Source organism: Pseudomonas nabeulensis, assembly GCF_004682045.1.
Classification (GTDB): domain Bacteria; phylum Pseudomonadota; class Gammaproteobacteria; order Pseudomonadales; family Pseudomonadaceae; genus Aquipseudomonas; species Aquipseudomonas nabeulensis.
The window spans coordinates 1-57,671 of record NZ_QUZT01000036.1 but is presented as its reverse complement, the minus strand read 5'-3'; the positions used below and the strand labels follow the sequence as shown (position 1 = coordinate 57,671).

Below are 57,671 nucleotides of genomic sequence, written 5' to 3'. Positions count from 1 at the left end.
CCCAGGACGAAACAGGCACTGCTGATCAGGGTGATATCCGCGCTGAACGGCAGCCCCGGCAGTACCCAGGTTTGCCCGTCAATCGCCACCGGCAATTGCCAGAACAGCGGCAGTATCCAGGTGCCGATCACCAGCATCACCGCCATCAGCGCGCAGTTCACCGCCAACGGCAGGCGTTGGATCAGGCGCAATACCGCCCAACTGAACAGGATCACCACCCAGAAATGCGGCAAGAACCACATCGCCTGCCACGGGATGGTGTCCACCGAGGCGTACAGCACGCCGCCGATATCCGGCAGCAGTGGCTGGCCGCGCAGCACGTCGCGCACGATTACGTAGACCAGCATGGTGAAGAAAAACGGCTTGAGCAGACCGTCGGCCTTGCGTATCGCCATCTCGCCGAAGGGTTGCTCCGGCTTGAACAGCACGCCGGACAGGAAGAAGAACAACGGCAGCACAAATGACGCCAGGATCGGGTACATCAGCTCCCGGGACGTGGCCACGAACCAACTGTGGGCATACACGATCACCAGGATGCCGATGCCTTTGGCGATATCCATTTGAATCCAGCGATTTTTCACCTGTGCGTTCCCCGTCGATCATTCATGCCTTGCGCCATGGCTTGAGCCACAACCCCATCCCCAGCAACACCCCGGCGCCGGCCAGGGTGCTCAGCCCCAGCTGCAGCCACACGCCTTCAATACGAAACAGCACCAGCGCCGCCAGGCCCATCAGCACCGCACTGAGCAGCCATTGCCGCGCCCAGGGCAGGGCGTCGAGTAGGGCCTGGCGCTGCATCAGCAACAACGCGGTGCAGATCACCCCGGCCAGTGCGGCCAAGGGGATGCCGGCCAGGCCGAACACAAAGGGCAGGGCGCCCAGCAGCACGACATTCACCAGGCTGCCGAGCAGCTCGCAACGCAACGGCTGGCGCGTGTCGCCAGCGGCGTAGGCATAACGGGCCAGCAACGCGTTCCAGGCACCGAACACCAGCGGCACGGCAAACCAGGCCAGCAACAGCGGCAGCGGCGAATCCGCCGATTGTTTGGGCAGCAGCAACGCCACCAGGCTTGGCGCTGCCGCCACCAGGCCGACACCGGCGGGCAGGGTCAGCACGCTGGCGGTTTCCAGGCCGCGCTTGAGCAGGGCCAGGCGCTCATCGCCCTGGCGGCGGCTCATCATGCCCAGCAGCACTTGGTTAAGACTCATCAATGCAATCAACGGCAGGTTCATCAGCTTGCGCGCCAGGTTGACCCAGGTCACCGCGCCTTCCCCCAGCAACGACGCCACCAGCCGCTCGATCAACGCCAACCCTTGGCTGGCGCCATTGCTCAACAACAGCGGACCGATGCGTTGGCCCAGCTCCCGCAACGGTGCAAACGAAAGCTGCCAGCGCCACGGCCGCCAGCCCTGGCGCCACACCGCCGGCAACATCGCCAGCGGCATCAACAGGCTGCCGGCCAAACAGGCCAGGGCCAGCGAGTGAGGCTGAGTCGCCGTGCCCGCGAGGGCGAGGTAAGCCACCGGCGGCAGGTTGAACAGCAACGAGCCCAGCCCCGCCAGCACAAAGCGCTCGCTGGCTTGCAAGGGAATGCTGAACAGCGCATGCAGCATCAGGCCCGGCACGCACCAGGCGACGATTTGCAAATTGCTGCCCGCAAGTGCGGTGGCACTGGTCGCCAACCCCGGCCCGAGCAACTGCACCAGCCACGGCGCCAACAGGGTCAGCAACAGGCTGGTGACCAGCGCGATCAGCATCAACGCCGGAAACAACACCGCCAGCCAGTCCAGCCGCTCGCCGTCCTTGCGGGCCAGGTACAGCGGCAACGCCGCCGCGCTCAATACGCCGCCGGCCAATGACATGCGCAGCGCCTCCGGCAGAAACAGCGCGATCAGGAATGCATCGCTGCGCTCCCCCGCGCCCCAGGCCGCCACCAGCAACCATTCCCGCGCAAAGCCCAGGCACAGGCCGAGCAGGGTCGCCACGGTCAGCCAAGCGGCAGAGCCGAGCATCAGTGCGGCACGCCATCAGGCAGCGGTTCAGCCACATCCACGCGCTTGACCTGCGGCAGACGCGCCGGGAACAAGCGCCGCGCCTCCAGCACATTGATCCCCACCATCAACCAGAACAGCGCCACCATCACCACGGCAAAGCTGAAATAGTGGTCGAACAAACCGCTGACCAGCGCCGACAGAATGCCCGCCGTAGTCCCCAGCCACAGTGCGTTGTCCTTGGTCAGGCGGATCGGGCCACTCTCCGGGCGCGCCTCACGCCACCAGCGCACAGTGACCGCGACAAACAGCAGCATGCCGAGAATGCCGATCTTGTAGATGTAGTTCAGCCACAGGTTGGAAATCCCCAGCAGATGGGTGCCTGGCACCGGCGGGTCGACCTTGAAGCCGATGCCGAACGGGTACGCCGCCACAGCCTGCGGGAACATACGGTACTCGTCGAAGCGCACCTCGGTACTGGCGTTGTCCGACGAAAAAATCGTCGCCAAGCGCTCCTGCAATGGCGGATACGCTATTACCAGCGCCACCGTCAGCGCTGCGCCGATCATCAGCAGGCGCCCGGTATACGGCACGCGGCGCGAAGCCAGCCACAACAACACCAACGCCAGGCTGACCATGGCGCCACGGCTACTGGCCAACAGCAACGCCGCCGCCCCCAGGCATGCCACGCCCAGGCCCAGTGCGCGTTTCCAGCCTTGCTCGGTCATGCCGTAGCAGAACGCCAACGGCAGCAGCAACGCCATGATCCCGCCGATGGCATTCGGGTGGGTCCAGGGCGAGCCCATGCGCGGGGACATGGCTTCCAGGCCGAACTTCAAGGTCTCGAAGTTGGCGTAGTTGAACAACCCCAGGATCGGCGCAATGCCCGCGCCCGAGCGGGTGTACACAAACACCCCGATCGACAGCACCAGCATCGCCAGGGTGCCGAGCAGCAGGGCGACCACCAGGGACTCACGCTGCTTGTGATCCACCAGCAATTGCGCGGCGAGGAACACCCCAGACAGGTTGAGCAACCAGCGCAGCCAGTTGGCCACGCCACTGCTGTCGGCGTGGGTGATGACCTGGCCGACGACAAACGGGAACACACTGAACAGCATCAGCCACAGCAGCATCTGGTCGGTAGGGCGCCGCGCAAAAGCGGGCCCGTCGTGCAAACGCGACAAAAACCGGTGCCACACCACGGCGCCCCAGGTCAGCGCCAGGATCGCCTCGCTCACGGTGGTGCGGATACCGAGGTTGACCGTTGAATACGGCATGAACGTCGCCATGCCGGCAAACAGCAACAAGCCCCAGAGCGGAAAACGCAGGATGGTCACCGCGCCCGCCAGCCCGATCACCGCAAGAAACGCTTTGGCCGGTGACAGCAGCAGGGCCAGCGCACCAAACAGCAGGCCGAACAGAATCGCGACGAGGCTGGTCAGATTCACTCTCACTTCAACTCCTCGATCAATTCGGCCAGGCGTTGGCGGTAGGCGTGCTGATTGAAACGCGCTGCCCATTGACGCCGTTGCTCGGGTGATTCTTCATCGCCTCCAGCGCTCAAGCCGAGCATCAACTGCACCAGTGCCGCGCCATCCGTGGGGGAGAAACGCGGTGCCGACGGCGGGGTGATTTCATCCAGCGAGGTGCCGCTAGCCACCGCCACCGGCGTGCCCACGCTCAGGGCTTCGATCACCGGCAAGCCAAACCCTTCGGCATAGGACGGCTGCCACAGGCGCGAGGCCTGGCGATACAACGCGTGCAGTTCAGCATCCGACACGCCACTGAGTGCACGAATCCCCGGCAACGTACGCTGGGCTTCGGGCAAATGCTCCAGGCTGCCCACCAGCACTAACTCCGGTACTTCAACGGACTGGCTGCGCGCTTGCCGCCAGGCGTCCACCAGAAACGGCACGTTCTTACGCAGCTCACGAGTACCCACCAGCAACCAATAGCGCTCGGGCAACTGGCGTGCGCTGATGTCCGCTGCCAGTTCGATAAACCCGTCCACCTGATTGGGCAACACACGAATCTTGCCCGCCGCCTTGGGAAACAGCCGCGCCGTTTCATCGGCGCTGTATTGCGACGGCGTCCACACCCGGTCGGCGCTGTGCACCGCATAGGCAATCGACAGGCGATCACAGGTCTTGTAGACGAACGCCTTCAAACGGTTGGCGTGGTAGTTGTTCAAGGTGATCTGGAACAGGTCATGCAGCAGCACCACCGTGCGCAAACCCTTGGGCTTGGGCGGCAACGGCAGGCCCATATTGAAGGTGCTGATGTACAGGTCGATATGCTGCTCGCGCAACGCACGCGGCAAAAAACCAGCCTCGAAACGCAAGCGATTCTGCGGCTGGTGCATCGCGGTCTTGGCGCAACCCCACGCCGGGCAATGGGCCTGCAAGCGGGTTTGATCGCCCAGGGGCGCCACGGTAAAGCGCTCAAGTTCGACGTCGGGCAAGGTCCGCAGGCCTGCCTCCAGCGCGTACACCTGGCGGCTGATCCCCGATTGCGGCGAGGTGCCGACGGTGCGGTAATCCAGGCCTATACGCATGCGGGCTCCTGTTGGTTGAGTGGCGCCAGGCGCGCATACACCTGTTCCAACTGGCTGGCGGCCACGCTCCAGTCATGGGCGCGACGCACATAGGCGCGGCCGGCTTCGCCCATGGGCGCGGCGGCGTCGGGGAATTGCAGCAGGCGCACCACCGAATCCGCCAGGCTCGCGGCGGTTTGGCCACCGAGATAGTCCAGGCCTTCCACCAAGTCCAGGCCCGACACGCCTTGCTCGGTACTCGCCAGTGGCAGGCCGGCGGCCAGGGCTTCGAGTACTTTCAACTTGGAACCGCCACCATGGCGCAGCGGCGCGAGAAACACCGAACTGCTCGATTGCAGCGCCAGCAGGTTCGGCACAAAGCCTTGCCACTCGATCCGCGGGTCTTTCCAGCGTTCACGCCAACTGCCCGGCATGCCGAAGCCGCACACACTCATGCGGGCGTCCGGGCAGCGTTCCCAGACCCTGGGCAAAATCTCATCCAGCGCCCATTCAATGGCGTCCACATTCGGTGCGTACTCGTAGTTGCCGAGGAACAGCACACGGCGCGCCGACGGGTCGGGACGGGCCGCCGCAAAGTGATCACAGTCCACCCCATTGACCACCACCGGCACCGGTTTACCGGCGATGGTTGCCAGTACTTGCGCATCGCTGTCGGTCACCGCCACGACTTGCGCGGCCTGGCGCATCACTCGACGTTCCCAGCGCGCATAGCGCCACTGGTCGTAGCGAATGAACGGCAGCGCCCAGCCCGGCAAACGGTCGTAGGTCGCCGCGCCCAGGGCGGATTCGACGTTGTGTTCGGTCAGCACAAACGGTTGGGATTTTCGCCTCAGCACCTCTTCATAAGGCTGGAAGGTGTAGGTGTGTTCGATCTGCACCACGTCCCACGGCTCACTGAGCAATTGGTTGAAGGTGTCCTGCAAGGGGCCCGAAAGACCGTTCACACTGGCCAACAGCGGATAGGGCGCAAACAACCCGGCCAACAGGGTTTTAACACTGCGCAACGGGCGGCGCGGCAGGATGATGACTTGCTCGAGAAACCCCTCCAGCACCTGGCGGTCGGCCGCGGCCACCGACTGTTTGTCATGCAGCAGCAAAGTGATGCGATGCCCGCGCGCGGCCAGGCTGCGCAACAAATGAAACTGGCGCGTCTTGCCGCCGCTGGTGGCGGGCCAGGGCGAGTAGGGCAGGACCCATAAAATGCGCATGGCAGGCGCTACTCCCATAGCAGGATTTGCAGGTTCGGTTTCACCGGCACCGTCAGCCCGTCGCTGCCGCTGAGCGGGGTTTGGGTGCTGCGCAGCGGGTCGTACAGGGTGGCGCTGGCCAGTCCGGGTACGTGGGCGTTGCCGCCCTCGGCGGACCAGAAGAACCAGAGTTTTTTACCGTCGGCGCGGGTCCAACCGATGCTGAACAGGCCGTCGGGCAATTGGTCGGCCACCGGTGGATCGCCAGGGGTGAGTTGCGGCCCACTGACATCGAGGAAGTTTTTCAACGCGGTGTACGCCGGCTTGGGGTTGGCGTCGATGTCGAGCAAGCCGTAGAACTGGTCACGCACGCTGGCGCGCTGGTCGAGGTCGCTCAAGGTGAACAGGAAGATCCGGTCGAAATCCATCGCACTCATCAGCGCCAGGCGCCGCACGATGTAATCGGCCTGGCCTTGCTGGGTGATGATGTCCTGGGCGTCCTTGGGGCCAGGGTAGGTCGACCAGCCCCACTCGGTGCTCCACAGGGTTTGCACGCCGCCATTGCGCAGGGCCTGGTTGAGCGCGGTGGTCTTGGCGATAAAGTCCAGGTTGGCCGGGTCGTTGCCCTCGGGCAATTGGGTGTAGGGGTGATAGGAAATCACCGTGTTCAGGCTGGCCACACCCAGGGCGCCGAGGGCGTCGAACATGGTCTGGCCGTTGGGCATTTCACTGAAAAAGGCCATGCCGGCAGCAACAACGGGTTTGCTGGGATTCACACCCCGCAAGGCGCCCGCCGTGGCGGTCAACAGCGCGGCGAAACCGGCGGGGTCGGCCACCGGGCGCCAGAAGCCCAGCAGGTTTGGCTCGTTCCACACCTGCCACGCATCAACGCTGGGGTAGCGCTGGGACAACAGCGCCATGCGGTTGGCGAACACGTTCGGGTCCTTGGGCGGGTATTGATCCTGGTACGGCGCACCGGCCGGCGCCGTGGTGGCGAAGGGCGCCGAGCCCACCAGGTAAAACACCGATTTGAGCTGGTTGTTTTGCAAGTTGCCCACCAGTTGATCCAGGGTGGCCACCTGGTACTGGTTCTCCACCGGCTCCAATTGATCCCAATGCAAATCCAGGCGCACCCACTCCAGCCCAAGATCCTTGAGGCGGTTGATCTGCAACTGGTAACGCTCGGGGCTGAACCACAGGAACTGCGCGTTCACCCCCAGGAAATCCTTCCACACCACCACCTTGCTGCCCTTGAGCACGTGGTTCTCGGCATCCGCCTGGCGCCCCCACAAAAAGGCGGTAACGCCCAGTACGGCCACCACCGCCAGGGTCGCAAGAAACGCCGGTCTACGCGCCATAGGTGTCTCCCGCAATCGCCTGTTCGAAGAGTTGCTTGAATTTCTGCGCGGTCAGCGGCCACAAGCGTTCGCGGCCGATTTCCCCGGCGCGTTCGGCCCAATCCCGTGCCAACAGCGGTGTGCGCGCCAGGCGCAAAATCTGCTCGCCCAGTGCCGTCACATCACCTTCGGGATAGATAGCACCGTTGCCGCTGGCGACTTCTTCGGCAAACGCCCGCGCATCAGAGGTGATCGCACCACGGCCACACGCCGCTGCCCAGGACAGTGCGCCGCTGGTGCCGCGCTGGCGCCCCAGCAGGCCGAGTTTTTTCGATTCGCGGTACGGCAGCACCATCACATGGTGGGCCTGGATCGTTTGTGCGATTTCATCCGCCGGCAGGTTCAGGCGCCAGTCGATGGCATCGGTCAGGCCCAGCGCGGCAATCTGGCTGTTGAGTTGCTCCAGGTAATTGCCGCCCGCGCCAAACGCCATTTCCGCCGCCGTGCCGCCAGCCAGGGTCAGGCGTACTCGGCCGCGCAATTCAGGCGCTTGTTCGAACACATTCGCCAGCGCCTGCACCAGATCCTCGATGCCTTTGCCGCGGTAGATAAAGCCGAAATACAACAAGCGCAGGGTGTCGAGGGAGGGCAGCGGCACCGGGGCAATCGCCAGGTTGGCGTGGTTGATCACCGCCACTTTGCCGGCCGGCAAGTGCATGCGCTGGCTCAGGCAATCGGCACCCAGGCGGGTGAGGGTGATCAGCCGGGTCAGGCCGTTGGCGACCTGGCGTTCCTCGCGCAAGGTCAGCGGATCGGCCAGCACCACCGCCGCCTGGGGCAATGGGCTGGGCAGGCGTTCCAGCAGGTTCAGCGGAAACGGCAACTGTTCGCGGCGCCACACGATGCGCTCGGGATCGTGCACGGTGGCGGTCAGCGGCAACTGCGGGTAAACCTTGCGCAGTTCACGCAGGGCCAGGAATTCCCCCAGGCGCCCGCCGCCCAGCTCGGCATGCACCAGGTCCACGGTCGGCCAGTCGAACCCATTCACTGCCTGCTGGATCGCCGCGCTGTTGCCCGCCACGCCGGCCAGCGGTGTCACCACGGTTACGCCGAGCTGTTCCAGCGCCGTGCGGAAATGGTTCGCGTAGTCGGCGATGCCGTTTTTTTCCGGTGGCAGCGGGGCGAGCAGGGCGATACGCATCAGAACGCTCCCCGGTACTTGTTGATGGTCTGCAGCACTTTGCTCGGCACTTCGAGCTTGCGTCGGTTAATGATGATGCCGTCCACCTTGCCGAACGCGGTGTTGAGGATCGACAGCGCATGTTCCACCACCGGCACCGTGCTTTTGCGTGCTTCCACCACCAGGGCGATCAGGTCGGCGCGGCGCAGGGTCACAAACGCTTCGCGGTTGGCCAGCAACGCCGAGGCATCCAGCAGCACCACTTCGCCAGGTTCCGCCGGAGCCTCGCCACCGACCCGCACGTTCACGCCGTTTTCCAGCAGCAGCGTGCGCAACTGGTCCACCACAAAGGTCACGCCTTCGCCGTGCCGCGCAGAGGTCAGCCCGAGGGTCAGGCCTTGTTCGGTGATACGGTCGGGCTTGAGCAGACTGTACAGCCGATAAATGCTGGCGTGGAACGCGTTGGTACTCTGCGCGGTGGTGGTGTCCAGTTCCGGCAGGGTGGTCCACAAGGGCAGGCCGAACTTGCGCTCCACCAGGCCGCCGTCGTGAATGCGCTGGTCCAGCAGGTAACACAGGTAGATCACCAGCAGGCCGACGACGATGGCAAACGGAACTGCCAACAGCAGCATCACCAGGGTTTTCGGGAAGATGCGCCCAGGGTTCAGGGTGGCTTCTTCGATCACCGCGATGTTGCTGATCTGGCTGTCATCCAACGCACGGTCGATGCGCGATTTTTCCAGGTTGTCCACGTACAGCGTGTAGTTGCGCTCGGTGGCGTTCAGTTCGCGGGACAGGCGCGCCAGCTCCGGCTCGATCTCCAGGGCTTGCTTGCGTTGGCCCTCGAGGTTCACCAGTTGTTTCTGCTGCTGCACAAGCTGGGTACGCAGCGCCAGATTGTTGCTGGTCTCATCCAGCAGCACGCGCTGCAAGTGGATTTCCAGGGTGTTCGGCGCACGGTTCTCCGAGGCCTGCACGGTGTTGCTTTCACTCGCCACCTGGGCCTGCATGGCACGGATCGACGCATCCAGGGCTTTGACCGGCGGTGCGTTATCCGTGTAGGTGCGCATCATGTCGGCCTTCTCCAGGAATTTCTGGTTGAGCAGGCGACGCAAGTCTTGTTGCTGCGGGTTCAGTGCGATCTGGCGCACCGTGGTGACTTCCTTGGGCTGGGTCTTGAGCTGATCGCGGGTACTGGCGATGGCGCTGTCGGACGAGGCGATCAAGCGCGTGGTGTTGAACGTCTCGCCGCGCAGCACGTTGATGCGCTCGGACAAATCTTCCAGGCGGTCGGTGATGCTCGCCGCGCCGATCTCGTTCAAGTGCGTGAGGATCTGTTGCTTGTAGCTCTTGATCTCGTTGGCGCTGTTATTCACCTGGCCTTCATAGAAGGCGTAGAGGCTTTTGCGGCCCAAGGCTTGAGTGCGTTCGTTGACGTAGGTTTCGACCCAATCCTTGACCACCGCCTGGGCAATCTCCGGGTCGCCCCAGGTGAAGCTGATGTCCATCACCGTGGAGCCGGCGGCGTGGCTCACTTCAAAGCTCTTCTCCAAACTCGCGGCCAGGCGCTCCACCGGGGTGGTTTTTTCCACGATGCCGACCGATTCGAGTACCACGCGAATACCGTCAAACACCCCGCCCACGCCTGCTTTGACGTAGTGCTTGGTGCGCTTCCAGAAACCCTCCGGCGGCGGTGCGTTTTCGATCAGTTCCAGGTAATGCTCAGCCACCGTGCGCACAATCGGGCGGCCCGTCAGCAGGCGTTCTTCATCGACAATCGGATCACGCTGGGTGCTGGGCATCACCAGCGCCTGGCGGTTGCTGATCTCGATGGGCAGCGTCGAGTCGCGCCCCGGTTTGACCAGCAAACGTGCGGTGGATTCATACTTGGCCGGCAGCAAAAAAGCTCCCAGCAAGATAATCACCAGCGCCGCAATCGCCGCCAGCCTGAACTCACGCCGGAAGATGAAGAACAAACGCAGCAGATCACGAAAAGAACGGATCTCGATCATGGGATGTCGCTCCTTTAGTTATTGCCGCCGCTGGTACGGGTGTAGTTGTAGCCAACCCCGATGGACTTGGTGAACGGAATGAGTTGGTTCAAGTAGGTATCCACCCCTTGGATGCGCTCGCCAACGTTGGACTTGGGCACGAACACCACGTCACCGCGTTGCAACGGCACTTGCTTGCGCCCGTTGGGGCCGGTCTTGAGGTACTGGCTGAAATCCAGGAAGTAGGCGTGGTAGGCGCCTTGGGCGTCTTCGCGCAACAGCGCGACCATGCTGGCGTCGCCAGACGGGTTGACCCCGCCCGCACCGACAATCGCCTGCTCCAGCGTATTGGCCGTGGCAATCTGCACCGCCGACGGGTTGTTCACCGCGCCGCCGACGATCACCGAATTGCTCGGCGCCTGGTTGATGTTCACCGTCACCCGTGGCTCGCGGTACACCGGCGCCAGGCTCTTGGTCAGCTCGGCGGCGACTTCCGAGGGCGTGCGCCGCGCCACCTGGATCGGGCCCAGGAACGGGTAGTTGATCTTGCCGTCGTTCTGCACCGTGTACAGCGTCAGCTCATAGATGGTGCTGACGTTGAACGCCGACAGCGTGGGCATCTCGCCGGCGTCGCGCACGATACGCAACTGGTCGCCGATACGGATGCGCTCCACCACCGGTGGCAATTGCGCCAACTGGTCGAGGGCGCGCTTGCCCTCTTCGACGGTCTTGCTGTCCGGCGGCGCGATGCGCGCCGGGGTGTTGCAGGCGGCCAGGGCCAGCATGGCCAAGGCGAGCAGGGTGGGTTTGATCAAGGGGGACTTCCTGTAGGTCATGCTGCTCACCTCCAATAACCGGGAAACATACTGATGCGCCGCTTGAGGGACAGCGGCAGGCGCCGCTCCAGATGCCCCAGGCGGTAACCGAACAATTTGAACGCGCTGCGCACCAGTACCTCGGGCACGCGATGCAAGGCACCGGCCTTGCGCAGGGCGGCGAGTTCGGCCAGCACATAGCGCTTGCCTTCGCCGCCTGCGTCGCCAAAGGCTTGCCGGATCCACGGCTCGCGGCCGTAGAACACGCCAATGTCGAAGTAGCGGTGAAACTCATCCATCAGCGTGTAATCGTGGGAGTGGTGCACCAGCGCCGTGGCGGCGTAGCGCACCTTGTAGCCTTCCAGCAGCAGGCGGGCGGCCACGTAGGCATCTTCGCTGCCGATCACGTCCTGGGGAAAACCGCCCACCGCTTCCAGGGCGCTGCGGCGGTACACGGAAAACGAGTCCGAGCTGAAACAGGTCTTGATCCCCAACTCCGGCGCGTCGGCCAGGCTTTTGCTGCGGCTGTGTTCCGGGTAGTTGAAGTGACGTGACTGCGCGCCCAACACACCCGCGTCGGGGTGGGGCAATTGGCGACCGTAGGCCACGCCGTTGAGCGGGTCCTGTTGCAGTTCATCGAGCAGGTTGGCGAAGGTCTCCGGGGTGGCGGGGATCGCGTCCTGGGTCATCACGATCAATGCATCGCCACCCACCTGTTGGCTGGCCCAGCGCCGCGTGCCGCCGTGGTTGAAATCGCGGGCATCGATCACCTCGACCCGCGCCCCAAACTCGCGAAAGCGTGCCACGGTGTCATCGCTGGAGGCGCTGTCTACCACCAGCATCTCGTCCGGTTGCAGGGTTTGCATTTTCAGCGCCGGCAGCAAACGGTCCAGGTGGCCGGATGCGTTGCGGGTCGGGATGATCAAGGCTGTGCGCATGTCATTTTTTCACCTCGGCGGGGGCGCGGCCGTAGATGTCATCGAAGCGCACAATGTCGTCTTCACCCAGGTACTCGCCGCTCTGCACCTCGATCATCACCAGGTCGATGATGCCGGGGTTGGTCAGACGGTGTTTGTGCCCGGCGGGGATATAGGTGGACTCGTTGGCATTGATCAAGAATTCGCGCTCGCCATTGGTGATCTGCGCCGCGCCGCTGACCACCACCCAGTGTTCGCTGCGGTGGTGGTGCATCTGCAACGACAGCGAGGCCTGGGGCTTGACCACGATGCGCTTGATCTTGAAGCGACTGCTTTCCTCCAACACCGTGTAGGTGCCCCACGGCCGGGTGACGGTGCGGTGCAGGCTGTACGCCGGATGGTTCTGGCGCTTGAGTTCGGCAACGATGTAGCGCACATCCTGGCTGCGGTGGGCGTCGGCGATCAGCAGGGCGTCGGGGGTGTCGACGATGATCAGGTCGCGCACGCCCACCGCGCCGAGTACGCGCTTGGGCGAATCGATGTAGCAGTCGTGCACATCATGCAGGATCGCTTCGCCGTTGACCTGGTTGCCATGGGCGTCGCTGGGGGTGAGCTGGCGCAGGGCTTCCCACGAACCGATATCGCTCCAGCCGATGTCGCAAGGCACCACGGCGACTTGCTTGGACTTTTCCATCAGCGCCACGTCGATGGAAATATCCGGCGCACTGCCGAAGGCGTCCGCCTCCAGTTCACGCTGGCGCGAGGTTTTGTTTTGCAGGCTTTGGCTGTGTTCCAAAGCGGCGCGGGCGGCTTGCAACACGTCCGGCGCGTGGGCGGCGAGTTCGTCCACCAGGGTGCTGGCCTTGAAGCAGAACATGCCGGCGTTCCACAGGTGCTTGCCGCCGTCGAGGTAGCCTTGGGCGGTGGCCAGGTCGGGTTTCTCGACAAAGCGCTTGACCCGGTAACCGGTGTCCAGGGCTTCGCCTTGTTCGATGTAGCCAAAGCCGGTTTCCGGGTGGTCGGGCTGGATGCCGAAGGTCACCAGGTAGCCTGCTTCGGCCAGGTCACGGGCCTGGGTCACGGCGGCGGCGAACGCCACTTCATTGAGGATCAGGTGGTCGGCGGGCATCACCAGCAACTGCGCCTGATCGCCGAAATGCTCCTGCACATGCAACGCCGCCACGGCAATGGCCGCTGCGGTGTTGCGCCCGAACGGTTCAAGCAGCAGGTCCAGGGGCAGGTGCGCCTTGTTCACGCTGCGGTAGTCATCCAGGGTGCGAAACAGCAAGTCGCGGTTGGTCACCGTCAACACGCTTTCGACGCCGGGCAGTTTGGCCGCGCGCTGGAAGGTCTTTTGCAGCAGGCTCTGGCCGTCGCGCATGCGCATGAACGGCTTGGGCATGTTCTGCCGGGACACCGGCCACAACCGCGTGCCCGAACCACCGGAAATGATGCAGGGAATCAATCCGTTGAGGGTATTCATCAATAGACCTCCTTGGTGGACAGGACGGCCGGAACCGTCATGAAGACGATGTACAAGTCAAACCACACCGACCACTTGGAGATGTACTCCAGGTCGTACTCGACACGTTTCTGGATCTTGAACAGGGTGTCGGTCTCGCCGCGGTAGCCATTGATTTGCGCCCAGCCGGTGATGCCCGGCTTCACGCGGTGGCGTGAACTGTACTCGCTCACCGCCACTTCGAACGGCACGCCGGCGGCCTTGGTCGCCGTGGCGTGCGGGCGCGGGCCGACCATCGACATATTGCCCAGCAGCACGTTGAACAACTGCGGCAGCTCGTCGATGCTGGTCTTGCGAATGATGCGGCCCACGCGGGTGATGCGCGGGTCCTGGCGAGTGGTCTGGCGTTCGGCGGTGAAGTCGCTCTGGTCGGTGAACATCGAGCGGAACTTGAACACGCGGATCTCGTTGTCGTTGTAGCCGTAGCGGTTCTGGCGGAACAGCACCGGGCCTTTGGAGTCGAGTTTGATCGCAATGGCCGTCGCCACCATCACCGGCGACAACGCCACCAACGCCAGGCTGGCGAGCACCAGATCCTCGAGGCGCTTGATCACCGGCGACCAGCCCCGCAGGGGCAATTGCGAGGTGTTGAACATCAGGATGCCGCCCACATCGGTGATCTTGCTGTGGCCGTAGCGCAGGGCGGCCATGTCCGGCACCAGCATCACGTTCACCGACAGCTGCCGCAGGCGGTTGACCAGCCCATGAATACGCTGCTCGGCGGCCCACGGCAGGCAGATCATCACTTGGTTGACCTGCTCGGCGCGGATCAGCTTTTCCAGGTCGCGGGTGTTGCCCAGCAGGGGCAGGTTGCTCAGCTCCTTGGGGATGCGCTCGGTGCGGTCGTCGATAAAACCGATCAGGCCGGAGCGGATATCGCCATTGCGTTGCAAGTGATCGGCGACGTGCACGGCGGTGTCGGTAAAGCCCAGGATCACGGTGCGTTGCAAGTACTTCCCGCCGCGCATCAGGCTGCGATACAGGCGCAGCATCAGCAGGCGTTCCAGGCAAAACAACGCCAGGCTGACGACATACCAGGTCACCAGGTTGTGCGGGGTCAGTTGCGGGAACATTTGCAGGATCTGGTACATGAACAGCAGGATGCAGAACGCCGCCGTCCAGGCCTTGATCTTGGCCTTGAGGCGCAGGCGGTTGCTGAACAGCTCTTCGGAGTAGATGCCGAGGGCCTGGAACAGAATGATGGTCAGGACCGCGAAAAACAGCAGCAGTCCGACGAAATGAGGGCGTAGTTCGGGGTCGACCGGGTCGAGGATGAACACCAGCACCAGCGGCGGCAAAATGGCCGTCAGGCCATGGATGGTTTTAACAAAAACAACAAAGAACTCAACAAAACCGGCACGTGTTAAAAACAGGCTGTCGACGGACGACTTCTCTCGCATAAAACATCCCTCATTGCACTCCAGACTTCACACATCGGCTGTTCGTTCAATAAAGCGATGGGCTGCTTTAAAGAGGGCAAGTCGAACTACGGCTACTCTGGGTAAAACGCAATTACCTATCTCACTCAAGGGAATTTGCGGGGGTAGTGGCTGTAAGGAGTGTTCCCTTAATCTGCTTTGTCAATAAATTGACCGTGGTGCGGGGGCGGCATGCTAGACAGGTTAATCAGTCTTTTTAGCGGCATTTTGTTGACGTTCCTTGTCCGTACACTCGGTTATGGGGTGTGGTTTGGAGTGTAGGAACAAATGCAGGATTTTTCCTGCTTAAAGGTAAAACCTTTTTCCAGGTGACGTGGGAAATGGGGACAAAAAGCTCGCGTGAAATGACATCAAGTGCCCGGTATATAGGGGCGGGTGGGGTGCCTAAGTTGTTTTGTTTGCGGGGAATAAATAGTGCTGAAAGTTGCCTGAAACATGACCGTTCCCACACCGCAGTGCGGAAACGGTCTGGGTTGTCGCGTTAAATTTGAGGCGCTTCGTGATCCAGGGCATGGCTGACCAGCATTACGCCCAATTCGCTCAACTGGTGAATGGCCAGGGCGATGTCGCGGTGTTTGCCGTCGAGCATTTCGGACAGGTCGAGCAGGAGGGTGCTGACGCAGGAGAAGGTTTCGTAGCTGTTGATGATGAGGGTTTCGGTGGGGGTGTTGGGGGTTACGGTGAACAGGGTCATAGAATTGATTCCTTGCTTGGGCCGCCACCTGCACCGCTACTAAACGATAGGGTGGCGGCTGTACGCAGGTTAGTAGACCGGGGAATCAATTCAAAACCGGCGCGCCCGAAGACGCCCTGCGCACAGCCACCATCGAGCACAAACAGGACGTTTGATCGACGATTTTTATGCACTTGCGAACTGATTAACCTCGGGCTACTAAACCCGATCACTGAGGATTCAGTGACCGCAGAACCTTAAGAGACGGCCACCCAGATGCACAAGCCGGAGAATTCTGACGTAGCTGTAGGCAATGGAGCAAGGGGGCTTTGTGGGGCGGCTAAACCGGCGTCCTGCCGGTTTACCCCCCAAATCCATGCCGAATTACGGCCAGCGTGTTTGACGGGGCGATTGCAGATCAAAAGCAAGGGCGCGGCGGCCTTAGAGCCGACCGGGTCGGTGGGCCGTACACAGGTCAAATGTGGGAGGGGGCTTGCCCCCGATGAGGGAGTGTCAGTTAACTAATTTTTAGCTGACACACCGTAATCGGGGGCAAGCCCCCTCCCACATTTGCCTCTCATACATCAGGTAGATAGTGGTTTGCTCTGGCTCTGGCTCTGGCTCTGGCTCTGGCTCTGGCTTTTGATCTTGATTTTGATCTTAGGCGCCCCGTTAAACCACGCTGGCCGAACGCAGGCTTGAATCCGTGGGTAACCCGGCAGGACGCCGGGTTAGCCGTCCTGGGCCAAGGATGGCCCATGACGGCGGCCCACGGATTCAAGCCGGAGTGAGGGCATGCCGAGCCTGAGCGAGGCACCGAGTGGTGGGGCAAGAGCCTTTTGGTTACTTTTGGGCTCCATCCAAAAGTGACCCGCCGTAAGGGCGGAACCGATACCAGCCGTTACCCAAATAACGGATATGTACACCGAAAAACCGCTATCGGGGGCAAGCCCCCTCCCACATCTGGCCTCTGTACATCAGAGCGATCTCCGTGAACTTGACCTGTCACCCCAACCGCGCCGCCGCCCGCGCCACAATCTCTCCGCGAGTCCTGCGCGACTCCACGGTCCGCTGACGCGCCTCGTCCACCACATGCCGCGGCGCCGTCTCCGGACTCCCCGCTTCAAACGGCGGCGCCGGCGCATACTCAATCTGCAACTGCACCAATTGCGCCGCCGCCTCGCTGTACAACTCCGCCGCCAACGTCAGCGCAAAATCAATCCCGGCCGTGATCCCACCCCCGGTCAGCAGATTACCGTCACGCACCACACGCGCTTGCACCGGTATCGCCCCCAGCGGCGCGAGCATGTCGTGGTACGCCCAGTGCGTCGTCGCCTTGCGCCCGCGCAACAAACCCGCCGCGCCCAACACCAGCGACCCGGTGCACACCGACGTCACATACCGCGCGGTCTGCGCCTGGACCTTCAGAAAGTCCAACGTCTGCGGGTCTTCCATCAGCGCCCCGACCCCGGAACCGCCGGGCACGCAGATCACATCCAGGCGCGGGCAGTCGGCATAGGTCATGGTCGGCGTGAACACCAGGCCCGTGCTGGAAGTGATCGGTTCGAGGTCTTTCCACACCAGGTGCAACTTCACGTCCGGCAGCGAACCCAGCACGTCATAGGGGCCGGTCAGGTCCAGTTGCTGGATACCAGGGAACAATACAAAGCCGATCTGCAAGGTCATCAATAGCGCTCCGTCAAAGGGGTGGACGGCTTCACTGTAGAGGCCTAGGCTTTGGCGAATACGCCATTGAGCCCACAGATCACGCCAACTATGCCGAAAATCGTCCACGTTCTCGCGTTCAACAATGCCCAGGTGCTCGACGTCACCGGGCCGTTGCAGGTGTTCGCTTCCACCAATGACCTGGCGCGCCAGCGCGGCGAACCGTTGCCGTACGCCGTGTCGGTGATCGCTGCGCAAAAAGAACCGGTGATGACCTCTGCCGGCCTGGCGCTGGTGGCCGAGCCGCTGCCGGCTGCCGATACGCCGTGCGATACCTTGGTGATCGCTGGCGGCTGGGGCGTCTACGGCGCGGCCGAAGACCCGGCATTGGTGGAGTGGGTGCGCGAAAAAGCCCGGCATACCCGGCGCATGACCTCGGTGTGCACTGGCGCCTTCCTGCTGGCCGCCAGCGGTATGCTCGACGGCCGTCGCGTGGCCACCCACTGGACGCGCTGCGAAGAACTGGCGCGCAAATTCCCGTCACTCACGGTGGAAGCCAACCCGATCTTTATCCAGCAAGGCAGCGTCTGGACCTCCGCCGGCGTCACCGCCGGCATCGACCTGTGCCTGGCCCTGGTGGAAGAGGACCTCGGCAGCGCCGTGGCCCTGGAAGTGGCGCGGCACCTAGTGGTGTTCCTCAAACGTCCGGGTGGTCAATCGCAATTCAGCGTGACCTTATCCCTGCAAAAGGGCGACAGCCGCTTCGCCGAACTCCATGCCTGGATCGCCGAAAATCTCACGCTGGACTTGAACATCTCGACCCTGGCCGCCCAAGCCGGCATGAGCGAGCGCAGTTTTGTACGGCATTACCGCACCGAGACCGGCCAGACCCCGGCGCGCGCAGTGGAATTGATTCGTGTCGAAACGGCGCGTCGGCAGTTGGCCGACAGCAATGCATCGATCAAACGCATCGCCATGCAGTGCGGATTTGGCAGCGAAGAAACCCTGCGCCGCAGTTTTACAAAAGCCTTGGCCGTCACGCCGCAGGCCTACCGCGAGCGCTTCTCGCCCAGTAATTCCAACAGCGCATCCAAGGTCGCTTGCGGTGCTTCCTGAGGAATATTGTGACCAACGCCGGGCAACACCTGGCGCCGATAGAAGCCGCTGAAATGCTCAACGTCTTCGTCCTCTTCGGACGGCGGGCCCACCCCATCATCTGCGCCGCAAAGCGAAATACTCGGCACCGCAATCACCGGTTGCAGCGCAAGCGCCTGCTCGATGCTTTCCAGTGCCGGATCACCCGGCGCGTACATAAAACGGTGGCGATAGGAGTGAATCACCACCTCGACGAAATCCGGGTTATCAAACGACGGCGCTGTCTGCCCGTACAGGTCAGGCCCTTCGGCCCAGGACGGCGACCACAGCGACCACAACAGTTCACACAGCTCACGGCGATTGGCCGTCAAACCGTCCACCCCTCGCTGGGTATGAAAGTAGTACTGATACCACAAGCGATGTTCGGTCAAAGGCGCTCTCGGCGTGAGCGATTTGGCGATGTCCTGGATGTTGTAGCCATCCCCGGTCACCAAACCACGCACCCGCTCTGGCCACAGTGCCGCGACGATACACGCAGCGCGTCCGCCCCAGTCATACCCGACCAAGGTTGCTTGTGGAATCGACAGCGCATCCATGAAATCCAGCAAGTCCTTGGCCAACGCCGCCTGCTGCCCGGAGCGCATCACGTGCGCGCTGATAAAACGCGTCGGGCCGTAACCGCGCAGGTAGGGCACCAATACCCGGTAGCCGCGTTCGGCCAACACCGGGGCGATTGCATCGTAGCCGCGTGGGTCATAGGGAAAGCCGTGCAGCAGAATGACCGGCGCACCACCGAGGGGGCCGTGGGCTTCATACGCCACGTCGAGCATGCTGGTGCGCACGTAGAGCAGTGGGGTGGGGGTCATGGTGGGCGATTACCGGCTGGCCAGAGGTGTTGAAACTCTAGCCGATTGCTCTGAGGAGATGGGGATATGTGGCAGTGGGATTACTTGTTTGTCCACTCCCGCCCCAACAACCCCAACACCTTCAAATCATGGCGCTGACCACCCCAGCAGCCAGCCTCACGCAATGTCCCCTCAAATTTGAATCCAAGACGTTCCAATAACCTCAGTGATGCGTTGTTGTGCGGGTGCACCAGCGCTTCTACGCGATGCAGGTGCATATACGCGATGCCCCAATCGAGCATGCCCCGCAACGCCTCGCCCATCAACCCCTTGCCCCGCGCACCTGGCGCCAGTTCAAAGGCCAGTGCGCAGCTGTTCCACCCACGGTTCCACTTGAACAGCCCACAACTACCCACCAGCTCACCTTCAAGTTCAATCCCCCAGCGTGTGCCGGGGTTTGATTGGGTGCGCCAGTGGGCAAAGGTTTCGATCAAGGCCTGGGCCTGGGCGAGGTCGATCATCGGGTCGGCACCGAACCAGCGCATGCTGTCTGCATCACTGTGGATGGCGAAGACTGCCGGGGCGTCGCTTGCCACTAATTCCCGCAGGTACAGGCGCTGGGTATGCAGCGTGGGAAAGGCCGTCATGACGCGATTGTTGGGAGGACATCATCGCGAGCAATCACCTTGCCAAAGTGATGCCGCCACAAATCTACTCCCTGGCGGGCGAGCAGAGTGTTGATACCGTCGGTCAGCCACTGGAGAAGATTGAAGGACGATTGCACATCGATGATCAGGAGTACTTTGCGCATGGAATTTCAGCCGGCGGTCGGGGGGCTAACACTGTTCAGTTAAAGTCAACTGATTCCCTGTGGCGAGGGAGCTTGCTCCCGCTGGGCTACGAAGTAGCCCCAGAAAAACGGGAGCGCTGCGCACTCCAGCGGGAGCAAGCTCCCTCGCCACGGGTTGCATTACGTTGCTTCAGGGCTGCCACGTCGTCTTCTCCCCACTCAGCTTCCGGTCCAGAAACGTCGCCGCGCTGATCAGCGCCAAGTGGCTCAACGCCTGGGGCGTATTACCCAAATGCCGAGCCTGGTTATCAAATTCTTCGGCATACAACCCCAGCGGGTTGGCATAACGCAGCAGCTGTTCGAACTCCAGGTGCGCCTTCTCCACGTGCCCGGCGCGGGCCAAACACTCCACGTACCAGAACGAACACGCCGCGAACGCGCCTTCGGTGCCTTGCAGGCCGTCGATCTGGCTGTCGTCGTTGCGGTAACGGTAGACCATGCCATCGCGCACCAGGCTTTTCTGGATGGCTTCCAATGTCGACAGCCAGCGCGGGTCGGTGGCGGCGACGAAGCGTACCAGCGGCATCAATAGCATCGAACCGTCGAGCGCGGTGCTGCCGGTGTGCTGCACAAAGTGGCCGCGTTCTTCGTTCCAGAAATTGCTCCAGATATCGGCGTAGATCGCTTGGCGAGTCTGGTCCCAGCGCGCGAATGGCGCTGGCAGCGAGCGTTTGGACGCCAGGCGGATCGCGCGGTCCAGCGCCACCCAGCACATCAGCCGCGAGTGCAGGAAGTGATGTTGCTCGCCGCGCATTTCCCAGATACCGACGTCTTGGGTGTTCCAGATTTCACAGACCTGATCGGCCACTTCGACGGTGTGTTTCCAGCCCTCGTGGGAGATGGCTTCGCCGTACTTGTTGACCAAATAAACCGCATCCATCAACTCGCCATAGATATCCAATTGGATCTGGTCGAACGCCTCGTTGCCGATGCGCACCGGCTTCGCGCCGCCATGGCCGGTGAAGTGGTTGAGTTCATCCTCCGGCAATTCCTGGCGCCCATCGATGCCGTAGAGGATGTTGATCTTGGTCGGCTGCCCGCAACAGTCGCTGACCCGACCCTTGAGCCAGCGCATATAGGCATTGGCTTCTTCGATAAAGCCCAGGCGCATAAAGGCGTAGACGGTGAACGAGGCATCGCGGATCCAGGTGTAGCGGTAATCCCAGTTGCGTTCGCCGCCGGGTGTTTCCGGCAGGCCGAAGGTGGCGGCGGCGATGATTGCGCCGTGTTTGCGTGAGGTCAGCAGCTTCAGGGCCAAGGCCGAGCGGTTGACCATTTCGCGCCAGCGCCCACGGTAATTGGACTGCGCGATCCAGCCGCGCCAGAACTTCAAGGTGTGAGCCAGCGCCAGGTCGGTGCAGCCGTTGTCGACGCGCTCGTCATCCTGACCGCCGAGGACGAACTCGGCGCTTTCTTCTTGAACCAACGTAAAGCGGGCCAGCGCAGCGTCTTCCTTGACGTGCAGCGCATGGCTGCCGGACAGGCGCAGGCCGGGTTGGTCTTTGGCGGTAAAACACACCGTGCCGTTGTCGAGTGCCGCGTGCGTCGGCGTGCGGGCGTAGTCATGCCGGACCACACAACGCAGGTGGAAGTCAGCCCTGCCGCTGACGACTTTTACCCGGCGAATCAGCAAGGGCAGGTCATCGATCTCCTCGCTGATGGTGAGCAGGTCGGTGATTTCCACCACGGCTTCATCGCTGAGCCAACGGGTTTGCAGCACGTTGGTGTCGGGCAGGTAGATCTGCTCGCGGCGGGCGTTGGGGAGGTCGGGGGTGAGTTGGAAAATCCCGGCATCGGGGGTGTCCAGCAACGAACAGAAGATCGAGGGGCTGTCGAACTCCGGCCAGCAGAAAAAATCGATGCTGCCTTTATCGTTCACCAGTGCGGCTGTGCGCATATCGCCGATGATGCCGTGGGCATCAATGGCACTTTGTTTCTCGTGTTTTAAATCAACCATTGCCACGAAACTCCGGATACAGGCTCATGCCGCCATCAATAAACAAGGTGCTGCCGACCACATAGTCGGAGGCATCGCTGGCCAGCCACACCACGGCGTTGGCCACGTCTTCCACATCGCCCACGCGGCCGTAGGGGATCAGCTTCAACAGTTCTTCCAGCGCTGCACCTTCGGTGGCAGCGCGGTTGATGGCCGTGCGAATCGCCCCCGGCGCAATGCCGTTGATACGGATGCGTTTTTCGCTGACTTCCTGGGCGAGGGTGCGCATCAGCATCTCTACGCCGCCTTTGGATGCAGCGTAGTTCGCATGCCCGGCCCAGGGGATGAGCTGGTGCACCGAACTCATATGGATGATTTTTCCCGCCGCCCGTGACACCCCGTCCCGCACGCCCTGGCGATTAAACTGACGCACCGCCGCACGGGCACAGAGAAATTGGCCTGTCAGGTTGACGCCGATCACCGTGTTCCAGTCGTCGAGGGTCATGTCCACCAGGTTGGCGTCTTTTTGCAGGCCGGAGTTGGCGACCAGGATGTCCAGGTGGCCAAACGCGTCGAGGGTCTGGGCGAACAGGCGTTCTACATCGGCTTCTTTAGATACATCTGCGCCAATCGCAATGGCGCGACCGCCGTCGGCCTTGATCTGGGCTGCGAGGGCCTCGGCAGGCGCCGCCTGGGCGTTGTAGTTCAACACCACTGCCGCCCCGGCCTGCGCCAACGCCTTGGCCGCGCCGGCACCGATGCCGGAACTGGCACCTGTTACCAACGCCACTTGGTGTTCCAACGAAATATGCATTGCTCACCGACCTTGAATTCGTGAGTTCAAGCAGCTGACTGATGGTGGGCAAGGGAAGTTCACACGGGTGATTTTAGCGACTACAACCATGGTGAAAAATGGAATAACAGAAGAATAAAAAATAACCATAAGATACTAAAAAACCGCTCAAAAGCGTTTGACAGGGTTTTTTGTCGCGTGTCTTATAGGCACACCTCAACCCGCTCCGTTGGTAGTTCGGAAGTTATCGCGGAGTCACCTATAAGAGATGCCCATGTCTCAATCGGCAGCTATAGGGGAACTACCAGAACAGGCGGCAGCTGTTTTGCCTAAGTTAGTTATTTTCGATTGCGATGGCGTATTGGTCCAAAGCGAAGAAATTACCCTGTCTGTATTGATTGCCCTGCTTAACGTGTATGTGCCTGACACGGCAAGACTGGATATACCGTATTACATCGAGCATTTTCGTGGGCGCAAAGTGGTCGAGTGTTTGCGTGAAGCTGAACAGTTACTGGGTATCCAGTTGCACGCTCAGTTCGAACAGGATTTCAGGCAACACGCGCTGCATGCGCTGACGCAGCACTTGAAAGCAACGGATGGAATTATTGAGGTGTTGCAAAGTTTGGCGGTCCCGTACTGCGTGGCGTCCAGTGCGCCACGCAATAAGATCGAGCACTGTTTGCGCTTGACCGGGTTATTACCTTATTTCGACGGGCGAATATTCAGTTGTTATGAGTTGGGCCGCTGGAAACCCGATCCCCTGGTGTTTTTAACCGCGTGCCAGGCTTACAACGTTGATGTGTGCGACGCCCTCGTCATTGAAGACAGTGTTGCCGGTATTCAAGCGGCGGTGGCCGCGAATATAAAAGTATTGGGTTTTGGTCCGGTGGAGCGTCATGCCAAGTTGGCCGAAGCCGGGGCGTTACCATTTGCCGATATGCGTGAGTTATTGACCCTTATTCATTGATGCGTTACTCAGGACAGGAGGCGTTGTGAGCACACTCGGTTACATCGAACGGCTTAAGCGTAATGACCCGTCTTCGGAAGTGTGGTGGGATTCATCGCCCGTCGTCTACGCACCGTTTAAACACTATTTGCGGGATAAGTACCCGGCGGCCATCGCTTATATCGAGCAACTGATGCCGGATGTTTTCGCTTTGCACAGTGGCTTTAGCAGCGTGACCACCAACCCGCGCCTGGTGACGGCGGCGATTCTCGACAAGCGCGAGTATTGGTCGTCGCGTTTCAACCTGGCCAGTCTTACGCCCCAGCAATTGCACAAGCAGTTGTACAACGAAGTGATTGTCGAAGGCGCCGCCGTCCTGCAGCCGCTGTGGGTGCAGTCGGCCCAGGCCGAGGGCTGGCTTTCAGCCCAGGTCGATCCGGTGGATGTGCGCTGCGCTGAACGCATGACGGCGCGCGGGTTGGCGCTGCATCGGCTGGCGCCGAATGTGATGGTGAAAGTACCGGGTAGCCAGGAAGGGCTGGCGACTGTGGAGTGCCTGGTGGCCCAGGGTGGCTCGGTCAATATCACCTTCTGTTTCACCGTGTCGCAATTCCAGGCCGGTATTCAGGCCATCGAGCGGGGCCTGGCAACTGCGCGCAGCCAGGGTGTCGACACGGGCCACTGCAAATACGTCATCACCTTTATGATCGGGCGCTTTGCCTGCCAGCCCGAGTTCACCTTGCAGGCCACAGAGCGCGGGCTGGCGCTGGATCCAGAGGAACTGCGCTGGGCCGAGCTACTGATCTACGAGCAGATCCAGGCGCTGGTAACGGCGTCCAGGGTGCCGGTCAAAACGTTGCTGTCGAGCATCAAGGTCGATGTCGACGCGCAAGGCAACAAGCACTGTTGGCACCTGGAAAAAACCGGGCTGAGCACCACCTGCTACACGCTTACGCCGGACGTGGTGGAGTTTCTGGTCGAGCGCGAAAGCCGCGGCAAACCGGTGGTGCCGGCCAGTGAGCCGCTGCAACCGCCGCCGGGCACCTTCGCCAAACTGCTGCGCATTGCGTACTTCTGCGACGCGTATTTTCTCGACAGCATCGACGCGTACGACTTCGGCAACCATGAGGCGTTTATCAACGCCTGCAACGAAGCCAACAGCGCCCACCGCCGCCTTGCCGATTATTGCGTGCGCCTCTGCCCACCGGCGAAGCCGTTCAAGCGCTCGCTCACGGCCATCCTGGCCGCCGAATACGGGGTGCTGGCATGAACAAGATGGTCGGGCTCTGGGCGCACCCGCGCTCCCGTTCCACGGTTTTGGAGCGGGTGTTTATCGAGCGGGGTGATTTTGAGGTGTTTCACGAACCCTTCGCCCATATGGCGTTTTCGGCGGACTCGGCGATTCCTTCGGACGAGTGGGACCACAGTTTGCCGACAACCTATGAAGGGATTAAAGCGCAACTTATCCAGGCAAAGGAACGCCGCCATGTGTTTCATAAAGACATGTGCTACCACTGCCTGGATGAATTAACAGTGGATGTGGGTTTCCTGGCCCAACAGGACAACATATTCATTATTCGCGAGCCGGCCAGCAGCATTATTTCCCATCATCGGATACACCCCGATATGCCGCTGCACGCGATCGGGCATAAGGCGCTGTACGACATATTCTGTGTGGTCACCAAACTCACCGGGAAAGTGCCTTATGTGATTAACGCCGATGACTTGGCGGCCAATCCGGAACCGGTAATTCGTAAGTTATGTGACTACTTGCAGATTGAATTCTTGCCCCACGCCATGAGTTGGCAACGGGAATGCCCAGCGCAATGGAAAACCTGGAGAAGTTGGCACGTGGCGGCGGAGAACAGCGAGCGAATCGTTATGCCGGAAAAGCAGAGTGTTGATATGGGCGCCTTTGATCGCTATCCGAAGTTAAGGGAAATGTACGAATACCATCGGACGTTTTACGCCCGCATGAATGAATTTTGCCAATAAGGACTGCGCTATGAACACGTTGATTATTACCGGCGCCGCCAACGGCATTGGCCGCGCCACGTTGATAAAAGCCATTGAAGACGGTTACTTCGTCATTGCCGCCGATAAAGACGCCGACGGGCTGAGCGCGCTGCAAAAAGAATATGGCGCAGAGGTACTGGAAACCCATGTTGTCGACTTTGCGGATAATACCGTGATCAAGGGTTTTATCCCGGCGTTGTATGAGCGTCATTCGACTATCTATGGGCTGGTCAATAACGCCGGGATTTACCACGGTAAAAGTGTCTACGCCTATTCCGATGCGCAAGTGGACGAGATCCTCAACGTGAACCTCAAGGCGCTGGTGTACCTGTCCAAGGACTTCGCCGAGCGGGAAATGCAGCACGAAGCCCCGCGCAGCATCGTCAATATCGCCTCGGTGGCGGGCGAGGTGGGCAGCTGTGACGCCCTCTACGGTGCGACCAAGGCCGCCGTGATCGGCCTCACCAAGGCCAACGCCTGGAACTTCGCGCCATTTGTGCGGGTGAACGCCGTGTCCCCGGCGCTGATCCACGACACCGCCATCTACGACACCATCCCCACGTATCGGCGTGATGAGTACGCCCGCCAGGAAATCCTCAAGGACCCGATCCTGCCCAGCGCGGTCGCCGAGGTGATCCTGCTGCTCGTCGGCGATGCCATGCGCCATATCACCGGCCGGGTCATTCCGGTGGACAACGGAGCCTACCCACGGTGAGCCAGGTCATGCGCAAGAAAAAACTGCTGCTGGTGGGCGCCGGCAACCTGTGCCTGCAAATCCTCAAGATCCTTGGGCCGAAGAATGGGTTCGAGTTTGTGGTGTTGGGGCGCAATGAAGAAACGACCGTGCGCCTGTGCAATCTGGTGGCGCTGTCCTGTGCGCAGTTGGGGCAGTTCATCTCGATCAAGCCAGTAATCGCCGACCTCACGCAAATCGACAAGGTCACGCGGTTGTTGCGCGAAGAAGCGCCGGACATCCTGGTCAATTGCGCCTCGTTGCAATCCTGGCGAGTGATCACCGGCCTGCCCAAACTGACGTTCGAACAACTCGACCAGGCGCAGTTCGGCCCGTGGCTGCCGATGCACCTGACATTGATGCACTACCTGATGCAAGCGGTGAAGGCTTCGGGGATCAGCGTCAAGACCGTCAACGCGGCCTTCCCCGATGCGGTCAACCCGATTTTGTCCAGGGTCGGGCTGGCCCCGGATATCGGCGTGGGCAATGTGGCCAACCTGGTTCCGGCGGTGCGGTTCTCCATCGCCCGGTTGCTGGAATGCGACCCCTGTGATGTGCAGGTGCGGCTGTATGCCCAGCACTATTTCAGTCACTACGTGCCGCGCGGCGGCTTGCCGCCCCGTGCCAGTTTTCGCTTGTTGTACGAGGTGCGCGACCGGCCGGAGGTGACGCGCCTGCCGGCTGAGGCGATTTTCTCCACGGTGCAGACCGAGTTCCGTCGCCTGGGTGGCGTCGATGGGCAGTTCCTCACCGCGTGTTCGGCGGTGACGGTGATCGAAGGGCTGTGTTCGCCGACGCCGGTGTTGGTGCATGCGCCGGGGCCGCTCGGCCTGCCGGGGGGCTATCCGGTCTGGCTGCACGACGGAAAGATCGACGTGCAGTTTTCCCAGGCCTGCCCGCAGGACGAAGCGGTGCGTATCAACACCATCTGCCAAAGCCAGGATGGCATCGACGAGATCCATTGCGATGGCTCCGTCACGTTCAACCCCCACTGCATGGCGGTGATGCAGACCTTGCTGGGTTACGCCAAGCACACGATGTCCATCGAGCAGTCCGCCGACTTTGCCCGCGAGTTGGCGAGCAAGTACCTGTCCTTCAAAAATTCAACGTGGTAGGTGTGTGATGAATCAAGCATCGGGGCGCAAACACAACGACGTAGCGAGTTACTCCACGCAGTATTCGGCGGATTTCGTCGAGCGTTGGGACGAGTTGATCGACTGGGAAAAACGCAAGGCCGGGGAGGGTGGCTTCTTTGAAAAGCTGCTGCGCGAGCATGGCGTGCAATCAGTGATCGATGTGTCGACGGGCAGTGGCTTTCATGCGGTGCAGCTCAAGCAGGCGGGGTTTGACGTGGTGGCCACCGATGGCAGCAGCACCATGTTGACCAAGGCCCGTGCAAACTTTCGTGAGCATGGCCTGCAGATCCAATCCCATTACCGCGACTGGCTGTCACTCGACCCTCAGGACCTGGGGCAGTTCGATGCCGTGGTGTGCCTGGGCAGTTCGTTATGCCATGTGTTCGCGGCCCATGATCGCCTTAACGTGCTGGAAAAGTTTCGCGCGTTGCTCAAGCCGGGCGGCTTGCTGATTGTCGATCAGCGCAACTTCTTCGCCATTCGCGCCGGTAACTTCAAGGCCAGCGGTCATTACTACTACTGCGGCACCAACGCGTCGGTCACCCTGGGCCAGGTCGATCAACAGCTGTGCGAGTTCATCTACACCTTTAACGACGCAGAACAGTTCCGGCTCAAGGTCTACCCCCTATTGCCGGGGGAACTGGCCACCGAAGTGCTGGCCTCCGGGTTTGCACTGCATGAAAGCTACGGCGACTTCCAGCGCAACTACGACATGATGAATTGCGACTTTGTCATCCACACTGCGCGCGCCGTGTAGGGGGGAGCATGAGCACTTGGGTACAGAGCAACCCGCGCACCCTGGACAGTGTGATGCTGGCGGTGGTGTTGACCGGTTTCGTGGCCAGCACCTATGGCTTTGGCGTTTACCTGTTCGCCAACCTGGTGGTGGACATGCGCCGCGACATCGGTTTCGACTACACCACGGTGGGGGTGATTACCGGCGGGGCACAGATCGGGTTTTTGCTGTTTTCCTCGGTCACCAGCTATATCAGCCGTTTCTTCGATGGCTGGAAGATCAGCCTGGTGTCCACGGTAATCACCTCATTGGCGTTGCTGGGGTTGAGTGTCAGCGACAACATCTGGCTGTCCGGGGCGCTGCTGATTTTGCTCGGCGGCTGCTCGGCGTCGGTGTATATCCCGCTGGCGGAGATCGTGACCAAGGCCTTTAGCCCGGGTAATCGCTCGCGGGTCATGGGGTTGATTTCCAGCGGCACCAGCTACGGCGTGTTTATCAACGGCTTGCTGGTGTCATTCCTGACGTTGCACGGTGGCTGGCGCTCGATCTGGCTCACCGCCGGCCTGATCTCGCTGGTGTTGTGCTGGGTTGCGTGGTTTCTGTTGCGCAACAGGGCGGCGGGCGAAGGCCACGGGGCGCCCGGCGCACGCGCTGCACCGCCCGACAGCCATGCCCCCTGGCTGAGCCGTTCGCTGTACCTGACCTGGGCCATCGCGTTTCTCAATGGCATGGCGTTGTTGCCGTTCCAGACTTACCTGGCGCCTTTTCTGCGCGATGAACTGGGCGTGTCGGTGCAGGACACCGGGTTTATCTGGACCACAATCGGCGCGGTGGGCATGGCCTCCGGTTTCCTGGTGGGGTGGATCGCCGACAAGGTTGGCGCGCGCGCGTCATTGGCGATGTGTTTTTTGAGCGCGGGGTTGGCGGCGACCCTGGTGTTCAGCTTCAACAGCCTGCCGTTGTTCTACCTGGCGGCGTTTTTGTTTGCCCTGGCGTTCTACCCGATCTTCGGGCTTGTCCCCAGCTACATCGGGCAGATCGTGCCGGTCAGCCGACTGACCCAGGCCTTTGGCATTGCCAATGTGTTGATTGGTTTGGGCGGGGTGTGCGGCAACTTTCTGGGTGGGTTTTCCAAGGACGCAACGGGGTCGTTCGCCACGGTGTATTGGGTGGTCGCAGTGTTGCTGTTTGTGCAGTGTGTGATGGTGTTCATGTTGGGCAAACAAGCGGTTTCAGCAGCGGAGGGTGAGCGGTCATGAGTTATGTTCCAGAGCGTCCAAGCCAGAACCTGCATGCGTTTGCGTACCGTCATGCGCATATCGCGCAGGCGCGAATACATCAGAAACCCCTGGTGATCTGGATGACCGGTATTTCCGCGTCCGGCAAGTCAACCATCGCGGATGCGTTGGACGTTGCCTTGCAGGCACAAGGCCGCTCGACCTGCATCCTCGACGGTGACTCGGTGCGCGGCGGGCTGTGCCGGGACCTGGGGTTCAGCGACGCTGACCGCGATGAAAATATCCGCCGGGTCGCGGAAGTGGCGCGCCTGATGCTGGAGACCGGGTTGGTGGTGATCGTCGCGCTGATCTCGCCTTCGTCGGCGAGCCGGCATTACGCACGCTCCATCATCGGCAACGGATCGTTCGTGGAAGTGCATGTCGATGCGCCGCTGGAAACCGCCGAGCAGCGCGACCCCAAGGGCCTGTACAAGAAGGCCCGGTCGGGCTTGATCAAGCACTTTACCGGCATTGATTCCCTCTACGAGGTGCCGGTGTTTCCCGAAGTGCACGTGAATACCCAGGTGTTGTCCGTCGACCAGTCGGTGGCAGCCATTCTTGATTGGGTCGCACGGGGAGACGCGCCCACGTAGCCGTTGGTCTTTGCGGGAGCCATGGCGGTATTTGCAACCCCTGGAAACAAGGTAATCTGCGCCATCGCAGGACCCCCAGTTTTCCAGGAGTACGCATGACACATTTCACGGGTACTGCAAAGTCGATCCGCTTGATTGGCGGGGCCCGGGCGTTGGACTTTATCAATACCAACAATGGCCGCCGTCCGGGCACCTTGCTCAAGGTCATGGAAGAGCGGCTCACCAGTTTCCAGTTCTTCTTTGAATGGGCACTGCATGCGTCGGTTATTTGCGCCGAGGAATTCGATGCCTATAAACCCATGGTGTTTGAGACGCCGATTTCCTACCAGCCCAACCTCGACGCCGTCATTGCATTCCGGGAATGCCTGTACCGGGTGTTTTACAAGCTGTCGTTGCAGCAAGCCGCCGCCGATGAAGACTTGCAGCAGATCAACCTGGCTTTTCAGCAGGGCGTGACCTGGCGAGTGCTGCGTTCGGTGGACGGGCTACCGGCCTGGGACTGGAAACATTGTGCCTCTGCACAGGAATTGACCGCCCTGATGCTGGGGCGCCTGGCCATCGACGCCACGCACTTGTTGACCAGGGGCGAGCTTAAGGCGCTGCGCAGTTGCGGCTGTACGGATTGCGATTGGGTCTTCCTGGACATCTCCAAGAACAAGCAGCGCAAATGGTGCCAGATGAGCGTCTGCGGCAGCCGCGAGAAATTGAGCCGCCTGCGGCAAGCGGCACAGTAACAGGGCCGACGGGGAGTCATTGCTCCACTTAATAAGAAACATTATTATTCACGTCCCGCCTCCCCAGTGCTCCCGCGATGATCCCTCAGCCGCCCCGCAGAACAGGCTTTTTCGAGCACTACGAAGAGTTGATCCGCACCTGGACGCGCCGCCTGAGAAGCCGTCAGCAAGCCGAAGACCTGGCCCATGACACCTTTGTACGGGTGCTTGAGGCCAAGTCCGCCCAAGTGGAACAGCCCCGCGCCTACCTGCACCAGACCGCACGTAATATTGCCGTGGACGCCTATCGACGCGAAGACCGCCGCGAAGCCATGGCGTTGCAAGCGTTCGAGCAGAGCGCACCCACCTGCGGCGACCCGGAGCATTTCATGCACGCGATCCAATTGGCGGACTCCATCGAGCACGCCCTGGCCGAACTGCCGCTCAACTGCCGCAAGATCTTTATCTGGCAGAAGATCGAGGGCCTGACCCAGCAGGAAATCGCCGACCGCCTGGGCTTGTCCAAGAACATGGTGGAAAAGTATATGATCCGCACCCTGCGGCATCTGCGTGACCGCCTGGACGTGACGGCCCCATGACCCATGCCCGCTTTGAAACAGGACCTTCCATGATGGATAGCCGTGTACGCGACGAAGCCGCGCAATGGTTTGCCCGCCTGCAAGACGGCGAGCTGAGCGCCGCCGAGCGCGTGCAGTTCGACGCATGGCGTAATGAACAGCCTCAACACCAATACGAATTCGAGGTGCTGCAAGGCTTGTGGAGCGCCACTGATTTGCTGCCCAAGGCGCGCTTGCAGGCGCTGTGCGACAACCCGGTGGAACGCCCCAAACGGCGTACCATGTTGCGTTACGCGGTGGCCGCCAGTGTGGTTGCGATTGCCTTGGGACTGGGCCTGTTCACTGCGCTCGATCATCCGCAACCCTACAGCGCCGAGTTCAGTACGCGCCTGGGTGAGCATCGCCAGGTAGCCTTGCCGGACGGCTCGGTGATGGACCTCAACAGCCGCAGCGTGGTCGCGGTGCATTTCGAAAAGGGCCGGCGCGGTGTGGAACTCAAGCAGGGCGAGGCGATGTTCAGCGTCGAACACGACACTGGCCGACCCTTTGTGGTCGCCGCCGGGGCAGGGCAGGTGACGGTCACCGGTACGCGTTTCGATGTGCGCCGTGATGACGACCAGACCCGCGTGGCGGTCGAGGCCGGCACCGTGAAGGTGCAAGGTCGTTCACCTGATCAAGGGGTGACCCTGACGGCGGGTTTGGGAACCCATGTCGATAACCAAGGCGTGGTGGCAGCCTCCTACGCAGTGAATGCCGAAGAACTGACGGCCTGGCGCAGCGGCAAGCTGGTGTTCAACAACGCCTTGTTGGGGGACGTGGCGCGAGACGTGTCGCGCTATCGCGAGCATCCGCTGCGGGTCAGCACGCCGGCGGTGGCCAACCTGCGGTTGACCAGCGTGTTCAAGGCCAACGACACCGACGCCTTGCTCAAGGCCTTGCCACACATCCTGCCGGTGGCCTTGCGCACCTTGCCCGATGGCAGCCAGGAAATTATTTCGCGCTGAGATTCAGGTTTTTTCCGAGTTCTTCGTCTTCCTCAGCAACTGCAACTGGTTTGCATTAACAGCCGCATACACTTGCGATCACAGGACAAGGCTCGACGTGAAAAAACTCGCCGTTAACAACAATAAAATCTCCCGCTGGGCGCCATTGGCGTTGGCGCTTGCGGTCAGCAGTGCCGCCTATGCAGCCGACGGTATTCATATCCAGGCCCAACCCCTGGGCGCAGCGCTGAGCCAACTGGGCCAACAGACTTCCCTGCAAGTGTTTTTCAGCCCCGACCTGGTCGCCGGTAAGCAAGCGCCAGCGGTCGACGGCAACCTGTCCCCCGAACAAGCCTTGCGCCAATTGCTGCAAGGCAGTGGTCTGGATTACCAGATCGACGCCGGTTCCGTGACCCTGCGCCCGCAAAGCAGCGGCAGCGGTGAAGCCGGTTCGCCCCTGGAACTGGGCGCCACCGACATCAAGGTGGTCGGTGACTGGCTTGGCGACGCCAACGCCGAAGTGGTGCAGAACCATCCCGGCGCACGGACGGTGGTTCGCCGCGAAGCCATGGTGGAGCAGGGCGCGATGAACGTCGGCGATGTGCTGCGGCGCATTCCGGGTGTGCAAGTGCAGGAAGCCAACGGCACTGGCGGCAGCGATATTTCCCTCAACGTCGGCGTGCGTGGCCTGACGTCGCGCCTGTCGCCACGCTCCACCGTATTGATCGATGGCGTGCCCGCTGCGTTCGCGCCCTACGGCCAACCCCAACTGTCGATGGCGCCGATTTCCTCCGGCAACCTGGACAGCATCGACGTCGTGCGCGGCGCGGGCTCCGTGCGCTACGGGCCACAAAACGTCGGCGGCGTGATCAACTTCGTGACCCGTGCGATCCCCGAAAAATTCTCCGGTGAAGTCGGCACCACCCTGCAAACCTCCGCCCACGGTGGCTGGAAGCACATCGATAACGCTTTCATCGGCGGCACCGCGGACAATGGCATCGGCGTCGCGCTGCTGTACTCCGGGGTCAATGGCAACGGCTATCGCAACAGCAACAACTCCAACGATATCGACGACGTGATCCTCAAGACCCACTGGGCGCCGACGGATCAAGACGATTTCTCGCTGAACTTTCACTACTACGACGCCAGCGCCGACATGCCCGGCGGCCTGACCCAGAAGCAATTCGACGCCAACCCCTATCAGTCGGTACGCGACTGGGACAATTTCACCGGCCGGCGCAAGGATGTGTCTTTCAAGTACATCCGCCAGATCGACGACCGGACCCAGGCCGAAGTGCTGACCTACTATTCCGACAGCTTCCGTGGCAGCAACATCGCCAATATCGACCAGCTCACCCTGGGCTCGTATCCGCGCACTTACTACACCTTTGGCATCGAACCACGGGTGTCCCATGTGTTTGACCTGGGCTCCAGCACCCAGGAAGTCAGCGTCGGTTATCGCTACCTCAAAGAGGGCATGCACGAGCAGGCGACCAGCCTGTTGCTGACGAACAACGTGCCGACCCCTGGCGGGCGCAGTGATGGTCACGTCTACCAGGACCGTACCGGCGGCACCGAGGCGAACTCGTTCTACATCGATGACAAGATCGATATTGGCAAGTGGACTGTCACTCCCGGTATCCGTTTCGAGCAGATCCGCACCGAGTGGCACGACCGTCCGGTCATCCCGCTGAGCGGCCCTCGCACCACGGAAAAACGGCGTGAAGTGCACAACAACGAGCCGCTGCCGGCCTTGAGCGTGATGTACCACCTCTCGGACGCGTGGAAGCTGTTCGCCAACTACGAGACCTCGTTCGGCAGCCTGCAATACTTCCAGCTCGGCCAGGGCGGCACGGGCGACCAGACCGCCAACGGCCTGCAACCGGAAAAAGCCAAGACCTACGAAGTGGGCACGCGCTACAACGACGCGGTGTGGGGCGGTGAGCTGACGTTCTTCTACATCGACTTCTCGGACGAGCTGCAATATGTGAGCAACGCGGTGGGCTGGACCAACCTCGGTGCCACCAAGCACGAGGGGATCGAAGCGTCGGCCCACTACGACCTGTCGAACCTGGACCCACGCCTCGACGGCCTGACCGCCAACGCCGGCTTTACCTACACCAAGGCCACTTCTGAAGGTGACGTAGCCTTCAAGGGCCGTGACCTGCCGTTGTATTCCCGTGAAGTGGCAACCCTGGGTCTGCGCTACGACGTCAACCACTGGACCCACAACCTGGACGTGTACGCCCAGTCTGGCCAACGCGCGCCGGGTACTGGCACCACCTACATCACCGAAGGCACCGCCGATGGCCGCTACGGCGATATCCCAGGCTATGTGTCGGTCAACGTGCGCAGCGGTTATGACTTCGGCGCGCAGCTGTCCAACCTGAAACTGGGGGTGGGCGTGAAAAACGTCTTCGACCAGCAGCACTACACGCGTTCCAGCGACAACAACGCCGGGTTGTACCTGGGCGAGCCACGTACCTTCTTCGTACAGGCCAGCGTCGGGTTCTGATCGGCAGCGGGCAAGGAAAAGTCGCAGCGCAACGCTGCGATTTTTTTTGCCTGATGATCCAGTCTCCTACCCAGGGGCGGCGGTTTGACGCGGCTTGCAGGAACTGAATCAGACGCGGCCGCCACACAGAGGTTGCCTGCATTCATGCGCTTGCAAAGGCTTGGGATGAAAGGTGAACCCTGTGATACAGCCGGACTGGAGATTCAAATGTCGGTATCCGCCCTCGATAGACCTGTTTCCAACCCACCCCCGCACACGCCGCCGCCAAAAGCGCAACCCAAGGCCAAGGAGGCTGCCTCCCCGACTGCCGACGGGCAAAAGGCTGGTCGAGTCAGCTTCAGTCCGGGTGACAGCAAACCTGGCAAAGTGTTAACGGATCAGGCGGCGATCACCAAAGAACGTACCCACAGCGATGCGTTGCAGGGCAACACCCAATCGCCAGGGTTGTTCACTCAATTCAAGCAAAGCGTGAAGGGCTGGTGCGGCGGACAGCGCCCGCCAAAACCGGATCCGTGCCCGCCGCCGCCCTGCAACACCAAGCCGCCGAAGCCGCCCAAACCCTGCCCCGGGAAGCCACCCAAACCCGATCCTTGCTATGGCAAACCGCCGGAGCGGCCAACGCCGTGTAAGCCAGACCCGTGCGACAGCAAACCGCCGGAGCGGCCAACGCCCTGCAAGCCGGACCCGTGCTATGGCAAGCCACCGGAGCGACCAACACCTTGCAAACCCGATCCGTGCTACGGGAAACCTGACCCCTGGTATTCGACCCGCAGCAACGATGACCTGGCAAAAATGCTGCTGGACAACTTCGATGCCTTCAAAGATCCGAAGCAACCCTGGTTCGTCACCACGCAAACCATCTCGGATATGGCCGGCAAGGCATTGACCGGTGATGCCGCCCAGGACCGTAATATTCTCCTGGCCAGGGAGTTGATGAGGCGGCCAGATCTGGTCAACGCAATGGATCGGCACAGTACTACGGGGGCGCTGGACGGCTTGATCGATAGGCGAAAGATCCAGATGACCCTCAACAGCCAAAGTCCTTTGAAATATAAGGACGACAAGCAACTGGCCAGTGAAATGCTTGATCATTTCGACGCACTGAGAGACCCCAGGTACCCGGACTACATCAGCATCGACAAATTGCGCGGCTTGGCGCAGTGGCCGACTGACGACCCGGTACATGGCCGGCTCGCCTGGATTGCACAGGAGGTGCTCAAGCGTTCCGAGGTGAAAGATCAGATGGATGCCGGCGACAACTGGGGGGGCGCGGATGGTTGGATCAAGAAGAGCACGTTGGAATCGATGAGCAGGTGATGGCGTCACCACCCAGAGTGATCTATTAGTCGGGAGGTCGCCACGCTGTATTCGTGGCGGTTTCCCAGGAGGTCTTATGCCAATGACTTCGTTGAATGTTCGCGAGCCTGCCAGCGCGCGAATCCATGGAGAGATGCCAGAGACAGCTTGCGAGAAGGACGTACAGCGGATGAAGGATTTTGTCGGCTTGCACAGGTTCCAGGCACCGGTCGCCGATGATTTTGCGCGAGGCATGGTGGTATCCGGGCAGGATCGGGGCGCTGAGACGAAACCGTTGTCGCCGATTCGTGGTGCGCTGGTGTCGGTCATCCTCGGGTTGAGAGGCCTGTGCAGCAGTTCGGCGCTTGACGGCCAGTCGCCCAGGGCGGACTGACCGGGCTTCGCGATGCGAGTGTTTACATGTTGTCATTGCTCTGCGCGCGTGGCCGGGAACTATTGCGTTTGCCCCGCCACATATCGGTGGCGCGCTTCACTGGATGTTTATGGTCATGAATCCCTGGCCGCCAGATGAGCGTGTATACGGAAATGGCTGGAGATGAAGTATGACAATTAAGGGCGTAACACCACTCGGCCTACCCATGGCTGGCGGTGTAAGAGAGGAGCGTTCGGCGCCGCCAACGCCACGGGGCCACGTACCTTGCGATGACCAGCGTATTGCCTGGGATGTTCGGCCGCGCGAGGCCTCGTCTTCGGTTCGCTATCAAACGTTACAGGGCACACCGCCTACCCGCGTGAACACCACCCCACCTGGGCAACACTCTACGGATAGCCAGTTGGCAGGCGAGCTGGATAAAAATTTTGGTGAACTGCATGCTTTTTTCAAGGCGGGGCGCTTGACGCAGTCGTCCTTGCACAGGATCGCGGCGCAAGAACTGGCAGGAGACTAACGTGCGGGACCGCATAATCCTGGTGGTCAGGGAGATTCTCAAACGCCCGCTCTTGAACGACACCATTATTGATTTCGAGGGGTTCATTACCCGCGACAGCCTTAAGGCGGCAGCCTTGGCGTTGCGAGGCAACAGTTCCCCGAATACCTTCAGTCAGGATCCTTTTCATGGCCAGTGCAACGCCAAAGTGGTTATGGCCCTGCAAGGTTATTTCAAGCAGTTGAAGGACACCTCCAAGGATCGGACCCGATTCTTCGAGGCGCTGGAATATGTGGAAATCGCACGGCTCAAAGCGGTGATGAATGATCCCGATGATCTGGATGGCCAAGGGCTGCCAAACTTGGAGCCTGCGACGGGGCTACCCAGCAAAAAGTACAGCGAACACTGTGTATACACGGCCAAGAACATCATTGAGCGCCCAGGGCTCCTGCGCTCGTTGGAGCGCGTCAACAACATGCGCCTGTTTGGCCGGCCCAGGCATGAAGGATGGCTCAGCAATAAAAGTCTCGAGCGCTGGCTTGAGCAGTACAACCAATACAAAGCCAGGTAGCTCCCCGGCTTTGCGCAAAAGGCTTTTATACCTTGAGGATCTTGCCACTGATGGCCACGCTGGCGAGCAACAACGCGATCAGCACAAAGGCGGTGTTCAGGCTGCTGCCATGGGCAATAAAGCCGATCATGGCCGGGCCGGCGAGGATGCCGGCGTAACCCAGGGTGGTGATGGCCGGCACCGCGATATGTTCGGGCATGACCTTTTGCTTGCCGACGGCGGTATACAACACCGGCACGATATTCGAACAACCCGCACCCACCAGGGCATAGCCCAGCAACGCGGTTTCCCAGGCCGGCAGCAGTGTGGCGAGTAGCATCCCCGCCGTTGCCAACGCGCCGCCGATCACGATCACGCGGGTGGCACCCAGGCGCCGCACAATGGCATCACCGGTCAGGCGTCCAGCGGTCATGGTCAGGGCAAAGGCTGCATAACCCAGGCCGGCATACGCTTCATCCAGGCCCCGCTCGGCGCTGAGAAACACCGCACTCCAGTCGAGCACCGCCCCCTCGGCCAGGAACACGATGAAACACAGGCAGCCAATGAACAGCACCACGCCATGGGGCACTGCAAAGGCCGGTCCTGAGCTTTCACTGCCATATGGCAGCAGGTGCGGTGCCGCCTTGAACAGCGCCGCCAGGGTTATGACGATCACCACCAGGGTGGCCTGCAGCGGTGACAGCCCCAAGCCCAACAATCCCGATACACCCGCCGCGCCGACAATCCCTCCCAGGCTGAACAAGCCGTGAAAGCCCGACATCATGGTTTTGCCGCTGGCCCGTTCGACAATCACGGCTTGCAAATTGACGGTGGAGTCCACGGTGCCGAGGCCTGCGCCAAACAGAAACAAGCCGGCCATCAACCAGGGGATCGAGCTGACGGTGGCCAGCATCGGCAAGGCCAGGCAGATCATGATTGTCCCGGCGCTCAGTACGCGTCGGCAGCCAAAACGCGACGCCAATGCACCGGCGGCAGGCATGGCGATGATCGAGCCGACCCCGAGGCACAACAGCAACAAGCCCAGGGTGCCTTCACTCAGGCCGGCGCGTGCTTTGGCATACGGCACCAGTGGCGCCCAGGCGGCGATGCCAAAACCGGCGATAAAGAACGCGATACGGGTCGACATTTGCTCCAGCCGCCCGGGAACCACGGGTGCTGGGGTGGGGATGGCAGTCATGGAAAATCCTTGGTTTTGCGTTCGAAGAACGATGTCCGGCGCGACATCGTTGCACATCAGGCCACGGCGTGCGAGATGGGTTCCCCGGGGATTTTGCCAGGCATGAATTTTATTTTTACAAAGCTGGAACCGGATTGGCGTTGAATGCCACGTAAGGTTTGCTGGTCTGTAGGAGGCGGTCTGGAAGGTGCGTAATCCCTGTGGAAGCTGGTGAACCCCGGGTTTTTACGGTGGATTACCACCTTCCAGTCCGCCTCCCACACTGGGCCTGTTCTGTAATACGCTGACCGCTAACTGTGTAGGTAAACGGACAGATCAAATGATGAAGACTCTTTGGCAGGCGGCGCCATGACCGTGTTCTACGATGCGCGAGGAAATGTCTACGGGGTGGTCAGCCCCGATGCACTGCGCCGCCAAGGCGTTGCGGTTCCCCGCAGTGCAGCACTGGCTGCCGAGGAACGGGAGTCATGGACATCCTCGGCCATCGCTTCCGAATGCAGTTGGGGCCCAGGACCACTCCCGGCCGAGGCCAAGGCTCACCGTTGCGATGGCCTGCTGGTGGGGCCGTTCCAGGCTGAGCCGCCGTTTGACCTGCTGATCGTCAATACCGACGGCTCCCTGGCCGAGCGTAGTGGTAACGGCTTGACCATCTTTGCCCAGGCGCTTACCGATCAAGGCTTGATGAGCGGCGCCTGCGAACTGCGGGTGCATCACGACAAATCCGATGCGTTGTCCCCCGTGGCCACCCAGGTGGAACCCGCCGTGTACGAGCAGGTTGCGGGTTTTTGGCTGGCATTGGGCAAGCCCGGGTTCGGGCCTGCTGCGGTGGGGGCGCAGGGGGTTGAATCGGTATTTTTGGCGGAAACGGAACTCAGCCATGTCGGTGAACTGGTCGCGATCAACCCACAGTGGACGCACAGCCAGTTTGTGCGGGTGGGCAATCCCCATTGTGTGACGCTGGTCGAGCACGCGTCGGCGTTGCCCGACAACTCGCAGATGCAGCAGTCGACGCTGTTTGCGTCATTACAGGCAATTGCCTTTGCGCCACCGGCGGGCGCCGGTCATCCCTGTCGGGCCGGGGTCAATTTGCAGTGGGCCGTGCGGCTATCCGCTAATCGTGTCAGTGCGCGCGTGTTTGAGCGCGGCGAGGGGCCTACGGCGTCTTCCGGAACCAGTGCCAGTGCGGTGGCCTGCGCAGCGTGGCGTGCGGGCTGGGTTGAGGCTGGTGAAGTCGCGGTGGTCATGCCGGGTGGCACTGCGCCAGTTCGCCTGCTTGCCAGCGCCGATACACTGTTGAGCGTCAGCCTGTTCGGGGCGGCGCGGCTGCAAGCGTAAACGGTTAAACAGCTGAGTTCCTAAATGAGTGTCAGCTGTTTCTCTTTTAATAGGTTATGGATACGTAAAGTTCATGTGGGGCACTTCTTCTAATTAAGAACTGGCTACTTAGTCCTGGGTTTTATTTTGTAAAAGATACTTCCATATCCGTTGTGCGAAACTTCCTTTTTATTTTCTGGTGCCCGATTTTTGCCCGAAATCGCTAAGCTTCAGATCGTTCAGGCGCTTTCTTCTCGGCAACTAGTTCGATGTTTTTCGGGAGAAAGTTTTCCAGCGAGTTAATAGAGGGCGGGTAACAGCGGATGGATAGCGCGTATGTTTCGTCACGTTTCAAGTTGATTGTTTGCGGAATGAATGCCCACTTTGAAGTGCTGGCGTTTAAAGGCAGCGAGGCCCTTGATCAGCCGTATTTCATTCAGGTGCAATGGGTTAGCGAAGACCCAGGCCTGGACCTGGAGGCCTTGCTCCATCGACCCGCCTATCTGGATTTCGGCGAGGCGCATGAAGGCTTGCACGGCCAGGTCTATGCCATCGCGCGGGATGACCCAGGGCGGCGGCTCACTCGCTATCACCTGACCCTGGCACCGCGCCTTGCCAACCTTGCCCACCGGTGCGACCAGCGCATTTTCCAGCAACGCAGCGTGCCACAGATCATTGCGCAGGTCCTCGAACAGCACGGCATCCTGGCCGATGCCTACGTATTTGAATTGGGCCCCGTGGTGTATCCGCCGCGCACTTACTGTGTGCAGTACGGGGAAAGTGACCTGCATTTCATCCAACGGCTGTGTGAGGAGGAGGGCATTCATTACCACTTCCGCCATAGCGTGGACGGCCACCTCCTGGTGTTTGGAGATGACCAGACAGTGTTTCGCCGCTTGGCGGTGCAACGTTATTGCGCAGCTGGCGGGCCCTGCGCCGAGGCGCAGGTTATCCAGCGTTTCGACGTACGACTGGCGACCCGCAGCCAGAAAACCGCGCGTCGGGACCATGACTTCGAACACCCGGCACTGCGCCTGCAAGTCACCGCCGGTTCTACCTCGACGCTCCCCCTGGAAGACTATCGCTACCCCGCAGGTTTTACCCACCGTACGCGCGGCATGCGCCTGGCGCGTCGTGGGCTGGAGCGCCATCTCAGTAATCGTTTTCGGGCGCTGGGCAAGAGCGATCAACCCGCGCTGCGCAGTGGCTGTTTTTTCCCCCTGCGCGATCACCCCGACCCGGCCTGCAACGATCTGTGGCTGATCACCTCGGTGCGTCACGAGGGCTATCAACCGCAGGTACTGGAAGAGGCCGTCGTGGACACCCACCCGTTCCAGGGCTATCGCAATCGCTTTACGGCCATTCCCTTACATACAACGTACAGGCCGCCCCTCAAACACCCCAAGCCGACCCTCAACGGCAGTCAGACTGCGACCGTCACCGGGCCGATTGGCGAGGACGTGCACTGTGATGAATATGGACGGGTGAAGGTGCGTTTTCACTGGGACCGCCTGGATAAGGACGATGACAGAAGCAGCTGTTGGGTGCGGGTGGCATCCGGGTGGGCCGGTGACGGTTTTGGCGCCGTGATGATCCCGCGAGTGGGCATGGAAGTGCTGGTCACCTTCCTTGAGGGCGACCCGGACCAGCCGCTGATCAACGGCTGCCTGCCGAATGCCTTGCACAGGCCCGCCTACCCGCTGCCCCAACACAAGACTCGCAGCGTATTGCGTAGCCGCAGCACCCCGGGTGGGAGTGGTGGCAACGAATTGCATCTGGAGGACAGGCGTGGCGAGGAGCTGATCTACCTGCATGCGCAACGAGATCTGGAGCAACAGATTGGTCGTGATAGCCACCTGGAAATTGCGGGAGAGCGCCGGGAAATCGTTCGGGGAGCCAGCACGGTTTGCCTGGAAAGCGAAGAGCATCATCAGGTCACCGGCGACCGCAGTGTGATGCTCAAGGCGAACGATCGCCTCAATGTACGGGGTGATAGCCTGACCCATGTGGGACAGACCCTGATGGTCGAGGCAGGACAAGAGCTTCATCTTAAATCCGGTGCCTGCCTTGTGATTGATGCTGGCGCGCAACTGAGTCTCAAGGCGGGTGGAGAGCATTTGGTCATCCAGGCGGGCGGGATCTTCAGCAGCCGGCCGATCACGTTGGGCGGCGCGCCGTCTGTGGCCCCGCTGGCTGTCGCCGCAGCCCCGAAAGTCTCGGCAGTGCAAGCTGCCGTCATGGGCTTGGCCAGGCAACTGGACGCGGACTTCTGTCCCGTGTGCGAGCGCTGTCGCGAAGGCTGGTGCGAAGTCGACGGGAGGGCCGCTTGATGGACACACTTCCTTGCCGATGGATAACCCAGCAACAGCAAGCCGGGCGTTGGTTGTGCCTGGTCCTGGAGGGCAACCATGATGCGCGTCAGTCTCTGCTTGAAGTGCGCAGCCTGTCCCAGTATCGCAACCTCTACGCCGAGACCGTGGTGTCGGATATGGCGAATGCGGGGCCGGTCATCCTGTTGCTGGAGCAGGCGAACGAGCCTGCACTGCTGAACCTGTTACAAACCCCCGATACGAACTGGGGCTGGCTGGGTAGCTTGCCGAGCGCCGACCTGACGAGTGTAACCCGGCACTGGCGCGACCGATTGCTGGTAGGGCCCGAGGGTAATCCGGCGTTGTACCGCTTTCACGATAACCGCACGCTGGCTCGTGCATTGGGTCATCTTGAGTTGGCGCATTGGCCCTCATACCTCGGCCCCTTGATCAGCGTGTGCTACTGGCATGACGGGGGCTGGCGTCAAAGCGACAACCCGATCCCCGACGAGTATCCGGTGCCCGATCCGGCCCCCTGGTTGAACACACCCAACCCACATGCAGCAGCCATCCTGCACGCCAATATCCTGCGCTATTTGTTGACCGAACACAGCGAAAGCCTGGCCGCGCTGGTGGAGTTCCAGGACCCAAGGGTGTGGCTGACCCAGGTCTTGGAGCAGGCCCGCGCCTGGCAATGGCGTGGCTCGGAGCAGTTGGAATTCCTGGTGGTGCGCAGGTTGGAAGAGGCGACGCGAGGCAGTGTTATCCGATGGCAGCCGGTGGCGGGGGAAACATCAGCGGATCACTTTGAGCGCGTGGTGAAACAGTGGCGTTCGATGGGGCAAGCCCATGAGTAGGCGAAGGTGGGGTGTGTTGCTTGTGCTGGGAGTGGTGGTGCTTTCAGGCTGCGTGGGAAAACCGGTGGACAAAGTCACGCTGGAGGTGGATCTGCCGCCGGAATTTCGCTTTATCGCGAGCGCCCATTATCTCCCCGCCACCGGGGAAAACTGCAGCCTGCCGCAACGTCGAGGCAAGCGACCGGAGCGCAAGATTTTTGTCACGCAGTACAAGCCTGTGGCGGAACGCGTGAGCCTGGATCTACCGCTTGCGGAAGTCATTGAAGGCTGCCCTACGGTCTTGCGCAGTGTGGGTTTTGATCTTCGTGCGAAATGGGGCGTGCGTTATGCAGATGTGGGTGGAGATCATGCCGTTATCGGTATTCGGGATCGCTGGGATGTTGTATCCACTGTGCCCGAGCCGGGGGTTCAAGCGGTCTTCGGGACGTGTCGGTGGTTGTTCCGAACGTTGGGTCCCTACCACGCAATCCGGAAGATCTTGCAGTGTCGCTCATTGGACGCCTATGGGGAGCCAAGGTTGGCGGGAGGTGTCGCGCAGCGGGACCAGTTGGCAGGGAAAAAGCTCAGGATGGTGCTTGCACTGAGTGATGAGGAACAGCCTTATTTTGACGACAACTGGGTGCCCGTTCCTGGGGGGTGGAAGCGCTGCAAGGGCAAGAGTCTTGAAGACATGGACGCTTTCTGTCGCGGCAATACCACCGACTTTAAGCCTATAACAATGCCGGATGGGCGACTCTGCGATGTCTATCCATCGTGTCAATAACAGGGAGCAAGTTCATGAAGCTGGATGCACGGAAGCAACCGTTTTTCAGTGACAGTCAACCCGCCTGCGCATTACGCGGGCATTGGGTGAGTTTTGGCCTGGTCGATGAGTGCGGCAGCGGAGCGGCATACGGCGGGTTGCCGTATACCGTCCATGACAGCGCAGGGCAGCGGTACGCAGGTAGATTGACCAAAGATGGATTTGCCAGGCTTGACGCTATTTACTGCGGCCCGGTAGTGCTTGTGTTTGACGACCTGTATTCAGGCGTCGAGAAGCCGTACAGCCAGTTGGCGACGCGTAAAACCTACAGGCTTCCGATCACCGAACTGCAAGTTCGCGCGGAACAGAGTCGATTTGCAGAAGCAGATGGCCGGCGGGTTGAAGATAATCCGGCTAAACAGAGCGCCCAACGGTTCTATCAGGTTGAAGTCCGGGATTTGGTGCGCCATACCGCGCATTTGCCGCCGGTGGCACAGCGAGCCCATCAACCTCAGCGACACGCGCTAAAAATGATGGCGGACCTGGGATTCGGCCCGTCTCAGCCAGCGTTGGCGGGGGTGGTCCTGTTTCCCAACCACCACACCGTGCTAGAGGTCCGGCCACTGCGAGCCCTTCGCCCGATGCTCTCCACCGACGATAACTTCTGTGCCTTGAACCTCTATCAATTGGCGCTGATGTCCACCCTGAGCTACTGCGATTTTGGCCAGGAGCCCCCTAAAAAACCTGAACACGACGTTCGCTTCCCGTTCGATCCCAGCGTCGGCCATCTCTTTGCGGAAAAGCTTTCGGGCTATCAGGAAGCCTGGCGGGTGGATGCGGAGCAAGCGCAACGGTTCTATCCGTTGTATGAAGAGGTCCCATATTCCCAGCGCTTTGAGATTCTGCCGTTTGACCCTCAGCTGTATCCGCAAAACCAACCGGAGTTGGAAACGGCGCAAGAGCATCCCGCGTCGCTGCACTTTTTCGATGATGCCGAGTTTGGTACGGACACCCAGGCTTTTATCACTCATCACGACGAAGTCATCCTGATTGCCGTGCGCGGCACTGCCAGCCCGGCTGATGGGCTGCGGGATGGGAACGCTCATCAGGTGGCGTTCGTCGAAGGTGTTGGCAAGGCGCACGAAGGGTTTTATCAGGCTTACCAGGCTATGCGAGAGTTCGTACTGCGTTACCTCGACCAGTTTTACATCGGCCAACGTATCGTCATCTGCGGCCATAGCCTGGGGGGAGCAATCGCCTTATTACTGGCTGAAGGCATTCGTCGAATTCCCAAAACCTCTTACAACGTCCTCCTCTACACCTACGGCGCCCCCCGCGCCGCCGACGCTGAATTCACCGCCGGGGCCTCAACCCTGGTCCACCACCGCATCGTCAAGCACAACGACCCGGTCCCCAGCGTGCCGGCATCTTGGATGAACACCACCGCCAAACTCTGGGTGCCCGGTGCCGTCACGCTTTTTAGCGCTCCAGCCCCCGGCGGCTTGCTGTTCGCCGCTGGCCTGGTGCGGGTTGGTGGCAATCCCTACCAACACCACGGCGAACAACAACACTTCATGCCGATCATGCTCCCGGATGGCACCCATTCTTCAATCTTGTGGAAGCCCGGCTGTGAGTCGATCCTGGAAGCCGGGTGCAACCGTGCGCTGCAACTCCACGGCGACATGCCCGACCGCGACAATCTGCTGAGGCAGCTGTTCCAGGCCAACCAGCACTTCATGACCGCCAGCTACATCCCGGCAGCCTGGGCAACCCTGCGTCGCTGGCAGCAAACGTTGGAGTCTGATGGTCCGCTGGTGACGGCCAGGGAATATGAGTTACTGGACCACGCACTGGCCAGCATGCGCCAGCAACTAAGGGACAAACGCCTGGAGCTGGCCCGGCGTTCCCCGGCCAACGACCGTGGTTATGAGCACCACGAACCTTTGAACGCAGAGATCGATCGTTTACATACCAGTCGCGAGCGTCTCGAAACCTTGCGCTGGCGTCGTCTGGAAGCCCGAGACGTCTATGGCAGTCAAGCTCAATCCAGTCATTTGCAACCGAGCCTCAAACGCTGGTTCAGCCACCGTGAAAACCGCGAGGTGTCCCAGGTCGCCAGTATTCCCCCGTCCACCTATAGCGAACGGGGGAGGGCGCTGACGCTGGATATCGATTCAATCGTCTAGATGAACTCCACCTGCGCCGGCTGACGCTTCATCAACACCTTGCCGTTGCGGATCGAATACAGGGGCAGGCCCTGGCTGCGGATGACCTCGTAATCGCTGTCTGCCGACAGGATCAGCAGGTTGGCCGGGCGTCCGGGTTCCAGGCCATAACGCTCGCCCAAGGCCATGGCCTTGGCGCTGTTGTCGGTAACCAGGTCGAGGGCGCTTTGCAGGTTGCGGTAGCCGAGCATATGGCAGATGTGCAAACCGGCTTCCAGCACCCGCAGGATGTTGCCGTTCCCCAAGGGATACCAGGGGTCGACGATGGAGTCCTGGCCGAAGCACACGTTCATGCCGGCCTCCAGCAGTTCGTTGACGCGGGTGACGCCACGGCGTTTCGGGAAGGTGTCGAAGCGGCCTTGCAGGTGGATGCTCTCGGTAGGGCAGGAGACAAAACTGATGCCCGAGTGCCCCAGCAAGCGAAACAGTTTGGCGCAGTAGGCATTGTCGTAGGAGCCCATGGCCGTGGTGTGGCTGGCGGTGACGCGCGCGCCCATGTCGCGGCTGCGGGCCTCTTCGGCGAGTACTTCGAGGAAGCGTGAGTGCGGGTCGTCGGTCTCGTCACAATGCACGTCTACCAGACAACCCGTGCGCTCGGCCAGGTCCATCAGGAACTTCACCGAACTCACGCCTTGGTCGCGGGTGTATTCGAAGTGAGGAATGCCGCCGATCACGTCGGCGCCCAGGCGGATGGCTTCTTCCATCAATGCACGGCCATTGCGGTACGACTCGATACCCTCCTGGGGGAACGCGACGATTTGCAGGTCGATCAGGTGGGTGCTTTCCGCGCGCACCTCCAGCATGGCCTTGAGCGCGGTGAGGTCCGGGTCGGTAACGTCAACGTGGGTGCGCACATGCTGGATGCCATGGGCGGCGAGGGCCTGGATGGTTTTTTTGGCGCGGGCCTTGGTGTCTTCCTGGGTGATGGTGGCCTTGCGTTCGCCCCAGCACTCGATGCCTTCGAACAATGTGCCGCTCATGTTCCAGCGCGGTTCGCCGGCGGTGAGGGTGGCGTCGAGGTGGATATGGGGTTCGACGAAGGGCGGAATCACCAGGTTGCCGGCGGCGTCCAGGTCACCCTCCATCAATACGGGGGCCGCAGTCTGTGCTGTGATGCTGGCGATCCGGCCGTGTTCCAGGTGCAGATCATGCAGGCCGTCACGGTTGCGCAGGCGGGCGTTGATGATGTGCATGGGCAAGTTCCTCTAGGGCAAAAAGCGGTCAGGCGGTCATTATGCCTCGGCATTGGCCAATGGCGTTTTTACCCGTAGTACAGCGGTTAGGACGATGTAGGTCAAAGACGCCGCAGCAATCCCCACCAAAGGCGCCACCCACGGCGAGTGAAATGCCAGCACGGTGCCGACGGCATACGCCACCAGCCCCGGCCAATTGAAGGCCGGCAGACGCGCATCCGCCAGGCGCGGGTAGTGGCCGCGATAGCGGTAGAAGAAGTCCGCCATGATGACGCCGCCAATCGGCGGGATCACGGTGCCCAGCAAAATCAGGTAGGGCACCAGCATGTCGTACATGCCGAGCAGCGCCAGTAGGGTGCCGATGACGGCGCCGACCAGGGTCACGGTCTTGCGGCGTTTGGTGCGCAACAAGTTGCAGCCGGCCACGGCAAAGTTGTAGATGGTGTTGTCCTGGGTGCTCCAGATATTGAGCAGCAACATGGCCATTGCTGCCATGGCAAAGCCTTGCAGCAGCAACACTTCCACCACATCTGGCTGTTGGTAGACGATGGCGCCATAAGCACCGATCAGCACCATCAGGCCATTACCGATAAAAAAACCGATCAGGCTGGCCAGTACCGCCACCTTGGCCGAGCGGGAAAACCGCGTCCAGTTGGTGGCCTGGGTCGCGCCGCTGACAAAGGTGCCGAACACCAGGGTAATCGCCGTAGACAAGTCCAACTCACCCGTAGGTACCACCGCCAGCAATCCATCCATCCCGCCGACTTTTACCGTGGCTACCCACATCGACAGAAACAGCAGGATGCCCATGGCCGGCACGGCAATGTAGGACAGGATCTCCAGGCCGCGATAACCAATGTAGGCGGTGGCGCAGAACACCAGGCCAAACACCACCATCAGCGCCAACACACTGCCTTGGCTCAACTCGAAATACTTGCCGAGCACCACGGCGGCCGTGGCGGTGCCCCAGGCATACCAGCCGATCTGGGTGAAACCAAGGATCAGGTCGCTAAGCTTGCTGCCCACCTCGCCAAAGCAGAAGCGACCCATCAGCACCGAATTCAATCCGCTCTTGAACGCGATATAACCCAGGCCTGCTGCATAGATACCCAACAGCAGGTTACCCAGGGCCACCACGCCCAGCATGTCGGTAAAGCTGAACGCCACTCCCAGCTTGCCGCCAGCAAACATGGTCGCGGTAAAAAACGTAAAGCCCAGCAGCACCATGGCGGTGGACGCCAGGCCCTTGCGTGCATGCAGGGGGACTTCGCTGAGGGGGTAATCGTTGCCCGGTTCGTGCTGTGTCATGTGCCTTGCTCCCTGAGTCGTGACGGGAGGTTGTTGCACTGGGCGTGCCAACACGGGAGGCGGCAGGGGGAGAGGCTGTGCAGCAGGCCAGCCGTGTTCCCTCGGGCACGATAGCGGTGCAGCGGTGATACAAATTGGATCAGTCGAACAGCGTGTGGGTGGTCTCGCCGCGATGGAAGGCAAAGGCGGCTTCCAGATCGCTTTCGATGGTGCGCCCACGGGACAGCGGCGGCAGCGCATTCAGGTGGAAAAAGCCGACCTCTGTGGTTTCGAACCCGGCCATGGGGGCCGACCGATCCACCGGATCACACAGGAAATACAGCTTGTAGAAATCCCGTACATCCGGCCGATACAAGCCCTTGGCCTTGTGCGTCACGCTGTACAGCGCCCGTGCGGTCACCGTCAGCCCAGCTTCCTCGCGGATTTCCTTGATGATGTTCTCTGCGGCGGACAAACCGATATCGGCGTAGCCCCCTGGCAACGCCCAGCAACCATCGGTCAATTCGCGGACCAGCAGGATCCGGTCACCCTCGATCACCGCACCGCGTACGTCGATCATCGGTGTCGAATAACGCTGGGCAAAGTCAGTGACCAGCCCGGTGATGCGTTCCAACGGCACGTTGCCCAACTGCGCCAACATGCTGTGGGCGATCTCGGCGATTTCTTCCAGGCGCTCACGCTCGAAATCATCGGTGCAGAAATGCAGCCCCGTGGAGGCCAACGCTTGCAGGCGCTTGGCTTGGGCCAGCCAAGTGTTTTCCATCAGGGGCGCACTCCCACCGGATTATTCTCCGCGATAGATACAACCGCTGGTGCACGTCTCATGGATACGAATCGCACTGAGTTCCGGCAACAACGGTTTCAGCTCATTCCAGATCCACTTGGCCAGCACTTCGCTGGTCGGGTTTTCCAGGCCGGGAATGTCATTGAGGTAGTTGTGGTCGAGGCGTTCATACAACGGCTTGAAAATCGCCTTGATCTCCGAGAAGTCGCGAATCCAGCCGGTATGGGGATCGAGGTCGCCGCTCAGGTGGATCGCCACCTTGAACGAATGCCCGTGCAGGCGCCCGCATTTGTGGCCTTCCGGTACGTGGGGCAGGCGGTGGGCGGATTCGAATGTAAATTCTTTGAAGATTTCCACAGTATTTTCAGCTCGGTGAGGTATCTGGCAGGCGGCGAGTTTAACAGCTTGGCCCGCCGCCGCGCATACCGCCCCTCTGTAGGAGCGAGCTTGCTCGCGAAAAACTTGAGAGCGCCACGTTCAATTCAGGATGCCCGCGTCATCGTTAGCGATTTTCGCGAGCAAGCTCGCTCCTACATTAAAGAGCCAACAAGCGCTCGCCCAGCCCACCGTTATCGGCCAATTGCAGGAACTCATCCCCCAGTCGCTGGCTTTCGCTCATCGCGGTTTGCCAGTATTTGTTGCGACTGGAATCATCGCCCATGAAGCGCTTGAAGTCGCTGCGGTCCGGCAGTTTGCCGTGGGGCAGGCGGGCCAGGTAGTCCTTGGATGGCGCCAGCAGCAACACATCCTGCAAGCCTTGCGGGTTGCTGCGTCGCCACGGCAGGCCTTTATCGAACCAGCCGGGGATAACCCGGTCGGTAAAGTGCGGGTACAGCACGATATCGTCGCCGTGGTAAGGCAGGTCCAGGTGGTAGTCCAGCAGGCCGCCGTCGCGGTAGGTGCCGGCACCGGCGCCGGGCAGGTCACGCACGCCTTGCATCACCATGGGAATCGAGCCCGACGCCAGCAATGCCTGGCGCAGGTTGTCCAGTTCCAGGGTGAGGAACCGCGAAGGAAAATCCTGCAAAGGATGCACCGGCGGTGCCTGGCGCGGGTCGTGGATGATCAGCCGCTCAAAGTGGCGAGACAGTCGCGCACGGCCCCGCAGGTTGTCGGCGATGACCGATGACAGGCCCAGCCCGAGCCGGCCACGGTGGTCATCGGCAAGCAGGCCGTGACTCTTGACCACCATGATGTTCAGTCGATAGTCGCGATTGTCCAGCACCCGCGCATCGCGACCGGCCAACAGGTCGTCGAGCATGCGCTGGCAGCTCTGGCTGACCTCGGCCATGGTCACGCCCTTGGCAAAACGCTGTTCGTTGTACAGGCGGCCAAGGTCGAGCAGGCCTTGCACCGGGTCGGGCAGGCAGGCGCTGGCAAACCGCCAGGAACCGATGGACGCGCCGATCAGCGCGCGCTCCCGAGGTGCGCGCGGCAACCAATCGCCGAACAGCGCCAGGTCCAGGCCCTGGATACCCAGCGCCTTGGGACCGCCGGCCGCACCGGGTAGGATACCGACGTCGGCAGGGGTAAGGCCTTGCTCACGAATGCGTGTGAAGGCACGCTTGCCAGCCTTTAAGGTCAGGGCGGGGAATTTGATGTGGATGGCTGTCATACCGGTCTCTTTTGAAGCAAGCAGCGCAGTATAGGAAGTCTCGCACGATGTTGGTTGTAGTGGGCTGTGGGAAATTGCCATGGTGGCAATTCAGTTTCAGTTAAGTTGTGAGGGGTAACGTGACGCCCTCAAGCGACAACAGGATTCGTAATGAAGGTAAATCGACGCACGGGCGGCCAGGTGGCGCTGGTGTTGCTGCTGACCAGCTCAAGCCTGGCGGCCCATGACCTTGGCCAGGACGAAGCCTTGCGCCTGCGCCAGCAGGGCGTTATCGCGCCACTGGAACACTTGCTGGGCCCGGCGTTTGCGCGTTATCCGGGGTCCAAGCTGCTGGACGCCGAGCTTGAAGAACATAAAGACCGTCCAGTGCGCTATATCTATGAAATCGAACTATTGACCGCCGAAGGCGTGGTGCGCGAGATCGAACTCGATGCCAGCACCGGCGAGCTGCTCAAAGACAAGGAAGACGACTGATGCGCCTGCTTTTGGTTGAGGACAATGTTCCGCTGGCCGATGAATTGCTGGCCGGCCTGCAGCGCCAGGGCTACGCCGTCGATTGGCTGGCCGATGGCCGCGACGCCGCGTATCAGGGCCGCAGCGAGCCCTATGACCTGATCATCCTCGACCTCGGCCTGCCTGGCATGCCGGGGCTTGAGGTGCTGGCGCAGTGGCGTGCCGCCGCGTTGACCACCCCGGTGCTGGTGCTCACCGCCCGCGATTCCTGGGCCGAGCGCATCGAAGGGCTCAAGGCCGGGGCCGACGATTACCTGAGCAAACCCTTCCACCCCGAAGAACTGCACCTGCGCATCCAGGCACTGTTGCGCCGCGCCCACGGCCACGCCAACCAGCCCACGCTGCAAGCCGCCGGTCTGCATTTGGATGAGGGCCGTCAGTGCGTGCTGCGCGATGGCGAGGAAATCCAACTGACCGCTGCGGAATTTCGCCTGCTGCGCTACTTCATGCTGCACCCCGAGCAGATCCTCTCGAAAAGCCATTTGGCCGAGCATTTGTATGACGGCGAGACCGAGCGCGATTCCAATGTGCTGGAAGTCCACGTCAACCACCTGCGCCGCAAATTGGGCCGCAGCGTGATCGAAACCCGGCGCGGCCAGGGTTATCGCTTTGGTGCCAGCCCGGCATGAGGTCGATTCAGCGGCGTCTGAGCCTGGGGCTGATCAGTGTGATGCTGATCGTTGGCCTGGTATTGGCGCAAACCAGCCTGTGGTTGTTCGAAGCCGGTTTGCAGCGCTACTTGGAGGCGGGGCTGCGCAACGATGCGGAGAATCTGCTGGTGGCGTTGGCACGCGGTCCCAATGGCGTGCAACTGGATGAACAACGGCTGTCGCCGGCCTATCAGCGGCCGTTCTCCGGGCATTATTTCCGCATCGATTTTGCCGATACCCACTGGCGTTCCCGCTCGCTGTGGGACCAGGAACTGCCGCGCCTGCCCGAGGCCGGGCTCAAGGGCAACCTGCAACTGGGGCCGGAGGGCCAGCAGCTGTTGATGCTGCGCTCGGACTACAAACGCTTTGGCCAATCGATTTCCATCAGCGTGGCCCAGGACTACACCCCGGTGCGGGAAAGCTTTCGCTTGATGCGTCAGATTGGTCTGGTGCTGGGGCTGGCGGCGCTGATGCTGGTGCTGATCCTGCAACGGGTCACCGTGCGACGCGCCCTGCGTCCGCTGGAAACCGCTCGCGAACAAATCGCCCAGTTGCAACAGGGGCAGCGCTCCCAACTCGATACCCAGGTGCCCCTGGAACTGGAGCCGCTGGTGGCGCAGATCAACCACCTGCTGGCCCACACCGAAGACAGCCTCAAGCGCTCGCGCAATGCCCTGGGCAACCTGGGCCACGCCCTCAAGACCCCGTTGGCGGTGCTGCTGAGCGCGGCCTCCAGTGAAACCCTCAAGGATCATCCCGAACTGAGCAAGTTGTTGCGCGAGCAACTGGAGCAGGTGCAGCAACGCCTCAACCGCGAACTCAACCGCGCGCGCCTGGCCGGTGAAACCCTGCCGGGTGCGTTGTTTGACTGCGAAAAAGAACTGCCTGGCCTGTTGGCGACATTGAACATGATCCACGGCGACCACCTGGACCTGAGTTATCAAGTGCCCCTTGGGCTGCAACTGCCCTGGGACCGTGAAGACTTGCTGGAACTGCTGGGCAACCTGCTGGACAACGCCTGCAAATGGGCGGATGCGGATGTGCGTCTGAGCATCAGTGAGACCGCTCACCGCTACCTGCTGGCGGTGGAGGACGACGGCCCTGGTATCCCCGAAACCCAGCGTGACCAGGTGTTCAGCCGAGGTGCGCGCCTGGATGAACAGATTGACGGGCATGGCCTGGGGTTGGGCATCGTGCGGGATATCGTCGAGGTGTGGGGCGGGGTGTTGCAGTTGCAGGAGAGTGAGTTGGGTGGCCTCAAAGTGCTAATTGAACTACCCAAGCCCTAACATTAATGCAATTCCAAATGTGGGAGGGGGCTTGCCCCCGATGGCAGTGTGTCAGCTACAAATTTGTTAACTGACACTCCCTCATCGGGGGCAAGTCGAATCGTCGCACCGCCCCTCCCACATTGGATTTCTATCAGGCTCTAGACCCTGAACTGATCCATCAACCCCTGCTGCTGATTCGCCAGGCTGTTCAACGCCTGGCTCACCCGCGCCGACTCATTGGCCTGTTCCGACAGCGATTCGGTCACATCCCGAATCGTCGCCACATTGTTGTTGATCTCCTCGGCCACTGCGCTTTGTTCTTCGGCGGCGCTGGCGATTTGCAGGTTCATGTCGCTGATCACCGTCACTGCCGCGCCGATCTGGCGCAGGGCCGTCACCGCTTCGCCCACCTGTTCGACGCTGCCCTGGGCCTGGCGATAGCTGTTGCCCATGGCGCCTACTACGTCCTCGGTGCCGCTCTGCAAGTGCTCGATGACCAGGCGGGTTTCTTCCACCGATTCCTGGGTCCGCCGTGCCAGGTTGCGCACTTCGTCGGCAACCACGGCAAACCCACGGCCGGCCTCACCGGCGCGGGCGGCTTCAATCGCCGCGTTGAGCGCCAGCAGGTTGGTTTGTTCGGCAATGCCGCGGATCACTTCCAGCACTGAACCGATTTGTTCGCTGTTGGTGGCCAGGCCTTCGACCTGAGTCATGGCGGTGCTCATATCCGCCGCCAGTTGGCCGATGTTGTTGGTGGTGCGGTCGATCACGGTCAAGCCGTCGCGGGTGGCCTGGTCGGCATCGCGGGCGGCTTGGGCGGCCTGGGCGGCGCTGCGGGCCACGTCCTGGGCGGTGGCGCTCATTTCGTGGGAGGCGGTGGCTACCTGATCGACCTGGCGGTACTGCTGTTCCATGCCGGCGCTGGTTTCAGTGGCAATCGCGGCGGATTGGTCGGCGGTGCCACGGGCGTCCTGCACCGAACGCTTCACTTCGGCGATGATCGGCTGCAATTTGTCGAGGAAGCGGTTGAACCAGCCGGCCAGTTGGCCCAGTTCGTCCTGCTTGGCGTAGGCCAGGCGGCGGGTCAGGTCGCCTTCGCCGCTGGCGATGTCTTCCAGCATATGCGCCACGCCGAGGATCGGCCGGGTCACGCTGCGTGCCATCAGCCACACCAGGATCAAGCCGACCACGGCTGCCAACAGGCCAAGGCTCAGTTCCAGCAGGGTGCCCCTGGCATTGTCGGCGTCCAACTGGGCTTTCAGCGCTTCGGCGGGGGCTACCAGGACTTTTTCCGGCACATCCAGCAACACGCCCCACGGCTTGCCGTCCGGGATCGGCGCGAACGGCGCCAGGACCTTGAGTTGATGGTCGGTGCGCAGGCTGCGAATCTGCGTACTGCCGGCCAGGGCGCTGATCAATTGCGCGCCGTTGGCGGTATCGACCTGATCCAGGCGTTGGCTCAGTTTGCTCGCATCCGCGCTGTAGCCGGCCAGCACACCGGTTGGGCTGAGGATGCTGACCTGGGTCTGGCCGTCATACAGCTTGTGGCTGGCCTGTTGGCTTACCGCCTGCAAGCTGTTGAGGTTGATGTCCACCGACAGCGACGCGATGACTTTGCCGTTGACCATCAGCGGGAACACGATGCTGGTCATCAGCACGTTTTGCCCATTGATTGTGTAGAAGTACGGCTCGATCACACAGGGCTTGAGGGTGCTGCGCGGGCAGGTGAACCAGGCGTTGGCCTTTTCGCCGCTGGGGCCGATGCGCGTGTCGGACATGTCGCTTTCCGGCAGCGCCATCGACTCCAGTTTGCCAGGCGTCGGTTGCGACCAGTAAAGGGCGAAGCGGCCCTTGTCATTGCTGCCCAGCTCCGCCTGGCCGGCGAACAGCTCATCCTTGCCGTCCAGCGCATTGGCTTCGAACACCAGGGACAAGCCCAGCAAGTCCGGGTTGGCCTGCAAGGCGGCCTTGACCTGGCGGGTCAAGTCTTCGCGGGTGTCGAAGGCGTCGAGGAAGCGCTTTTCGGCCTGCTCGCGCAAGAACAGCACCTGACGCGAAAAGCCATGGCCGTACTGATAGGCGTCCATGAACTGACGACGGATGCCCAGCGCTTGCACTTCACCTTGAGCCTCGATGCGCGACTGGGCCGCTTCGTCGAGCATCTGCATGCTGGAGGCCTTGACCTGCTGCGAACTCTGCTCCATGCGATACAGCGACAGACCTACCAGCAAGGTCACGATCCCCAGCAGGCAAAGGCCGGCGAGCAGGGTGATTTTCCATTGAATGGACAGCTGTCTGAGGGACATCGAGGAGCATCCTTAACCTGAAAACACAGAGAGTCAGGTTATCGGCCGGGTTTTCCGATTCTTTATTCAGCAAGCTCCCAACACCGCAGTTTTGACATGGGAACCTGCGTCCGGCAAAGTGCGCGCCCTCTAATAAGACCTCCTTCAAGCCCGCACGCCGACCGCCACCCATGGCCGTCGGGGCGCGGGCATGCCTGTTTTTTATGTTTCTGCTTGAGGTAACCATGATTAACGCAGTCATTGCCGCGGTCGGCACCATGCTGGTGCTCAGTTTGTCCCGCGTGCATGTGGTCATCGCCATCATCGTCGGCGCCCTGGTGGGCGGCCTTACCGGTGGCCTGGGGATCGACGCCACGCTCAAAGCCTTCAACGGTGGCTTGGGTGGCGGCGCGACCGTGGCCTTGTCCTACGCCTTGCTCGGCGCTTTCGCCGTGGCAATTGCCAAATCCGGCCTGGCCCATGCCCTGGCCGACAAGGCGCTGATGCTGGTGGACCGCCAGGAAGCCACCGGCGGCAGCCACGTCAAATGGCTGCTGATCGGCCTGTTGTGGGTGGTGGCGATTGCCTCGCAAAACATCCTGCCGATTCATATCGCGTTTATTCCGTTGCTGGTGCCGCCACTGTTGTACGTGTTGACCAAGCTGCAACTGGACCGCCGCCTGATCGCCTGCGTAATGACCTTCGGCCTGATCACCCCGTACATGTTCCTGCCGGTGGGCTTCGGCAATATCTTCCTCAACCAGATCCTGTTGGCGAATGTGGCCAAGAGCGGCGTCGACATCAGCCAGGTCAACGTCACCCACGCCATGAGCCTGCCGGCCCTGGGCATGGTGGTCGGCCTGCTGGTGGCAGTGTTTGTCAGCTACCGCAAAAAACGTGTGTACGACCTGGAGAAAATCGAGCGGGTCGAACAAGTGGCGGTGCAGTACAACCCGCTGACCCTGCTGGTGGCGGGCCTGGCGATTGCCTCGGCGTTCATCATCCAGTTGTGGCTGGACTCGATGATCATCGGCGCTTTGGCGGGGTTCCTGATCTTCTCGGTCTCGGGCATCGTGCGCTGGAGCGACACCGACGACCTGTTCACCGAAGGCATGAAGATGATGGCCATGATCGGCTTCATCATGATCGCCTCGTCGGGTTTTGCCGAAGTGCTCAAGGCCACGGGTGACGTGCGCTCGCTGGTGGAAACCTCGGCGGCGTTCATCGGCCATAGCCGGGGAGTGGGGGCATTGTTGATGTTGTTGGTGGGGCTGTTGGTGACCATGGGCATCGGCTCGTCGTTCTCCACCGTGCCGATCCTCGCCGCGATTTTCGTGCCGCTGTGTGTGCAACTGGGGTTCAGCCCGGTGGCGATCGTGTGCATCGTCGGCACTGCTGGCGCGCTGGGCGATGCCGGTTCGCCGGCTTCGGACTCCACCCTTGGCCCCACCTCCGGCCTGAACATCGACGGTCAGCACCACCATATCTGGGATACCGTGGTGCCGACGTTCCTGCACTACAACATCCCACTGCTGGCGTTTGGCTGGCTGGCGGCGATGACGCTCTGACGCCCCACGCGGCCCATCGGTCCTTGTAGTGAGCGGGCTTGCCCTGCGCGGCGGTGTGTCAGACGTTTCAACTTCATCAGGCACACCGC

General features: G+C 61.3%; 51 protein-coding genes (1 of these 51 running past the window's edge). 25 read left to right on the top strand and 26 right to left on the bottom strand.

The genetic code is table 11. From position 1 onward, the window contains the following. The 14 genes from DYL61_RS18900 to inhA all read right to left on the bottom strand — a co-directional run. A protein-coding gene (locus DYL61_RS18900; RefSeq protein WP_193559449.1) for an acyltransferase family protein crosses the window boundary here: on the bottom strand, nucleotides 1-560 show its 5' portion. It extends 463 nt beyond the left edge of the window; only the first 560 of its 1,023 coding nucleotides appear in the window; its start codon is at nucleotides 558-560; its stop codon lies beyond the left edge, outside the window. A gap of 43 nt (nucleotides 561-603) precedes the next feature. Then, nucleotides 604-2,013, bottom strand: a complete 1,410-nt coding sequence (gene murJ / locus DYL61_RS18895; RefSeq protein ID WP_135309571.1) for a murein biosynthesis integral membrane protein MurJ — start codon at nucleotides 2,011-2,013, stop codon at nucleotides 604-606. After that, nucleotides 2,013-3,446 carry an O-antigen ligase family protein gene (locus DYL61_RS18890; protein WP_420825078.1) on the bottom strand — a complete coding sequence of 478 codons (1,434 nt, stop codon included), beginning with the start codon at nucleotides 3,444-3,446 and terminating at the stop codon, nucleotides 2,013-2,015. Before DYL61_RS18890 ends, murJ begins: the two co-directional genes overlap by 1 nt. Continuing rightward, nucleotides 3,443-4,546: a glycosyltransferase family 4 protein gene (locus tag DYL61_RS18885; protein ID WP_135309570.1), complete on the bottom strand. Its 1,104-nt coding sequence runs from the start codon at nucleotides 4,544-4,546 to the stop codon at nucleotides 3,443-3,445. Before DYL61_RS18885 ends, DYL61_RS18890 begins: the two co-directional genes overlap by 4 nt. Continuing rightward, nucleotides 4,537-5,754, bottom strand: coding sequence for a glycosyltransferase family 4 protein (locus DYL61_RS18880; protein ID WP_135309569.1), 1,218 nt, complete (start codon nucleotides 5,752-5,754; stop codon nucleotides 4,537-4,539). Before DYL61_RS18880 ends, DYL61_RS18885 begins: the two co-directional genes overlap by 10 nt. 8 nt (nucleotides 5,755-5,762) lie before the next feature. Then, nucleotides 5,763-7,091: a GH39 family glycosyl hydrolase gene (locus DYL61_RS18875; protein ID WP_135309568.1), complete on the bottom strand. Its 1,329-nt coding sequence runs from the start codon at nucleotides 7,089-7,091 to the stop codon at nucleotides 5,763-5,765. Then, nucleotides 7,081-8,271 carry a glycosyltransferase gene (locus DYL61_RS18870; RefSeq protein WP_135309567.1) on the bottom strand — a complete coding sequence of 397 codons (1,191 nt, stop codon included), beginning with the start codon at nucleotides 8,269-8,271 and terminating at the stop codon, nucleotides 7,081-7,083. Before DYL61_RS18870 ends, DYL61_RS18875 begins: the two co-directional genes overlap by 11 nt. Beyond that, a complete protein-coding gene (locus tag DYL61_RS18865) occupies nucleotides 8,271-10,262 on the bottom strand; it encodes a GumC family protein (protein WP_135309566.1) in 1,992 nt (663 codons plus the stop codon). The genes DYL61_RS18870 and DYL61_RS18865 overlap by 1 nt, the downstream gene beginning before the upstream one ends. A 14-nt stretch (nucleotides 10,263-10,276) precedes the next feature. Next, nucleotides 10,277-11,053 (bottom strand): polysaccharide biosynthesis/export family protein, encoded by a 777-nt coding sequence (locus DYL61_RS18860; protein WP_135309583.1) that lies wholly within the window; start codon nucleotides 11,051-11,053, stop codon nucleotides 10,277-10,279. Between the two features lie 29 nt (nucleotides 11,054-11,082). Further along, nucleotides 11,083-11,994: a glycosyltransferase family 2 protein gene (locus DYL61_RS18855; protein WP_135309565.1), complete on the bottom strand. Its 912-nt coding sequence runs from the start codon at nucleotides 11,992-11,994 to the stop codon at nucleotides 11,083-11,085. A gap of 1 nt (nucleotide 11,995) precedes the next feature. Continuing rightward, the gene (locus DYL61_RS18850; protein ID WP_135309564.1) at nucleotides 11,996-13,456 is read right to left on the bottom strand and encodes a mannose-1-phosphate guanylyltransferase/mannose-6-phosphate isomerase; all 1,461 of its coding nucleotides are present in this window, start codon (nucleotides 13,454-13,456) and stop codon (nucleotides 11,996-11,998) included. Beyond that, nucleotides 13,456-14,895, bottom strand: coding sequence for an undecaprenyl-phosphate glucose phosphotransferase (locus tag DYL61_RS18845; RefSeq protein WP_135309563.1), 1,440 nt, complete (start codon nucleotides 14,893-14,895; stop codon nucleotides 13,456-13,458). The genes DYL61_RS18850 and DYL61_RS18845 overlap by 1 nt, the downstream gene beginning before the upstream one ends. 520 nt (nucleotides 14,896-15,415) lie before the next feature. After that, nucleotides 15,416-15,628, bottom strand: a complete 213-nt coding sequence (locus tag DYL61_RS18840; RefSeq protein WP_135309562.1) for a DUF6124 family protein — start codon at nucleotides 15,626-15,628, stop codon at nucleotides 15,416-15,418. Nucleotides 15,629-16,612: 984 nt separating this feature from the next. Further along, nucleotides 16,613-17,293 carry an isonitrile hydratase gene (inhA, locus tag DYL61_RS18830; RefSeq protein WP_135309561.1) on the bottom strand — a complete coding sequence of 227 codons (681 nt, stop codon included), beginning with the start codon at nucleotides 17,291-17,293 and terminating at the stop codon, nucleotides 16,613-16,615. Nucleotides 17,294-17,383: 90 nt separating this feature from the next. On the opposite strand from inhA, the gene DYL61_RS18825 reads away from it, so the two are divergent. Beyond that, nucleotides 17,384-18,388 (top strand): GlxA family transcriptional regulator, encoded by a 1,005-nt coding sequence (locus DYL61_RS18825; protein ID WP_135309560.1) that lies wholly within the window; start codon nucleotides 17,384-17,386, stop codon nucleotides 18,386-18,388. Here DYL61_RS18825 and DYL61_RS18820 read toward each other — a convergent pair. The 5 genes from DYL61_RS18820 to DYL61_RS18800 form a co-directional block, all read right to left on the bottom strand. Beyond that, the gene (locus DYL61_RS18820) at nucleotides 18,322-19,233 is read right to left on the bottom strand and encodes an alpha/beta fold hydrolase (RefSeq protein WP_135309559.1); all 912 of its coding nucleotides are present in this window, start codon (nucleotides 19,231-19,233) and stop codon (nucleotides 18,322-18,324) included. The genes DYL61_RS18825 and DYL61_RS18820 overlap by 67 nt on opposite strands. A gap of 80 nt (nucleotides 19,234-19,313) precedes the next feature. Beyond that, nucleotides 19,314-19,859 carry a GNAT family N-acetyltransferase gene (locus tag DYL61_RS18815; RefSeq protein WP_135309558.1) on the bottom strand — a complete coding sequence of 182 codons (546 nt, stop codon included), beginning with the start codon at nucleotides 19,857-19,859 and terminating at the stop codon, nucleotides 19,314-19,316. Then, nucleotides 19,856-20,023 carry a hypothetical protein gene (locus DYL61_RS31765; protein ID WP_338053107.1) on the bottom strand — a complete coding sequence of 56 codons (168 nt, stop codon included), beginning with the start codon at nucleotides 20,021-20,023 and terminating at the stop codon, nucleotides 19,856-19,858. Before DYL61_RS31765 ends, DYL61_RS18815 begins: the two co-directional genes overlap by 4 nt. 169 nt (nucleotides 20,024-20,192) lie before the next feature. After that, nucleotides 20,193-22,019 carry a glycoside hydrolase family 15 protein gene (locus DYL61_RS18805; protein ID WP_135309557.1) on the bottom strand — a complete coding sequence of 609 codons (1,827 nt, stop codon included), beginning with the start codon at nucleotides 22,017-22,019 and terminating at the stop codon, nucleotides 20,193-20,195. Further along, on the bottom strand, nucleotides 22,012-22,812 hold the full coding sequence (locus tag DYL61_RS18800) for a glucose 1-dehydrogenase (protein WP_135309556.1): 801 nt from the start codon (nucleotides 22,810-22,812) through the stop codon (nucleotides 22,012-22,014). Before DYL61_RS18800 ends, DYL61_RS18805 begins: the two co-directional genes overlap by 8 nt. A gap of 253 nt (nucleotides 22,813-23,065) precedes the next feature. Between DYL61_RS18800 and DYL61_RS18795 the strand changes: the two genes are divergently transcribed. From DYL61_RS18795 to DYL61_RS18725, 15 genes are all read left to right on the top strand, one after another. Next, nucleotides 23,066-23,758 (top strand): HAD family hydrolase, encoded by a 693-nt coding sequence (locus DYL61_RS18795; RefSeq protein ID WP_135309555.1) that lies wholly within the window; start codon nucleotides 23,066-23,068, stop codon nucleotides 23,756-23,758. Between the two features lie 25 nt (nucleotides 23,759-23,783). Beyond that, nucleotides 23,784-25,007 (top strand): transaldolase family protein, encoded by a 1,224-nt coding sequence (locus tag DYL61_RS18790; protein WP_135309554.1) that lies wholly within the window; start codon nucleotides 23,784-23,786, stop codon nucleotides 25,005-25,007. Next, nucleotides 25,004-25,732, top strand: a complete 729-nt coding sequence (locus tag DYL61_RS18785; RefSeq protein ID WP_135309553.1) for a sulfotransferase-like domain-containing protein — start codon at nucleotides 25,004-25,006, stop codon at nucleotides 25,730-25,732. The genes DYL61_RS18790 and DYL61_RS18785 overlap by 4 nt, the downstream gene beginning before the upstream one ends. A 10-nt stretch (nucleotides 25,733-25,742) precedes the next feature. After that, nucleotides 25,743-26,468 carry an SDR family NAD(P)-dependent oxidoreductase gene (locus tag DYL61_RS18780; protein WP_135309552.1) on the top strand — a complete coding sequence of 242 codons (726 nt, stop codon included), beginning with the start codon at nucleotides 25,743-25,745 and terminating at the stop codon, nucleotides 26,466-26,468. Then, nucleotides 26,465-27,601 carry a Rossmann-fold NAD(P)-binding domain-containing protein gene (locus DYL61_RS18775; RefSeq protein WP_135309551.1) on the top strand — a complete coding sequence of 379 codons (1,137 nt, stop codon included), beginning with the start codon at nucleotides 26,465-26,467 and terminating at the stop codon, nucleotides 27,599-27,601. The genes DYL61_RS18780 and DYL61_RS18775 overlap by 4 nt, the downstream gene beginning before the upstream one ends. Nucleotides 27,602-27,608: 7 nt before the next feature. Further along, nucleotides 27,609-28,379 (top strand): class I SAM-dependent methyltransferase, encoded by a 771-nt coding sequence (locus tag DYL61_RS18770; RefSeq protein WP_135309550.1) that lies wholly within the window; start codon nucleotides 27,609-27,611, stop codon nucleotides 28,377-28,379. 8 nt (nucleotides 28,380-28,387) lie between these two features. Next, nucleotides 28,388-29,617 (top strand): MFS transporter, encoded by a 1,230-nt coding sequence (locus DYL61_RS18765; protein WP_135309549.1) that lies wholly within the window; start codon nucleotides 28,388-28,390, stop codon nucleotides 29,615-29,617. Further along, nucleotides 29,614-30,228: an adenylyl-sulfate kinase gene (cysC, locus tag DYL61_RS18760; protein WP_135309548.1), complete on the top strand. Its 615-nt coding sequence runs from the start codon at nucleotides 29,614-29,616 to the stop codon at nucleotides 30,226-30,228. Before DYL61_RS18765 ends, cysC begins: the two co-directional genes overlap by 4 nt. Before the next feature lie 95 nt (nucleotides 30,229-30,323). Next, complete coding sequence (locus DYL61_RS18755; RefSeq protein WP_135309547.1) at nucleotides 30,324-30,962, top strand: CGNR zinc finger domain-containing protein; 639 nt, start codon at nucleotides 30,324-30,326, stop codon at nucleotides 30,960-30,962. 77 nt (nucleotides 30,963-31,039) lie between these two features. Continuing rightward, nucleotides 31,040-31,540 (top strand): sigma-70 family RNA polymerase sigma factor, encoded by a 501-nt coding sequence (locus tag DYL61_RS18750; RefSeq protein WP_135309546.1) that lies wholly within the window; start codon nucleotides 31,040-31,042, stop codon nucleotides 31,538-31,540. A gap of 29 nt (nucleotides 31,541-31,569) precedes the next feature. Next, the gene (locus DYL61_RS18745; RefSeq protein WP_193559448.1) at nucleotides 31,570-32,523 is read left to right on the top strand and encodes a FecR family protein; all 954 of its coding nucleotides are present in this window, start codon (nucleotides 31,570-31,572) and stop codon (nucleotides 32,521-32,523) included. Between the two features lie 97 nt (nucleotides 32,524-32,620). After that, a complete protein-coding gene (locus DYL61_RS18740; RefSeq protein ID WP_135309545.1) occupies nucleotides 32,621-35,017 on the top strand; it encodes a TonB-dependent siderophore receptor in 2,397 nt (798 codons plus the stop codon). Between the two features lie 207 nt (nucleotides 35,018-35,224). Beyond that, nucleotides 35,225-36,334, top strand: a complete 1,110-nt coding sequence (locus DYL61_RS18735) for a hypothetical protein (RefSeq protein ID WP_135309544.1) — start codon at nucleotides 35,225-35,227, stop codon at nucleotides 36,332-36,334. Between the two features lie 76 nt (nucleotides 36,335-36,410). Then, nucleotides 36,411-36,707 carry a hypothetical protein gene (locus DYL61_RS18730; RefSeq protein ID WP_135309543.1) on the top strand — a complete coding sequence of 99 codons (297 nt, stop codon included), beginning with the start codon at nucleotides 36,411-36,413 and terminating at the stop codon, nucleotides 36,705-36,707. A 566-nt stretch (nucleotides 36,708-37,273) separates the two neighbouring features. Continuing rightward, entirely contained in the window at nucleotides 37,274-37,771 is a 498-nt protein-coding gene (locus tag DYL61_RS18725; RefSeq protein WP_238704583.1) for a type III secretion effector protein, read from the top strand. Nucleotides 37,772-37,796: 25 nt separating this feature from the next. Here DYL61_RS18725 and DYL61_RS18720 read toward each other — a convergent pair whose 3' ends face one another. Then, nucleotides 37,797-38,948 (bottom strand): MFS transporter, encoded by a 1,152-nt coding sequence (locus DYL61_RS18720; RefSeq protein ID WP_135309541.1) that lies wholly within the window; start codon nucleotides 38,946-38,948, stop codon nucleotides 37,797-37,799. A gap of 348 nt (nucleotides 38,949-39,296) precedes the next feature. Here DYL61_RS18720 and DYL61_RS18715 point away from each other — a divergent pair, with 348 nt between their 5' ends. The 5 genes from DYL61_RS18715 (at nucleotide 39,297) to DYL61_RS18695 (ending at nucleotide 46,356) form a co-directional block, all read left to right on the top strand. Beyond that, nucleotides 39,297-40,283, top strand: coding sequence for a diaminopimelate epimerase (locus DYL61_RS18715; protein ID WP_135309540.1), 987 nt, complete (start codon nucleotides 39,297-39,299; stop codon nucleotides 40,281-40,283). Nucleotides 40,284-40,585: 302 nt separating this feature from the next. After that, complete coding sequence (locus DYL61_RS18710) at nucleotides 40,586-42,592, top strand: type VI secretion system Vgr family protein (protein ID WP_135309539.1); 2,007 nt, start codon at nucleotides 40,586-40,588, stop codon at nucleotides 42,590-42,592. Continuing rightward, nucleotides 42,592-43,428, top strand: coding sequence for a DUF4123 domain-containing protein (locus DYL61_RS18705; protein WP_135309538.1), 837 nt, complete (start codon nucleotides 42,592-42,594; stop codon nucleotides 43,426-43,428). Before DYL61_RS18710 ends, DYL61_RS18705 begins: the two co-directional genes overlap by 1 nt. Continuing rightward, complete coding sequence (locus tag DYL61_RS18700) at nucleotides 43,421-44,191, top strand: hypothetical protein (RefSeq protein ID WP_135309537.1); 771 nt, start codon at nucleotides 43,421-43,423, stop codon at nucleotides 44,189-44,191. The genes DYL61_RS18705 and DYL61_RS18700 overlap by 8 nt, the downstream gene beginning before the upstream one ends. Before the next feature lie 14 nt (nucleotides 44,192-44,205). Further along, on the top strand, nucleotides 44,206-46,356 hold the full coding sequence (locus DYL61_RS18695) for a lipase family protein (RefSeq protein ID WP_135309536.1): 2,151 nt from the start codon (nucleotides 44,206-44,208) through the stop codon (nucleotides 46,354-46,356). On the opposite strand, the gene codA is transcribed toward DYL61_RS18695, so the two are convergent. From codA to DYL61_RS18670, 5 genes are all read right to left on the bottom strand, one after another. Continuing rightward, nucleotides 46,353-47,588 carry a cytosine deaminase gene (codA, locus tag DYL61_RS18690; protein ID WP_135309535.1) on the bottom strand — a complete coding sequence of 412 codons (1,236 nt, stop codon included), beginning with the start codon at nucleotides 47,586-47,588 and terminating at the stop codon, nucleotides 46,353-46,355. The two genes, DYL61_RS18695 and codA, sit on opposite strands and share 4 nt — an antisense overlap. A 39-nt stretch (nucleotides 47,589-47,627) precedes the next feature. Beyond that, nucleotides 47,628-48,896: a cytosine permease gene (codB, locus tag DYL61_RS18685; RefSeq protein ID WP_135309534.1), complete on the bottom strand. Its 1,269-nt coding sequence runs from the start codon at nucleotides 48,894-48,896 to the stop codon at nucleotides 47,628-47,630. Between the two features lie 139 nt (nucleotides 48,897-49,035). Continuing rightward, the gene (locus tag DYL61_RS18680) at nucleotides 49,036-49,659 is read right to left on the bottom strand and encodes an NUDIX hydrolase (protein ID WP_135309533.1); all 624 of its coding nucleotides are present in this window, start codon (nucleotides 49,657-49,659) and stop codon (nucleotides 49,036-49,038) included. A 21-nt stretch (nucleotides 49,660-49,680) separates the two neighbouring features. Next, nucleotides 49,681-50,037, bottom strand: coding sequence for a 6-carboxytetrahydropterin synthase QueD (gene queD / locus DYL61_RS18675; protein ID WP_003190259.1), 357 nt, complete (start codon nucleotides 50,035-50,037; stop codon nucleotides 49,681-49,683). Between the two features lie 178 nt (nucleotides 50,038-50,215). Continuing rightward, nucleotides 50,216-51,295 (bottom strand): patatin-like phospholipase domain-containing protein, encoded by a 1,080-nt coding sequence (locus DYL61_RS18670; RefSeq protein WP_135309532.1) that lies wholly within the window; start codon nucleotides 51,293-51,295, stop codon nucleotides 50,216-50,218. A gap of 150 nt (nucleotides 51,296-51,445) precedes the next feature. Here DYL61_RS18670 and DYL61_RS18665 point away from each other — a divergent pair, with 150 nt between their 5' ends. The 3 genes from DYL61_RS18665 to DYL61_RS18655 are packed head-to-tail and all read left to right on the top strand — an operon-like array spanning nucleotide 51,446 to nucleotide 53,747. After that, nucleotides 51,446-51,769 (top strand): PepSY domain-containing protein, encoded by a 324-nt coding sequence (locus tag DYL61_RS18665; protein WP_135309531.1) that lies wholly within the window; start codon nucleotides 51,446-51,448, stop codon nucleotides 51,767-51,769. Beyond that, on the top strand, nucleotides 51,769-52,437 hold the full coding sequence (locus DYL61_RS18660; protein ID WP_105698277.1) for a response regulator transcription factor: 669 nt from the start codon (nucleotides 51,769-51,771) through the stop codon (nucleotides 52,435-52,437). The genes DYL61_RS18665 and DYL61_RS18660 overlap by 1 nt, the downstream gene beginning before the upstream one ends. Then, entirely contained in the window at nucleotides 52,434-53,747 is a 1,314-nt protein-coding gene (locus DYL61_RS18655; protein WP_135309530.1) for an ATP-binding protein, read from the top strand. Before DYL61_RS18660 ends, DYL61_RS18655 begins: the two co-directional genes overlap by 4 nt. 140 nt (nucleotides 53,748-53,887) lie before the next feature. On the opposite strand, the gene DYL61_RS32075 is transcribed toward DYL61_RS18655, so the two are convergent. Continuing rightward, entirely contained in the window at nucleotides 53,888-56,035 is a 2,148-nt protein-coding gene (locus DYL61_RS32075) for a methyl-accepting chemotaxis protein (protein WP_135309529.1), read from the bottom strand. 227 nt (nucleotides 56,036-56,262) lie between these two features. Here DYL61_RS32075 and DYL61_RS18645 point away from each other — a divergent pair, with 227 nt between their 5' ends. Further along, complete coding sequence (locus DYL61_RS18645) at nucleotides 56,263-57,582, top strand: Na+/H+ antiporter family protein (RefSeq protein ID WP_167497981.1); 1,320 nt, start codon at nucleotides 56,263-56,265, stop codon at nucleotides 57,580-57,582. The last annotated feature ends 89 nt before the right edge of the window (nucleotides 57,583-57,671 follow it).

Coding starts and splice junctions, on each gene's coding strand:
- murJ (WP_135309571.1), bottom strand. CDS start 2,013: ATGCTCGGCTCTGCCGCTTGGCTGACCGTGGCGACCCTGCTCGGCCTG.
- DYL61_RS18885 (WP_135309570.1), bottom strand. CDS start 4,546: ATGCGTATAGGCCTGGATTACCGCACCGTCGGCACCTCGCCGCAATCG.
- DYL61_RS18880 (WP_135309569.1), bottom strand. CDS start 5,754: ATGCGCATTTTATGGGTCCTGCCCTACTCGCCCTGGCCCGCCACCAGC.
- DYL61_RS18875 (WP_135309568.1), bottom strand. CDS start 7,091: ATGGCGCGTAGACCGGCGTTTCTTGCGACCCTGGCGGTGGTGGCCGTA.
- DYL61_RS18870 (WP_135309567.1), bottom strand. CDS start 8,271: ATGCGTATCGCCCTGCTCGCCCCGCTGCCACCGGAAAAAAACGGCATC.
- DYL61_RS18865 (WP_135309566.1), bottom strand. CDS start 10,262: ATGATCGAGATCCGTTCTTTTCGTGATCTGCTGCGTTTGTTCTTCATC.
- DYL61_RS18855 (WP_135309565.1), bottom strand. CDS start 11,994: ATGCGCACAGCCTTGATCATCCCGACCCGCAACGCATCCGGCCACCTG.
- DYL61_RS18850 (WP_135309564.1), bottom strand. CDS start 13,456: ATGAATACCCTCAACGGATTGATTCCCTGCATCATTTCCGGTGGTTCG.
- DYL61_RS18845 (WP_135309563.1), bottom strand. CDS start 14,895: ATGCGAGAGAAGTCGTCCGTCGACAGCCTGTTTTTAACACGTGCCGGT.
- DYL61_RS18840 (WP_135309562.1), bottom strand. CDS start 15,628: ATGACCCTGTTCACCGTAACCCCCAACACCCCCACCGAAACCCTCATC.
- inhA (WP_135309561.1), bottom strand. CDS start 17,293: ATGACCTTGCAGATCGGCTTTGTATTGTTCCCTGGTATCCAGCAACTG.
- DYL61_RS18825 (WP_135309560.1), top strand. CDS start 17,384: ATGCCGAAAATCGTCCACGTTCTCGCGTTCAACAATGCCCAGGTGCTC.
- DYL61_RS18820 (WP_135309559.1), bottom strand. CDS start 19,233: ATGACCCCCACCCCACTGCTCTACGTGCGCACCAGCATGCTCGACGTG.
- DYL61_RS18815 (WP_135309558.1), bottom strand. CDS start 19,859: ATGACGGCCTTTCCCACGCTGCATACCCAGCGCCTGTACCTGCGGGAA.
- DYL61_RS31765 (WP_338053107.1), bottom strand. CDS start 20,023: ATGCGCAAAGTACTCCTGATCATCGATGTGCAATCGTCCTTCAATCTT.
- DYL61_RS18805 (WP_135309557.1), bottom strand. CDS start 22,019: ATGGTTGATTTAAAACACGAGAAACAAAGTGCCATTGATGCCCACGGC.
- DYL61_RS18800 (WP_135309556.1), bottom strand. CDS start 22,812: ATGCATATTTCGTTGGAACACCAAGTGGCGTTGGTAACAGGTGCCAGT.
- DYL61_RS18795 (WP_135309555.1), top strand. CDS start 23,066: ATGTCTCAATCGGCAGCTATAGGGGAACTACCAGAACAGGCGGCAGCT.
- DYL61_RS18785 (WP_135309553.1), top strand. CDS start 25,004: ATGAACAAGATGGTCGGGCTCTGGGCGCACCCGCGCTCCCGTTCCACG.
- DYL61_RS18780 (WP_135309552.1), top strand. CDS start 25,743: ATGAACACGTTGATTATTACCGGCGCCGCCAACGGCATTGGCCGCGCC.
- DYL61_RS18770 (WP_135309550.1), top strand. CDS start 27,609: ATGAATCAAGCATCGGGGCGCAAACACAACGACGTAGCGAGTTACTCC.
- DYL61_RS18765 (WP_135309549.1), top strand. CDS start 28,388: ATGAGCACTTGGGTACAGAGCAACCCGCGCACCCTGGACAGTGTGATG.
- cysC (WP_135309548.1), top strand. CDS start 29,614: ATGAGTTATGTTCCAGAGCGTCCAAGCCAGAACCTGCATGCGTTTGCG.
- DYL61_RS18755 (WP_135309547.1), top strand. CDS start 30,324: ATGACACATTTCACGGGTACTGCAAAGTCGATCCGCTTGATTGGCGGG.
- DYL61_RS18750 (WP_135309546.1), top strand. CDS start 31,040: ATGATCCCTCAGCCGCCCCGCAGAACAGGCTTTTTCGAGCACTACGAA.
- DYL61_RS18745 (WP_193559448.1), top strand. CDS start 31,570: ATGATGGATAGCCGTGTACGCGACGAAGCCGCGCAATGGTTTGCCCGC.
- DYL61_RS18735 (WP_135309544.1), top strand. CDS start 35,225: ATGTCGGTATCCGCCCTCGATAGACCTGTTTCCAACCCACCCCCGCAC.
- DYL61_RS18730 (WP_135309543.1), top strand. CDS start 36,411: ATGCCAATGACTTCGTTGAATGTTCGCGAGCCTGCCAGCGCGCGAATC.
- DYL61_RS18720 (WP_135309541.1), bottom strand. CDS start 38,948: ATGACTGCCATCCCCACCCCAGCACCCGTGGTTCCCGGGCGGCTGGAG.
- DYL61_RS18715 (WP_135309540.1), top strand. CDS start 39,297: ATGACCGTGTTCTACGATGCGCGAGGAAATGTCTACGGGGTGGTCAGC.
- DYL61_RS18710 (WP_135309539.1), top strand. CDS start 40,586: ATGGATAGCGCGTATGTTTCGTCACGTTTCAAGTTGATTGTTTGCGGA.
- DYL61_RS18705 (WP_135309538.1), top strand. CDS start 42,592: ATGGACACACTTCCTTGCCGATGGATAACCCAGCAACAGCAAGCCGGG.
- DYL61_RS18700 (WP_135309537.1), top strand. CDS start 43,421: ATGAGTAGGCGAAGGTGGGGTGTGTTGCTTGTGCTGGGAGTGGTGGTG.
- DYL61_RS18695 (WP_135309536.1), top strand. CDS start 44,206: ATGAAGCTGGATGCACGGAAGCAACCGTTTTTCAGTGACAGTCAACCC.
- codA (WP_135309535.1), bottom strand. CDS start 47,588: ATGCACATCATCAACGCCCGCCTGCGCAACCGTGACGGCCTGCATGAT.
- codB (WP_135309534.1), bottom strand. CDS start 48,896: ATGACACAGCACGAACCGGGCAACGATTACCCCCTCAGCGAAGTCCCC.
- DYL61_RS18680 (WP_135309533.1), bottom strand. CDS start 49,659: ATGGAAAACACTTGGCTGGCCCAAGCCAAGCGCCTGCAAGCGTTGGCC.
- DYL61_RS18670 (WP_135309532.1), bottom strand. CDS start 51,295: ATGACAGCCATCCACATCAAATTCCCCGCCCTGACCTTAAAGGCTGGC.
- DYL61_RS18665 (WP_135309531.1), top strand. CDS start 51,446: ATGAAGGTAAATCGACGCACGGGCGGCCAGGTGGCGCTGGTGTTGCTG.
- DYL61_RS18660 (WP_105698277.1), top strand. CDS start 51,769: ATGCGCCTGCTTTTGGTTGAGGACAATGTTCCGCTGGCCGATGAATTG.
- DYL61_RS18655 (WP_135309530.1), top strand. CDS start 52,434: ATGAGGTCGATTCAGCGGCGTCTGAGCCTGGGGCTGATCAGTGTGATG.
- DYL61_RS32075 (WP_135309529.1), bottom strand. CDS start 56,035: ATGTCCCTCAGACAGCTGTCCATTCAATGGAAAATCACCCTGCTCGCC.